At 61.4% G+C, this 57,671-nt stretch carries 46 protein-coding genes and 1 pseudogene; 33 read left to right on the forward strand and 14 right to left on the reverse strand.

What is annotated here, in order from left to right:
* The first annotated feature begins 433 nt into the window (after window positions 1-433).
* The 3 genes from DWW51_RS06020 to bilS all read left to right on the forward strand — a co-directional run bounded on the left by DWW51_RS06020 (window position 434) and on the right by bilS (window position 4,826).
* Entirely contained in the window at window positions 434-2,287 is a 1,854-nt protein-coding gene (locus DWW51_RS06020; protein WP_117773856.1) for an ABC transporter ATP-binding protein, read from the forward strand.
* Entirely contained in the window at window positions 2,288-4,147 is a 1,860-nt protein-coding gene (locus tag DWW51_RS06025) for an ABC transporter ATP-binding protein (RefSeq protein WP_117773857.1), read from the forward strand.
* Between the two features lie 127 nt (window positions 4,148-4,274).
* A complete protein-coding gene (bilS, locus tag DWW51_RS06030) occupies window positions 4,275-4,826 on the forward strand; it encodes a flavodoxin family protein BilS (protein WP_117773858.1) in 552 nt (183 codons plus the stop codon).
* Between the two features lie 623 nt (window positions 4,827-5,449).
* On the opposite strand, the gene DWW51_RS06035 is transcribed toward bilS, so the two are convergent.
* Window positions 5,450-7,750: an LTA synthase family protein gene (locus DWW51_RS06035; RefSeq protein WP_117773859.1), complete on the reverse strand. Its 2,301-nt coding sequence runs from the start codon at window positions 7,748-7,750 to the stop codon at window positions 5,450-5,452.
* 212 nt (window positions 7,751-7,962) lie between these two features.
* Between DWW51_RS06035 and DWW51_RS06040 the strand changes: the two genes are divergently transcribed.
* The 4 genes from DWW51_RS06040 (at window position 7,963) to DWW51_RS06055 (ending at window position 13,478) form a co-directional block, all read left to right on the forward strand.
* Window positions 7,963-8,811: a nitroreductase family protein gene (locus tag DWW51_RS06040; protein WP_117773860.1), complete on the forward strand. Its 849-nt coding sequence runs from the start codon at window positions 7,963-7,965 to the stop codon at window positions 8,809-8,811.
* Between the two features lie 159 nt (window positions 8,812-8,970).
* Entirely contained in the window at window positions 8,971-10,998 is a 2,028-nt protein-coding gene (locus DWW51_RS06045) for a KUP/HAK/KT family potassium transporter (RefSeq protein WP_117773861.1), read from the forward strand.
* A gap of 136 nt (window positions 10,999-11,134) precedes the next feature.
* Complete coding sequence (locus DWW51_RS06050) at window positions 11,135-12,760, forward strand: ATP-binding protein (protein WP_117773862.1); 1,626 nt, start codon at window positions 11,135-11,137, stop codon at window positions 12,758-12,760.
* Between the two features lie 4 nt (window positions 12,761-12,764).
* Window positions 12,765-13,478 carry a response regulator gene (locus DWW51_RS06055; protein ID WP_197032188.1) on the forward strand — a complete coding sequence of 238 codons (714 nt, stop codon included), beginning with the start codon at window positions 12,765-12,767 and terminating at the stop codon, window positions 13,476-13,478.
* Window positions 13,479-13,573: 95 nt separating this feature from the next.
* Here the strand turns inward: DWW51_RS06055 and rlmKL are convergent, their stop codons facing one another.
* Entirely contained in the window at window positions 13,574-16,141 is a 2,568-nt protein-coding gene (gene rlmKL / locus DWW51_RS06060) for a bifunctional 23S rRNA (guanine(2069)-N(7))-methyltransferase RlmK/23S rRNA (guanine(2445)-N(2))-methyltransferase RlmL (protein ID WP_117773863.1), read from the reverse strand.
* A gap of 75 nt (window positions 16,142-16,216) precedes the next feature.
* On the opposite strand from rlmKL, the gene DWW51_RS06065 reads away from it, so the two are divergent.
* Window positions 16,217-17,044 carry an HAD-IIB family hydrolase gene (locus tag DWW51_RS06065; RefSeq protein ID WP_197032189.1) on the forward strand — a complete coding sequence of 276 codons (828 nt, stop codon included), beginning with the start codon at window positions 16,217-16,219 and terminating at the stop codon, window positions 17,042-17,044.
* 193 nt (window positions 17,045-17,237) lie between these two features.
* Window positions 17,238-17,942: a transaldolase gene (locus DWW51_RS06070; RefSeq protein WP_197032190.1), complete on the forward strand. Its 705-nt coding sequence runs from the start codon at window positions 17,238-17,240 to the stop codon at window positions 17,940-17,942.
* A gap of 381 nt (window positions 17,943-18,323) precedes the next feature.
* Here the strand turns inward: DWW51_RS06070 and DWW51_RS06075 are convergent, their stop codons facing one another.
* The 4 genes from DWW51_RS06075 to DWW51_RS06090 form a co-directional block, all read right to left on the reverse strand.
* Entirely contained in the window at window positions 18,324-20,471 is a 2,148-nt protein-coding gene (locus DWW51_RS06075) for a Tex family protein (protein WP_117773866.1), read from the reverse strand.
* Window positions 20,472-20,882: 411 nt separating this feature from the next.
* The gene (locus DWW51_RS06080; protein ID WP_117773867.1) at window positions 20,883-21,923 is read right to left on the reverse strand and encodes a Gfo/Idh/MocA family protein; all 1,041 of its coding nucleotides are present in this window, start codon (window positions 21,921-21,923) and stop codon (window positions 20,883-20,885) included.
* Between the two features lie 68 nt (window positions 21,924-21,991).
* On the reverse strand, window positions 21,992-23,248 hold the full coding sequence (locus DWW51_RS06085) for an MFS transporter (RefSeq protein ID WP_117655362.1): 1,257 nt from the start codon (window positions 23,246-23,248) through the stop codon (window positions 21,992-21,994).
* Between the two features lie 65 nt (window positions 23,249-23,313).
* Entirely contained in the window at window positions 23,314-24,195 is an 882-nt protein-coding gene (locus DWW51_RS06090) for an SDR family NAD(P)-dependent oxidoreductase (RefSeq protein WP_117773868.1), read from the reverse strand.
* 233 nt (window positions 24,196-24,428) lie between these two features.
* Between DWW51_RS06090 and DWW51_RS06095 the strand changes: the two genes are divergently transcribed.
* The 3 genes from DWW51_RS06095 (at window position 24,429) to tnpA (ending at window position 27,446) form a co-directional block, all read left to right on the forward strand.
* Window positions 24,429-25,307: a LysR family transcriptional regulator gene (locus DWW51_RS06095; protein ID WP_231501592.1), complete on the forward strand. Its 879-nt coding sequence runs from the start codon at window positions 24,429-24,431 to the stop codon at window positions 25,305-25,307.
* 445 nt (window positions 25,308-25,752) lie between these two features.
* Window positions 25,753-26,706 carry a hypothetical protein gene (locus tag DWW51_RS06100; RefSeq protein ID WP_117773870.1) on the forward strand — a complete coding sequence of 318 codons (954 nt, stop codon included), beginning with the start codon at window positions 25,753-25,755 and terminating at the stop codon, window positions 26,704-26,706.
* A gap of 269 nt (window positions 26,707-26,975) precedes the next feature.
* Window positions 26,976-27,446, forward strand: a complete 471-nt coding sequence (tnpA, locus tag DWW51_RS06105; protein ID WP_117773871.1) for an IS200/IS605 family transposase — start codon at window positions 26,976-26,978, stop codon at window positions 27,444-27,446.
* 229 nt (window positions 27,447-27,675) lie between these two features.
* On the opposite strand, the gene DWW51_RS06110 is transcribed toward tnpA, so the two are convergent.
* The 5 genes from DWW51_RS06110 to DWW51_RS06130 form a co-directional block, all read right to left on the reverse strand.
* Entirely contained in the window at window positions 27,676-27,990 is a 315-nt protein-coding gene (locus tag DWW51_RS06110) for a type II toxin-antitoxin system RelE/ParE family toxin (protein ID WP_197032191.1), read from the reverse strand.
* The gene (locus DWW51_RS06115) at window positions 27,983-28,246 is read right to left on the reverse strand and encodes a prevent-host-death protein (RefSeq protein WP_117773873.1); all 264 of its coding nucleotides are present in this window, start codon (window positions 28,244-28,246) and stop codon (window positions 27,983-27,985) included. The genes DWW51_RS06110 and DWW51_RS06115 overlap by 8 nt, the downstream gene beginning before the upstream one ends.
* Window positions 28,247-28,525: 279 nt before the next feature.
* A complete protein-coding gene (locus DWW51_RS06120; protein ID WP_117773874.1) occupies window positions 28,526-30,445 on the reverse strand; it encodes an ABC transporter ATP-binding protein in 1,920 nt (639 codons plus the stop codon).
* Window positions 30,438-32,252 carry an ABC transporter ATP-binding protein gene (locus tag DWW51_RS06125; protein WP_117773875.1) on the reverse strand — a complete coding sequence of 605 codons (1,815 nt, stop codon included), beginning with the start codon at window positions 32,250-32,252 and terminating at the stop codon, window positions 30,438-30,440. The genes DWW51_RS06120 and DWW51_RS06125 overlap by 8 nt, the downstream gene beginning before the upstream one ends.
* The gene (locus tag DWW51_RS06130) at window positions 32,245-32,748 is read right to left on the reverse strand and encodes a MarR family winged helix-turn-helix transcriptional regulator (protein ID WP_117773876.1); all 504 of its coding nucleotides are present in this window, start codon (window positions 32,746-32,748) and stop codon (window positions 32,245-32,247) included. The genes DWW51_RS06125 and DWW51_RS06130 overlap by 8 nt, the downstream gene beginning before the upstream one ends.
* A gap of 326 nt (window positions 32,749-33,074) precedes the next feature.
* Here DWW51_RS06130 and DWW51_RS06135 point away from each other — a divergent pair, with 326 nt between their 5' ends.
* The 3 genes from DWW51_RS06135 (at window position 33,075) to DWW51_RS06145 (ending at window position 35,857) form a co-directional block, all read left to right on the forward strand.
* Window positions 33,075-33,899, forward strand: a complete 825-nt coding sequence (locus DWW51_RS06135) for a PfkB family carbohydrate kinase (RefSeq protein ID WP_117773877.1) — start codon at window positions 33,075-33,077, stop codon at window positions 33,897-33,899.
* Window positions 33,892-34,221 carry a TIGR04076 family protein gene (locus DWW51_RS06140; RefSeq protein WP_197032192.1) on the forward strand — a complete coding sequence of 110 codons (330 nt, stop codon included), beginning with the start codon at window positions 33,892-33,894 and terminating at the stop codon, window positions 34,219-34,221. Before DWW51_RS06135 ends, DWW51_RS06140 begins: the two co-directional genes overlap by 8 nt.
* Before the next feature lie 274 nt (window positions 34,222-34,495).
* Window positions 34,496-35,857, forward strand: coding sequence for an ATP-binding protein (locus DWW51_RS06145; protein ID WP_117773878.1), 1,362 nt, complete (start codon window positions 34,496-34,498; stop codon window positions 35,855-35,857).
* A gap of 212 nt (window positions 35,858-36,069) precedes the next feature.
* Here DWW51_RS06145 and DWW51_RS06150 read toward each other — a convergent pair.
* A pseudogene (locus DWW51_RS06150) lies at window positions 36,070-36,516 on the reverse strand (low molecular weight protein-tyrosine-phosphatase).
* Window positions 36,517-36,567: 51 nt separating this feature from the next.
* The gene (locus DWW51_RS06155; protein WP_231501593.1) at window positions 36,568-37,803 is read right to left on the reverse strand and encodes an MFS transporter; all 1,236 of its coding nucleotides are present in this window, start codon (window positions 37,801-37,803) and stop codon (window positions 36,568-36,570) included.
* A 167-nt stretch (window positions 37,804-37,970) separates the two neighbouring features.
* Between DWW51_RS06155 and idi the strand changes: the two genes are divergently transcribed.
* From idi to prfA, 12 genes are all read left to right on the forward strand, one after another.
* Window positions 37,971-38,912 (forward strand): isopentenyl-diphosphate Delta-isomerase, encoded by a 942-nt coding sequence (idi, locus tag DWW51_RS06160; protein ID WP_197032193.1) that lies wholly within the window; start codon window positions 37,971-37,973, stop codon window positions 38,910-38,912.
* A 243-nt stretch (window positions 38,913-39,155) separates the two neighbouring features.
* The gene (locus DWW51_RS06165) at window positions 39,156-40,613 is read left to right on the forward strand and encodes an SLC13 family permease (protein WP_197032194.1); all 1,458 of its coding nucleotides are present in this window, start codon (window positions 39,156-39,158) and stop codon (window positions 40,611-40,613) included.
* 143 nt (window positions 40,614-40,756) lie between these two features.
* Window positions 40,757-42,244: a UbiD family decarboxylase gene (locus DWW51_RS06170; protein WP_117773880.1), complete on the forward strand. Its 1,488-nt coding sequence runs from the start codon at window positions 40,757-40,759 to the stop codon at window positions 42,242-42,244.
* 33 nt (window positions 42,245-42,277) lie between these two features.
* Complete coding sequence (locus DWW51_RS06175) at window positions 42,278-42,856, forward strand: UbiX family flavin prenyltransferase (protein WP_117773881.1); 579 nt, start codon at window positions 42,278-42,280, stop codon at window positions 42,854-42,856.
* Window positions 42,857-42,936: 80 nt separating this feature from the next.
* On the forward strand, window positions 42,937-43,800 hold the full coding sequence (locus DWW51_RS06180; protein ID WP_117773882.1) for a MerR family transcriptional regulator: 864 nt from the start codon (window positions 42,937-42,939) through the stop codon (window positions 43,798-43,800).
* Between the two features lie 174 nt (window positions 43,801-43,974).
* Window positions 43,975-44,844, forward strand: a complete 870-nt coding sequence (locus DWW51_RS06185; protein WP_117773883.1) for a hypothetical protein — start codon at window positions 43,975-43,977, stop codon at window positions 44,842-44,844.
* A gap of 79 nt (window positions 44,845-44,923) precedes the next feature.
* The gene (locus DWW51_RS06190) at window positions 44,924-45,817 is read left to right on the forward strand and encodes an aldose 1-epimerase family protein (RefSeq protein ID WP_117773884.1); all 894 of its coding nucleotides are present in this window, start codon (window positions 44,924-44,926) and stop codon (window positions 45,815-45,817) included.
* Window positions 45,818-46,141: 324 nt separating this feature from the next.
* Window positions 46,142-47,068: a transporter substrate-binding domain-containing protein gene (locus tag DWW51_RS06195; RefSeq protein WP_117773885.1), complete on the forward strand. Its 927-nt coding sequence runs from the start codon at window positions 46,142-46,144 to the stop codon at window positions 47,066-47,068.
* A gap of 9 nt (window positions 47,069-47,077) precedes the next feature.
* Window positions 47,078-48,226, forward strand: a complete 1,149-nt coding sequence (locus tag DWW51_RS06200; protein ID WP_117640969.1) for an amino acid ABC transporter permease — start codon at window positions 47,078-47,080, stop codon at window positions 48,224-48,226.
* A gap of 22 nt (window positions 48,227-48,248) precedes the next feature.
* The gene (locus tag DWW51_RS06205) at window positions 48,249-49,034 is read left to right on the forward strand and encodes an amino acid ABC transporter ATP-binding protein (RefSeq protein ID WP_117766727.1); all 786 of its coding nucleotides are present in this window, start codon (window positions 48,249-48,251) and stop codon (window positions 49,032-49,034) included.
* A gap of 72 nt (window positions 49,035-49,106) precedes the next feature.
* Window positions 49,107-50,522: a M20/M25/M40 family metallo-hydrolase gene (locus DWW51_RS06210; RefSeq protein ID WP_117773886.1), complete on the forward strand. Its 1,416-nt coding sequence runs from the start codon at window positions 49,107-49,109 to the stop codon at window positions 50,520-50,522.
* Between the two features lie 229 nt (window positions 50,523-50,751).
* A complete protein-coding gene (gene prfA / locus DWW51_RS06215; RefSeq protein ID WP_117773887.1) occupies window positions 50,752-51,819 on the forward strand; it encodes a peptide chain release factor 1 in 1,068 nt (355 codons plus the stop codon).
* Window positions 51,820-52,049: 230 nt separating this feature from the next.
* Here the strand turns inward: prfA and DWW51_RS10180 are convergent, their stop codons facing one another.
* Entirely contained in the window at window positions 52,050-52,376 is a 327-nt protein-coding gene (locus tag DWW51_RS10180; protein ID WP_147343554.1) for a hypothetical protein, read from the reverse strand.
* Window positions 52,377-52,412: 36 nt separating this feature from the next.
* Here DWW51_RS10180 and DWW51_RS06220 point away from each other — a divergent pair, with 36 nt between their 5' ends.
* The 6 genes from DWW51_RS06220 (at window position 52,413) to upp (ending at window position 57,603) form a co-directional block, all read left to right on the forward strand.
* Window positions 52,413-53,687 (forward strand): HemK/PrmC family methyltransferase, encoded by a 1,275-nt coding sequence (locus DWW51_RS06220; protein ID WP_117773888.1) that lies wholly within the window; start codon window positions 52,413-52,415, stop codon window positions 53,685-53,687.
* Window positions 53,688-53,755: 68 nt separating this feature from the next.
* Entirely contained in the window at window positions 53,756-53,941 is a 186-nt protein-coding gene (locus DWW51_RS10490; RefSeq protein WP_089573106.1) for a type II toxin-antitoxin system HicA family toxin, read from the forward strand.
* Window positions 53,908-54,399, forward strand: a complete 492-nt coding sequence (locus DWW51_RS06230) for a type II toxin-antitoxin system HicB family antitoxin (protein ID WP_147344039.1) — start codon at window positions 53,908-53,910, stop codon at window positions 54,397-54,399. The genes DWW51_RS10490 and DWW51_RS06230 overlap by 34 nt, the downstream gene beginning before the upstream one ends.
* Window positions 54,400-54,533: 134 nt before the next feature.
* Window positions 54,534-55,277 (forward strand): L-threonylcarbamoyladenylate synthase, encoded by a 744-nt coding sequence (locus DWW51_RS06235; protein WP_117773890.1) that lies wholly within the window; start codon window positions 54,534-54,536, stop codon window positions 55,275-55,277.
* A 13-nt stretch (window positions 55,278-55,290) separates the two neighbouring features.
* Complete coding sequence (gene glpK, locus DWW51_RS06240; RefSeq protein WP_117773891.1) at window positions 55,291-56,832, forward strand: glycerol kinase GlpK; 1,542 nt, start codon at window positions 55,291-55,293, stop codon at window positions 56,830-56,832.
* A 123-nt stretch (window positions 56,833-56,955) separates the two neighbouring features.
* Window positions 56,956-57,603: a uracil phosphoribosyltransferase gene (upp, locus tag DWW51_RS06245; RefSeq protein WP_117773892.1), complete on the forward strand. Its 648-nt coding sequence runs from the start codon at window positions 56,956-56,958 to the stop codon at window positions 57,601-57,603.
* Window positions 57,604-57,671 lie beyond the last annotated feature (68 nt).

The following is a 57,671-nucleotide window of genomic DNA, read 5'->3' on the forward strand; positions in this document are numbered from 1 at the left end:
CCGCCTCGCGGTGACATCGTTTTTATGTCAACCTTGGTCTAACAGAGCCTTTTCTTTTGCGGCGGCCACATCTTCCGTCTGCAAGGCAGCTGCACCGGTGGGGGAACTGGTTTCTGCCGCGATCGCCGTTACGGGGGGGGGCGATTCCCGCGACAAGTGCCGCGGAAAGGGCGATGCCCACAGTTGCTCGTCTTGCTCTTCTTGCGAGAATGTCGTTCATCTCGGCACCTCATTTCAAGGGTCGGCGGCTCGGCTGGTAGCACTACTGTAAGTATACCAAGCGATTGGCGCGCCGCTGACCGGGCATGCGCACCCCTCCGCTTCTCTGGAAACCGAATCCCATTAGAAATGACGAGTTGTTTACGCTTCTTTTGGGCTCACCGTACTATCATGATTCGAATTGAGTGTGAATGATGATAGGGAGCGCCTTTTTATGATTGAGCTGCTCAGGCGTTTTGGTGGTAGGTTTCGCCGGTATATGGTGATCGGCCCTGCGTGCAAGTTAATCGAAGTGATCTTTGACCTGCTTACGCCGCTGGTGATTGCCCAGATGATCGATAAGGGCATCGGCGCACACGATGTCAACGCCGTCGTCCACTACGGCATGGTGCTTGCCGCCATGGCCGTGATCGGCATCTCGTTTACGCTCGTCTGCCAAAAGATGGCGGCGCTTACCTCGCAGGGCATGGGTACCGACATTCGCGGCGCACTCTACAAGCACATCAACAAGCTGAGCTATGCTGAGCTCGATCGCTTTGGCACGCCGTCGCTCATCACGCGCATTACCAACGACGTCAACCAGGTTCAGCTCGCCGTGGCGCTGGGCGTGCGCATGCTCATCCGCTGGCCTTTCCTGGCGGTGGGCTCCATGTGCGCGGCCCTTGCCATCGACCTTAAGCTCGGCATCATCTTTTTGATCTGCACGCCCGCTATCGGCCTGGTGTTTTGGTTTGTCATGGCGCGCTGCATCCCGTACTACAAGCAGCTGCAGGCAAAGCTCGACCGCATCGCGCTTATCTGCCGCGAAGACCTTTCAGGCGCTCGCGTGGTTCGCGCCTTCGTGCGCGAGGACCACGAGCGCGAGCGCTTTGCCCAAGCTGCCGATGACCAGGCCAATACTGCCATCGCGGTGGGTAAGCTCTCGTCGATCCTTAATCCCGTCACGTTTTTGGTGATGAACCTGGGCGTGTGCGCCATCCTGTGGGTGGGTGGCATCCAGGTCAACGTGGGTGAGCTCACGCAGGGTCAGGTCATGGCGTTTGTGAACTACATGACGCAGACCCTGACCTCCATCGTGTACGTCGCCAACCTGGTTGTGGTCTTTACCAAGGCGAGCGCCAGTGCGTCGCGTATCAACGAGGTGCTCAATTGCGTGCCGAGCATCACCGACGAGGGCAACCAGCCGGTCGCGCTGCCCAAGCCGGGCAATGCCGCCCCAGTTCCCGCGCTGAGCTTTGACCATGCGAGCTTCTCCTTTGGCGCGGGCGCGGCAAATGCCGTCAACGATGTGACCCTGGAACTCCCACTGGGCAAGACGCTCGGCATTATCGGCGGCACGGGCAGCGGCAAGTCCACACTCGCCTCGCTTATCTCGCGCCTGTACGATGCGAGCACCGGCAGCGTGAGCGTGATGGGCTCCGACGTGCGTGCCTGGCCGCTCGATCAGCTGCGCCATGTGGTCGCGGCCGTCCCGCAACGCGCGTCGCTGGTGAGCGGCACGATCCGCAGCAACCTGACCTGGCGTGACGAGTCGGCGACCGACGAGGAGCTCTGGGCGGCACTCGACATGGCGCAGGCGAGCGAGTTCGTGCGCAACAAGCCGCAGGGGCTCGACGCCGCGGTCGAGGCGGGCGGCAAGAACTTTAGCGGTGGCCAGCGCCAGCGCCTGACTATTGCGCGTGCCCTGGTGGGCTCGCCACAGATCCTGATTATGGACGACTCCGCCTCGGCGCTCGATTTTAAGACCGATGCGGCGCTTCGTCACGCCATTCGCGAGCGCAGCATGCGCGGCGCTGCCGAGGGCGGTCTGCCGCTGACTACGGTCATTGTGAGCCAGCGCGTTTCGACCGTGCGCGACGCCGACATGATCTGCGTGCTCGACCACGGCTCGGTCGCGGGCCTGGGCACGCACGATGAGCTCTACGCGACCTGCCAGCTCTATCGCGAGATTTGCCAGTCGCAGCTGCGCCGCGAGGAGCTCGAGGGCCAGCAGGGGAGCGCGACGTCCACGTCCACCCCAGGCGCCGCGTGCGCCCTGGCATCCACTTGCGCAAAGGAGGGCTGCTAAATGAATCCGTACACTTCCTCCGGTTCGGTCGCCACGATGACGGCCAACGTGTCCGGCAACGATAACCTCAACGACCTGGGTGACGGTCCGCGCCAGCCCGGCGACCCCGAGCGCTATCCCGCCGGTGCGGTGACTCGCCGCCTGCTGGGCTATGTTCGTCCGCACCGCGTCTCGTTTGCGGCGTCGTTTGTGAGTGCCGCCGTCTCGGTGATCCTGCAGCTCTACACGCCCATCCTCATTGGCGAGGGCATCGACCTGATCGTTGCCGCGGGCCAGGTGGACTTCGATGCGCTGCTGCCGCTCGTTACCAAACTCGCGCTCGTCGTGGTGGGAGCAGCGTCCTTCCAGTGGCTGCAGGGCTATTGCGTCAACCGCCTGTCCTACGAGACGGTGCGTGACATGCGCGTGGAGGCGAGCGACAAGCTCAGCCGTATGCCGCTCAGCTTTATCGACAGCCATGCCCACGGCGACCTTATGAGCCGCGTGGTCAATGACGTCGACCAGGTGGGCGACGGTCTGCTGCAGGGCTTCACGCAGCTCTTCACCGGCGTTATCACCATCGTGGGCACGCTCGCGTTTATGCTCTCCATTAACCTGGCCATGACGCTCGTGGTGGTGCTCGTCACGCCGCTTTCCATTTTTGCAGCCGGCGCCATCGCCAAGCTTTCCAACAAGAGCTTTACGGCACAGCAGCGCATCCAGGGCCAACTTGGTGGTCATATCGAGGAGTACGTAGGCGAGCAAAAGCTTGTCGACGCCTTTGCCTACGGCACGCACGCTCAGCAGCGCTTCGACGCCCTCAATGCCGAACTCTATACGGCAGGGGAGCGCGCGCAGTTTATGGGCTCGCTTTCCAACCCCGGTACGCGCTTTATCAATAACATCATCTACGCCGTGGTTGCCGTCATCGGCTGCGTGGGCGTGATCACGGGCGTGCCCGCGGCGCTCACGGTGGGCGGCGTGCAGATCTTCCTGTCCTATGCCAACCAGTACACCAAGCCGTTCAATGAGGTCACCAACGTCATCACGCAGATCCAGACCGCGTACGCCTCGGCGCGCCGCATGTTTGCGCTGCTCGATGCGCGCGAGCAGGAGCCCGACGCGTCGGACGCCGTAGAGCTCGCCGCCCCGAAGGGCGAGGTCGCCTTTGAGCATGTGGACTTTAGCTACGTGCCCGACCGCAAACTGCTGCAGGATATCTGCATCGATGCCAAGCCCGGCATGCGCTTTGCCCTGGTCGGTCCTACGGGCTGTGGCAAGACGACGCTCATCAACCTGCTGCTGCGTTTTTACGATATCGATGCTGGGCGCATTGTGGTGGACGGGCGCTCGTCGCGTGACTACACGCGCTCGAGCCTGCGCCGTGCCTTTGGCATGGTGCTGCAGGACACCTGGCTGTTCGAGGGCACGGTGGCGGAGAATATCGCTTACGGTTGCCCCGATGCCACGCGTGAGCAGATTATCGAGGCCGCCAAGCGCGCGCACGCGCACAAGTTTATCGTGCAGCTGCCAGGCGGCTACGATACGCTCATCGGCGAGGACGGCGGCACGTTTAGCCAAGGTCAAAAACAGCTGCTGTGCATCGCGCGCGTCATGCTCACCGATCCGGCGATTCTGCTGCTGGACGAGGCGACGTCGAGCATCGATACGCGTACCGAGCTGCAGGTACAGGCGGCATTCGACGAGCTCATGGCCGGTCGCACAAGCTTTGTCGTGGCGCACCGCCTGTCGACGATCCGCAACGCCGACTGCATTCTGGTCATGCGCGACGGCCAGATTATCGAGCGCGGCACGCACGACGAGCTGCTGGCGGCAGACGGCTTCTATGCCGAGCTCTACCGCAGCCAGTTTGCCCAGTAAGCACGGTCGTGGGGCAAATTAATCAATCGACAGAAGGTGGTTTACATCTGTCACGTTAGTACTAAGATATTCATCTAATAAATTGCATTAGTGGCTTTAGTTTTGGGGGAAACGAGGCAACGTGACTATGACGTGCTCTTTGGTGGTTAACAGCAAGAGCGGTAATACCAGGATGGTTTCGGGTGCGATCAAGCGCGCTCTGCAGGCTGCGGGCGTTGAGTTTGTCCATGCCGCGGCGTTGAGTGACGATGCGGATGCAGATCAGGTTGCGCTCGAGGCGCAGGGGGCCTGCGCGGCCGACATGGTGCTCGTCGGTTTTTGGTGCGACAAGGGCGCGTGCACGCCTTCGGTCGCGGCGTTGCTCTCCGCCTTGCACGGCAAGCGCGTGTTCCTGTTTGGCACCTGCGGCTTTGGCGCCGACCAGAGCTATTACCAGCAGATTATCGACCGCGTAGCTTCCAATTTGGCTGGGGATGCCGAGCTTGCGGGCTGGGCGATGTGCCAGGGTAAGATGGGCCCTGCGGTCAAGCAGCGCTACGAGGCCATGCTCGAGCAAGATCCCGACAACGCCCGCTTTAAGATGCTGCTCGACAACTGGGTTGCCGCGAAGGATCATCCCACCAAGGAAGATATGGATAACATGGCGGCGGCGGCCAAGAAGGCCGTGCTGGGCGAGTAACTTCGTCGTTCGCGGTCCTTCGTGCAAAACAATACAAATGTGAAAGCCTCGAAATTCTCGAGGCTTTTTTCTTGACACTCGTGGGCGCAACTGTGGCAAGCGTTTGGGGGTGACACTTTCCATCACCCCGATGACGAGACCGTCCTGGACGACACGCTCTCATGCGTTCGCTGGATGTATTCAGAGTGGGACGGGCTTTCCGGATGGATGGGGATTCGGAAAGTGCGTCCCAGAATTTGCCTTTGGAGTGGGATGCAGTTTCCGGTTGAGGGCTCTGGCGGAAAATGCGACCCGGAATTTGCGATCAGAGTGGGATGCGCTTTCCCAACAGGCTCTCAAGCGGAAACTGCGTCCCATTCCGAAGGCAGATTCCGGGACACACTTTCCGAATACAAAGAAGGCCACTTAATGTGGCCTTCAACTTATATATGTTCAGCGGATGCCCCCATGACAAGCCGTGCTCCAACAACAAGGCGTCTGTCCGGGCGGAGGCATATAAGGTTCATCGCGAGTTCCGCACGCAAAGGGGGCCACTTAATGTGGCCCCCGTCTTGCGCAGGACTGTTTGAGCAGCAGACCTTTCCCGCGCCTCCGCCTGCCGCCGATTCGGGCCCCCGACCCTGTTACTTGATCTTCGTCGTGCCCGGCGCCAGGTTGGGGTCGGTCTCGTTGGCCTCGGTCTGGAAGTGCTCCGTATAGACGTTCTTGCCGTCGCGGAACATCTCGTAGTACTGCATCTTGGCGTAATCCTCGCGCGCCTTGGTGGCGGCTGCGGCAGCGGCGTCGTCACCGGTGACGTTGGAGGAGAGCGCCCAGCGCAGGCTGGCGTCCTCGTAGCCCACGGAGTTGATGGCGGGCAGCGACTCGCGCAGCGTCATATGCGCCTTCTGGTAGTCGGTCAGCGGTGCGCCGATCAGCTGCATGAGCTGGGTGGACAGGTAGTTGGTGGACAGGTCGTCGGTCTCACTCGTCTGGTCGCAACCGGCAACGTCGTAGTTAGCCCAGATGATGTAGTCGGTCTGCCACAAGCGCTCCTGATGCGTGGCGTCGTCCTCGCCGGTAAACCACTTGTCATTGAACTTGGACGGGAAGAACGGCTGATGGTCACCCCAGAACACCACGACCACCTTGCGGTCGAGTTTGCTCAGGGCGTTGAGGAAGTAACGCAGCGCCTGGTCGGACTGCTCGATGCACGAGACATACTCGTCGACATCGGAGAGCGTGCCGTCCTCGACGGTCTTGGCGTCCAGGTCGGTCGTGTCGATGTTGAGATGCATCTGCTTGTCGACCGGCAGCAGACCCGTGTCGTAGCCCGAGTGGTTCTGCATGGTCACGTCGAAGATGAACTGCGGGTCGGCGTTCTGGTCGAGCAGCTCAAGAATCTTGTCGTAGGTAGCCTGGTCGGTCACCATGCCGCGCAGGGTGTCGGCTCCCTGGAAGTCGTTGATGGACAGGAACTGGTCAAAGCCAAAGTCCTTGTAGACGTTCTCGCGGTTCCAGTTGGTTGCGTGGTTGGGGTGCATGGCCGTGGTGGAATATCCGAGCGACTTGAACTGCTCTGCCAGATTCCCAGTCGTTTCCATGTTGTAGATGGTGTAGGGGTACACGCCCGAGCCCAGGTTGGCCATGGAGTTGCCGGTCATAAACTCAAACTCGGTATTGGCGGTACCGCCGCCGTAGGCGCTCACGTAGAGCTTGCCGCGGCTGAGGCAGTTGGACAGGCTCTTAAAGTACTGCGGGCCCTCGTAGCCGGCGCGCATGTTCTGGTAGATGGATAAGTCCGAGAAGGTCTCGTTCATGATGGCGATGACCGTGGGCTTCTCGCTGTCGAATTGCTCCTTTGCGGCGCTGCGCTCGTCACTCTTGGCCGCATCGGACTTGTCGTAGGCCTTGGCGTACTTTTTGAGCGTGGCCTTGGCATCGTCAACGGAGTAGTCGGCGGGTTTGGGCGGCTTGATGGACTGTGCTGCACTAATAAAGGCAGGCAGATAGCCCTCGCGCCAGTAGCTCTCGAGCGGGCGCCAGGTGTAGACGGTGATGCCGAGGGTGTTGTAGTAGTCGATGAGCGTGACGTGTGCGGTCACGCCGCCCAGGCACAGCACGGCGACAAGCAGGTTGGTGAGCAACATGCGCTTGGCGTTGGCGGCACCCTTCTGACGGTGCGGCGCTACCAAGCCGGCGTACTCGCATAGCAGCATGGCGATGGCGGTAAAGCCCATGGACAGCACGCAGAACAGCGAGATCGAGAAGGTGTAGCCGTTGCCGGCGACCGCGGCGGCGGTGGAGATGGCCGAAAGGTCGCCCGGCTGGATGGGCATGGATTTAAACGTGATGACGAAGAACTCGGCAATGCCCAGGACAAAGAGGGCAAAGGCCAGGACCGCGGGAGCTGCGCCGTGGCGCTGGAATAGGAAAAACAAGCCGGTCATGAGCACGGTGATGATGGCCCACTCGAGCAGGATGCACAGGGGGTAGACCCAGGTAAAGTCGTGGTTGGACGAGACCTCCATGCCAAGCAGCGCAAAGACGCCGGCGAGCAGCAGGCATAAGACGGCGGCGACGAGCGGGCGGCCCACAAAGGCGCCGCGCAAACGAGCGAGCTTGCCGGTGGGGGCGGGGGCATCGGTAGCAGCGAACGCAAAGACGCGCGGTGCGATGCGGTCGCGTGCGATGCTGGCCCAAGCGCAGCCGGTGAGGATGGCGTTGGTCAGGATGAGCATCACAAAGGCGAGCGGCTCGTTTTGGGCGACGAGGCCAATGGCGCCCCAAATGGTCAAAAAGAGCTGGAACAGGCCGAAGGCGACGCTCCACCCAAGAGCGCTTTTGGCAACGGTGCCCGACTTTGCGCAAATGGCCTTGGCCTCGCGCGAAACAAGGTAGACGGTCGCCGCAAGACCGACGAGCGAGATGGCGGCAGCGAACATGCTGAGACTCCTCACAAACTAAAACCTACGAAAGCGGGGATTTACCCGATTGTTACCAAGATATGCGCAGCATTTGACGGCCGCGTACAACAACCAGCCATAATAACGCGCGCGTATGGCAGTGTGGCGCAATGTAGTGGCGACCTGCGCGATAATGGACGGGAATTACACGGAAACGTAAAGGCTTCTTAAAGAAATGGCAGGGATGGGTTATGGACGAGCGGGTGTGTACGACGGCTGCGGATGCGTGCGGCTATCCGGTCGAGACCACGGGCAATGCTGTATTGGACATCTTGGAGCACCGTTCCTCTACGCGTGCCTTTGCGCGCGATGACGACGGTCGCCCCGTGGCGGTGACCGACGAACAGCGGGCGGCGATCTTGCATGCGGCGAGTCGCGCGCCGTCGGCGGGCGCCATGATGATGTATTCCATCGTAAGCATTCGTGAGCAGGCTACGCTCGATCGTCTTGCCGACCTGTGCGACCACCAGCCCATGATCGCCAAGGCGCCCTGGGCACTTATATTTGTGGTCGACTATGCCAAGTGGATCGATCTGTTTGAGCACGTGGGCTGCTTTGAGCCCGAGTTTGTCGAGCGCACGGGCAAGGCGCCCCGCCGCGCGCCGGGTTTGGGCGACTTTGCCATCGCGGCGCAGGATGCCGTGATCGCCGCGCAAAACGCCGTGGTTGCCGCCGAGGCCCTGGGGCTGGGGAGCTGCTACATCGGTGATATCGTCGAGAATGCCGAGGAAGTCGCCGAGTTGCTGGACTTGCCTCCCTATACCATGCCGCTGTCGATGCTCATCATCGGCACGCCCTGCAAGGAGCGCCCGGCAATCGCGCATCCCGTGGTGAACCTGGTGCACGAGGAGCACTACTGCCGCGCCGATACCGCGACCATGGATGCGCAGGTGGCCGAGATGGATGCGATGTTCCGTCCGCATGCCCGCGAGGTGGGCGAGCGTGTGGTGGATATCTACACCCGCAAGCACACGAGTCCCTTTATGGCCGAGATGAGCCGCTCCATGGAATGGTGGTTCAAAAACTGGCTCGGCAAATGACGGATGTGACAAAGGAACGGCCCCTTTGTCGCATTCCATATCACCGCGGTGGCCTAAAGGCCGCATAAATGTTTATCTAGCTGGGAAAACGGTGCCATTAAAATATGGGCTGATTACCTATAATCCCGTCGAACGTTAAAATTGGGAGGAAACCGGCTTATGGAACAAAAGGCCAAGGAAGCAGCTTCGCACGCTGCGATTCCTGTGAGCATCTCGGCGATGCTCGTCACGCTGGGCGTGGTGTACGGCGATATCGGCACCAGCCCCATGTATGTAACCAAGGCGCTCGTTGCCGGCAACGGCGGCATAGGAAGCGTCACGCAGGAGTTCGTGCTCGGCGCGCTCTCCCTTGTCGTGTGGACGGTCACGCTGCTGACGACCGTCAAGTACGTGCTGATCTCGCTGCGCGCCGACAACCACGGCGAGGGCGGCATCTTTGCCCTGTACAGCCTGGTCAAGCGCTGCGGCAAGTGGCTCATCATCCCCGCCATGCTGGGCGGCGCGGCGCTCCTCGCCGACGGCATCCTGACGCCTGCCGTTACCGTCACCACGGCCATCGAGGGCCTGCGCACCATCCCGGCGGTCCATGCCGTGCTCGGTGACGACCAGGGTCGTGTCGTCGCCATCACGCTTGCCATCATCATCGCGCTCTTCTTGGTGCAGCGCATCGGCACGGCCAAGATCGGTCACGCCTTCGGCCCCATCATGACGCTGTGGTTTTTGTTCCTGGGCGGCACGGGCCTGTTCTTTGTCTGCCAGTATCCCGCGGTGCTGCTGTGCCTCAACCCGTTGCGTGGCATCGCTTTTCTGCTGAGCCCCAATAACCATGCGGGCATCATGATTTTGGGCAGCTGCTTCCTCGCTACCACCGGTGCCGAGGCGCTCTATTCCGACATGGGCCATGTGGGCCGCGGCAACATCTATGCCACCTGGCCGTTCGTTAAGTGCTGCCTGCTGCTGTCCTACATGGGCCAGGGCGCGTGGCTTATCAACAACGCCGGCAACCCGGAGCTCATGGGTATCGCCGACCTCAACCCCTTCTACCAGATGCTCGCCCCGGGTCTGCGCCCCTTTGCCGTCGGCCTTTCCACCGTCGCGGCCATCATCGCCTCGCAGGCGCTCATCACCGGCGCATTCTCGCTGGTGTCCGAGGCCAGCCGCCTGGACCTCATGCCGCATATGCAGGTCTTCTATCCTGCCGAGACCAAGGGCCAGCTCTACATCCCCATGGTCAACAACGTCATGCTCGTGGGCTGCGTCGTCGTGGTGCTGCTGTTCCAGAACTCGGCGCACATGGAGGCCGCGTACGGCCTGGCTATTACCCTGACCATGATGTGCACGACAATGCTGCTCTTCTTCTATCTGCACGTGGAGCGCAATCTCAAGGTCGCGCCGTGGATCTTTGCCGCCTTCTTCCTTATGCTCGAGGGCTTCTTCTTTGTGAGCTCGCTCACCAAGTTCTTCCACGGCGGCTATTTCACCATCCTTATGGCCGCACTCATTATGGGCATCATGGTGTGCTGGTACAACGGCACGGCGGTCGAGCGGCGTCAGTTTACGCTGCTGCCGCTGCGCAGCTATCTACCGCAGCTCAAGCGCCTGCGCGACGACGATCGCTACGAGCCTATGAGCGACAACATCGTGTACCTGACCAAGGACACCAACACCGACTATATCGACCGCGATATCGTCTACTCGATTCTGGACAAGCATCCCAAGCGCGCCCGCGCCTGGTGGTTCGTGAACGTCGAGACCATGGACGAGCCGCATACCTTTGCCTATTCGGTCGAGACGTTTGGCACCGACTATGTTTTCCGTGTGCATCTGTACCTGGGCTACAAGGTTAACCAGCGCGTGAACGCCTACCTGCGCCAGGTTGTTCAGGATCTGGCCGCCACGGGCGAGCTGCCGCCGCAGATGCACGACTACTCGGTTTACAAGGATCCGGGCAACATCGGCACGTTCAAGTTCGTCATGATCCGCAAGCTCCTGGCGCCCGAGAGTGACGTGGAGCCGAGCGAGCGCACGGCCATCACGCTCAAGTACATCATCCGCCGCTTTGCCGGTACGCCGGCGCGCTGGTATGGCCTGGAGAACTCCAACGTGAGCTTTGAGTATGTGCCGCTGTTCACCAAGTTCAAGGCTGTGAACAAGATGCAGCGCCTGGCCCCCAACGAGCGCCCGTAGTCGACGTCTGCTGTTTGTCTAGCGACCGCAGGCTGCAAAGGCTATACACTTGGAACCACCACAAGGAGGCCACCACCGCAAAGGTGCCAGTCCCCTTTGTGGTGGTTTTTGTTTTTGAGAGAGGGGCGGGGCGCTGATGGACGTCCGTGCGGACGGCGATATTGCCGAGAACTTTTGGTGGCGGCGTACAACGCTGACGCGTCGCAGCCCTCTGTATGACGCCTGCGTATCGGCGGGGCTGCTAGCCGCGGCGACGATTGTGGGCGCGCTGCTCGACCATCCGGGGCTCGCGCCGAGCATCATGATCGTCTATGTGTTTGCCGTGCAGCTGTGCGCTTTCTTTACCTGGAGCCGCCTGTACTGCCTGCTGAGCTCGGCTGCCGCCGTGGCGCTCTACAACTTCTTGTTTGTCGACCCGCGCTACGCGCTGTCGTTTATCGACCGCGTCTATCCCGGCATGTTCTTTATCATGTTTGCGGTCTCGCTCGTATCGAGCTCGATCGCGCTGGCCCTGCGCCGCGCCTTGGCGCAGGCTGCCGCCAGCGACCGTCGCACGCAGATGGTGCTCGAGACCAACCGCATGCTGCAGCGGTGTGGCGATCAGCAACAGATTGTGCACGCTATGGCAACGCAGCTGGCGCGTCTTTCGGACTGTCCGGTCGTGTGGTATAGCGCCGATGCCGATAACGATGACCTGCTGCCGCGCACGATGTACACGGCCGTGGGCGATGCCGCGCCGGTACACCAGCTGGTGCCGCAGATGCCGCCGCGGCTCTCGGCGTCCGCCTATGTGGGAACGCCGCTCGATGCCACCTATGGCGCCTCGGCGTTCTACGGCATATACCTGACCGTGCGCTCGGGCGACACCATGGTGCGCGCGGGCGATCCCGCCTCGGTGGTGGGGGTGTTCGCCATTGTCGCCGAGCCCGATGCGCTGACGCCCGAGGAGCGGACGCTTGCCGATGCCATCGTGAGCGAAGGCGAGCTGGCGCTCGATCGCGCCCGCGCCATGGAGGCTCGCGAGGAAGCGGCGGTGCTCGCCAAAAACGAACAGCTGCGTGCCAACTTGCTGCGCTCCATCTCGCACGACCTGCGTACGCCGCTCACCAGTATTTCGGGTAATGCCGACGTGTTGCTCGACCAGGGCTCGACCGGCACGGCCGTGCTTGACGACCAGACACGCCGCGGCATGCTCCTATCCATTCGCTCGGACGCGCAATGGCTCAACGCCACTGTCGAGAATCTGCTCGCCATCACCAAGCTCGAGGGTGGCGGTATGCGCCTGTCGACCACGCTCGAGCTCATGGACGATATCGTCGAGGAGGCGCTGCGCCACGTGAACCCGGCCGTGCGCGAGCACGATCTTAAGGTGGTGGCGTGCGATGAGCCGGCGCTCGTCAACGTCGACGCGCGCCTGATGGTGCAGCTGGTGGTCAATCTGGTGAACAACGCCATCGCCTATACGCCCGCGGGCTCGCATATCGTAATCTCGATTGGCGTCCATGATGGATGCGTGGCGTGCTCGGTTGCTGATGATGGCCCGGGCATTGCGCCCGAGGACCGCGAGCGGATCTTTGAGTCGTTCTACACCGCCAACCATGGCCTGGCCGACAGCTGCCGCAGTGTGGGCTTGGGGCTTTCGCTCTGCCGCTCCATTGCGCTGGCACATGGCGGTAGCATAGAGGTTACCGCGGCGGACCCGCACGGTTCGGTCTTTACGATTGAGCTTCCCGCCGCCGACGTTTCGTTTGATAAGGAGTAGCGCTGTGCCGAACTCTGCCGTGAAACCGCTCATCTTGGTCGTTGAGGACGATCCCGCCGTCCGCAACCTTATCGTCGCCGCGCTCGAGGCGCACGGTTTGCGCCATATGGCTGTGGAGACCGCCCACGCCGCCATCGCCGCCGCTTCGTCGCAGGCGCCGAGCATTGTGCTGCTCGATCTGGGCCTGCCCGATATGGACGGCGTCAAGGTGGTGGAGTCGGTGCGCGCGTGGTCGGGCATGCCGATCATCGTGGTTTCGGCGCGCAGCGAGGACGCGGACAAGATCCGAGCGCTCGATGCCGGCGCCGATGACTACCTGACTAAGCCGTTTTCGGTCGAGGAGCTGCTCGCGCGCATTCGCACCACGCTCAGGCGCCTTTCGTATGCGCAGGCGGGCGGTGTTGTCTCCGAGGGCTCGTTCGATACCGGCGAGTTGCATATCGATTTTGATGCCGGCATCGCCACGATGGATGGCGAGGAGCTGCATCTGACGCCGATCGAGTATAAGTTGCTCTGCTTGCTGGCGCACAACGCCGACAAGGTGCTGACGCACCAATTTATCCTGCACGAGATCTGGGGCACGGCGACCAAGAGCGACCTGGCGAGCCTGCGCGTCTTTATGGGTACGCTGCGCAAAAAGATCGAGTCCGATCCCGCGCATCCGCGCTATATCCAAACGCACGTGGGCATCGGTTACCGACTGGTCACCCAAGGCTAGATCGCCAACCACCATTCCAATATGAGTTGCGGTGAAATAGTTCCTGTTTGGGCCTTTACCAGGCATTTTTAGGGACTATTCCACCGCAACTTTGTTTATTTGCCCTTGGGCTTACTGGCGTAGAACTTCTTCTTTTTGGGCTTGCCTGAGCAGGCGGGCTTGTCGTCGCCGTGCGGTCCTCGGACGCCGGCCTGCGCGTGCGCGGGCGCCGTTGCGCGAGGCTTGCGGGCTCCGGGGTTGCGCAGTTCCTCGACGCGCTCAGCAATTTTCTCGGCGCTAAAGCCGACCTCGGCCATGGCGTCCTCGATGGGCAGGCGGCGCACGATATAGCAGTGGTGCACCTTCTGGTTGCGCGCGAAGTCCTCGGGGATGGTCTGCGCTGTAATGTCCTCCAGCACCACGCCCGCGCGGGCGAGCTTGCGCGTTTCGGGGCGGAAGCCGCGCAGGTTGCAGCTAAAGATGGCATGGCCGCCCTGCGCGAGCAGGCGCGATACGCCGGCCAAAAGCTCAATATGGTCGCGCTGGACATCCCAGGTGCGGCGGCCCATCTTGGACGAGTTCGAGAACGTGGGCGGGTCGACAAAGATCAGGTCCCAGCGGTTGCGCGTCTGGCGCTGGTCACGAATCCAGGCGAGCACGTCATCGCGCACAAAGTGATGCTGCGGCCCCACAAAGCCGTTCTGACGCATATTGCGCTCGGCCCAGTCCAAGTAGGTGTTGGAAAGGTCGACCGTCACGGTCTCCTCGACACCGCCATCGGCCGCGTAGCAGGTGGCGGTGCCGGTGTAGGCAAACAGGTTGAGGAAGCGGCGCGCCTGCTTGGCGTGCTCACGCACTAGGTTGCGGGTGACGCGGTGATCCAAGAAGATGCCCACATCCAGATAGTCGTCAAAGTTGACGGCAAAGGTGAGCCCGCCCTCCTCGATGAGCGGCAGGCGACGGCGCGCGATATTGGCACGCTCGCCCGAGCCGCCCTTACCGGCGCCTTGCTTGCCGTACTGCGAGCCGCCGCGCGAACGCATGCGGGCCTTGGCGTGCACATGCTCGGCTGGGACATCCAGGATGCGCGGCGCGATGGCCAGAATGTCGAGCATGCGGGCCTGGGCCAGTGCGGGGTCGATGGTCTTGGGCGCGGCGTATTCGGCGATGACGAGCCAGCGGCCCGGAGTCTGCGGGCAACCCTCGTACAGGTCGATAGCGGCGGAGTAGTCGGGCAGGTCGGCATCGTAGACGCGGTAGCAGCTCACGCCCTCGCGCTTGGCCCACTTGCGACGCAGGCGGGCGTTCTTGCGCAGGCGGTTGGCGAACTGCCCGGACTCGGGGATGAGCACGGGCAGCGGCTTGCCGTCGCCCAGGTCGAGCGTGGCGGCGGGCTCGGGCATGGCGGAAGCGGTGGCTTCGTCGTTGACTTCGTTGGCATCCGCAACTTCGGTCTCGGCATCCGCGCTGGTCGCAGCCTCAAATGTCGCGGCGACATGATCGAGCGAGGGCCAAACCTCAATAGTCGCCTCTTCGTTGTTGGGCATGACGGCAATGGAGCGCGCGGGCTCGGCATGGAGCGCGCGGGCCATAAGGCCATCGCGGGTGAGCGCGGCGACCGGCGCCGAGGCAAGCTCGGGCGCGCGGCGCAGCTCGCCGACCAGCGTCATGGCGTCGTGCATGAGCGAAAGCGGCGTCTCGGTGGTGTCCGCGACCACGGCGGCGCCGGCGACAGCGCCCGCATGGTCCAGCACGGTGGCGGGCTTGGCGGCGCAAAAAACGACAAAGCGCTTGTAGCCGGCACACTTGACCATGCGCTCGGCGGTCTTGCGGGCGGCGGGGTCGATATCTACGGCAACGATGCGCGCCTGGCGCTCGCGCGCTGCCGCCTCGCGCTCGCGTGCCTCGGCGAGCAGCTGCTCCCACAGAGTGGCGTCGTGCAGCTGCCAGCCCTCAAAGCCCCAGTGCTCGCGGGCGGCGCCCGGAGCGCGGTCGGTTAGGATATTCACGGCCTCTAGCAGCAGGCCGCCGCCGGCGCACGAGGCGTCGACCAGCGTGGGCAGGGCTTCGTTCTCGTAATCGTCGGCCGTTAGCTCGCGCTCGCACAGTGCAGTCCAGCCGACCTGCGCCAGCACCAGGGCGGCGTAGTCGGGGCGCAGCACGTGTGTGCCCTCGCCGGCGCGGGTCGCGGCGGACGGCAGGCGCTTGAACAGCGGGTCGCCCGAAAGGTCCAGGCTGATGCTCGCGCGGCGCTGACGCAGCGAAAGCAGTAGGTGAACATCGGGGTCGGCGGCATCGACATCGGCGCGACGTCCCGTGGTCTCGGCCAGGCGGTCGCACAATGCGTCCTTGGCGCGCAGGGCCGAGAAGCGTGTGTTGCGCAGCTGCTCGGTCACGCCGCGGGCGGTAATGGCGATGGTGGCGCCGGGGCGGATGATGGTCTCCCAGGCGATGTCGTAAACGCTGTCGTACAACTCATCGGCATCCTGTGCCCCAAAGCGCCCGAGCACCACAAACACGCGGCTGGCCAGGCGCGACCACAGGCAGGCGCGGTAGCCTTCTTCGAGCTCGCCCTCAAATGTAGCGCGGCCCTTCAGGCGGCGGACATGCGAAAGCCCGAGGCGTTTAAGCTCATCGGCGAGTGCGGACTCAAAGCCCTCGGGGCAGCTTGCGTAAAATTCCATGGGTGACCTCTCTGGTTGCGTCGCTCCATTATATGATGGATGCTTCGTTTGCCCTTATCCTCGAAAGGAACCCATATGATTGATGCGTGTCCCGAACCCGCTGTGCTCTTTTTTGACGTGGACGGCACGCTGACGTCGTTCGATCCCGACGATATGACCGATAAGGACTTCAATGCAATCCATCCGTCGAAGGCCGTTGTCGATGCATTTGGTCGCCTGCGCAATGCGGGTCACCAGGCATTTATCTGCACGGGTCGCCCCTTGTGGCTGATTGCCGATGGCCTGCGCGCGCTGAACCCGGCGGGTATCGTTGCCATGGCGGGGGCCACGCTCGAGGTCGAGGGCCGCGTGGCACACGAGGACTGCGTTGACGAGGACATTGTTGAGGAGCTCGCGCGTCGCATTACTGTGGCGGGCGGCGAGGCATTGTTCGAGACGAACGGTGCCACCTATTCACTTGAGCCAGTTGGTGTCGAACAGTCATTTCTGCTAGGCGCCGGCGTGGTGCATGGCACCGATCAGATGCGCATCGATGGCCGCTTGCGCGTAGGCAAGGTGTGCATTAACGCGTACGACCTGGCTCGCGTAGCCAACGATGACGGCTTTATCGAGCGCGAGTTTGAGCTGTGCAACACCGGTGGTCAGAATCGCGAGCTGAGCCCCAAGGGCATCGACAAGGGCGTGGGCGTGGCGCGAGCGCTGGAATACCTGGGTCGCACCGGCAACGCGCGCACCTTTGGCTTTGGCGATTCCGGCAACGATCTGGGTATGCTCGCCGCCGTCGAGACGGCTGTAGCCATGGGCAACGCCATGCCCGAGGTCAAGGCAGTCGCCGACTACGTGACCGACGATGTCGCACACGATGGCACCGTCACAGCGATGCAACATTTCGGCCTCATCTAATGAATCTCGCCTTCTGACGTTTGCTCAAACTGCGACTCTTTGCTTTTGCATGCTCAATCGATTTATCAATCCAAATACTGAGGTGTTTATACCGTTCGCCGAGAAGATAAAAAACCGCAGTTCACGCCTTGATAAACGTAGGTAAAGTGTTTAGCAGTTTACCGGCCGTGTGCAAGCGAAAGGAATCAGGCAGATGGCAATCAAGGTGTTCGCTGACGGTGCAAACCTCGAGGGCATGCTCGACATGTACGAGAACGGCAACGTTCAGGGTTTCACGACCAACCCGTCCCTTATGAAGAAGGGCGGCGTGACGGATTACCGCGCGTTTGCCAAGGAGGTCCTGACCCACATCACCGATGTGTCCGTCTCGTTTGAGGTCTTTGCCGACGACGTCGAGACCATGGAGGTCGAGGCCCGCGAGATCGCTACCTGGGCCGAGAACGTCTACGTCAAGATTCCGTGCGTGACCACCAAGGGCGAGTCCACGGCCGAGCTGGTGCGCAAGCTTTCCACCGACGGCATCAAGGTCAACGTCACCACCATCTTTACGCCCGCGCAGGTCGACGAGATGGTCGAGGCCGTTGACGCCGAAACGCCGTCCATCATCTCGCTTTTTGCCGGCCGTATCGCCGATACCGGTGTCGACCCCATTCCGTTTATGACGGAGTCGGTCAAGAAGGCCGCCGCCAAGCCCAGCTGCGAGGTCCTGTGGGCATCCACGCGCGAGCTCATCAACATTTACCAGGCGCAGGCCTGCGGTTGCCAGATCATCACGGTGCCCAACGGCATCCTGGCCAAGCGCAAGAACATCGGTCGCGATCCGTACGAGGTCTCGCTCGATACCGTGCGTGGCTTTGCCAAGGATATCGCCGCTTTGGGCTTCCATATCTTGCCGTAACGCGAACACTGGCTGCGCCGCGGGTTGTTCGCCCCGGCCTTTCCTTTCCCTATCGCTCACGCGCTTCGCGAGGGCCGCGCTAGGCAAAGGAAAGGCCGGGGCTGCCGACACGAGCTTGCCGGTAGGTTGGTGATAGGCTTCCATGTCCTGCCGTGGACAAAGGTACCCCCGCCTGCGCCGTGCAAAATTGAGAGTATTCAGCAAGGTAAAGGCTTTTACCAGCTGGGTGAAGCATGGAACAGCCCCCGTTTTGGCTCTGATGACGCTAAAACGGGGGCTGTTTCTTGCTTTTTCGTCTCTGAGGGGCATCCGGAACGGTGGAATTTGCAGAATACTCGCGATTTTGCACGTCGCGAGAGGGGGGACCCTTGCTTTGGCGGTTTACTTCCCCTGCACCATGGTGAGGGAGATTTTCTTGCGGTTGCGATCGACCTTTTCGACCCACACCTTGACCGTGTCGCCGACGCGCACCACGTCGCTCGGGTGCTTGACGAAGCGGTTGGCGAGCTTGGAGATGTGCACGAGGCCGTCCTGGTGCACGCCCACGTCGACGAAGGCGCCAAAGTCGACGACGTTGCGCACCGTGCCCTTGAGCTCCATGCCGGGCTCCAGGTCGTCGATGGAAAGTGCCGAGCGGCTAAAGACCACCTCGGGTGCGTCGTCGCGCGGGTCGCGGCCGGGCTTTTTGAGCTCGTTGACGATGTCGATAAGCGTCAGGGTGCCGCAGTCCAGGTCGCTTGCTAGCGTCGAGATGCTGCCCAGACGGCGCTCGATGTCGGGCACGCCACCGCGGCTGAGCTCGCTTGCTTTAACGCCTGCGCGCTCTAGGACGGCCGTGGCCACCTCGTAGCTCTCGGGGTGGACGCTCGTCGCGTCGAGCGGGTTCTTGCCGCCGCTAATGCGCAGGAAGCCCGCGGCGTTGAGATATGCCTTGGGGCCCAGCTTGGGGACCTTCTTGAGCTGGCGGCGATCGGTGAAGGCGCCGTTTTCCTCGCGGAAAGCCACGATGTTCTTGGCCACGCTCGGCGTGATGCCCGAAACGTATCCCAGCAGGCTTGCGCTCGCGGTGTTTACGTCGACGCCCACGCGGTTGACGACGTCCTCCACCACGTGGCCCAGGGTGCGCGAAAGTTCGGCCTGGTCAAGATCGTGCTGGTACTGGCCCACGCCGATGGACTGGGGCGGAATCTTGACGAGCTCTGCCAACGGGTCCTGCAGGCGGCGGCCCAGGCTCATGGCGCCACGAACGGTGACGTCCAGATCGGGATGCTCCTGGCTGGCGAGCTCGGAGGCGGAGTACACCGATGCGCCGGCCTCGTTGACGATGGTGTAGCGAAGGCTGGGCGCCTGCTCGGCAATAAACTCCGAGACGACTTCCTCAGTCTCGCGGCTGGCGGTGCCGTTGCCGATGACGATGGTGTTGACGCTGTCCTTCTTGACGAGGCGGGCGAGCTCGCGCTTGGTGCCGGCGACGTCGTGGCGCGGCTTGGTGGGGTAGACCACGCCGTGGTCGAGTAGCTTGCCGGTCTCGTCCATGACGGCGACCTTGCAGCCGGTGCGGTAGCCCGGATCGAGTGCGAGCACGCGGGCACCACGCACGGGGCGCGCCGAGAGCAAGCCCTCGAGATTCTTGGCAAAGACGTTGATGGCCTCGGTCTGGGCGCGAACGGTGAGTTTGGCGCGGGCCTCGCGCTCCAGCGAGGGAGCCATGAGGCGTTTGTAGCCGTCGGCGATGGCGGCATCGAAGATGGGAGCAAACACGCCCTGGCGTCGGGGCCAACGGCTGCCGAGGCGCACCGTGGCGGCAGCGCCGTCGACGTTCACGCGCACGCGGAGCTTGCCCTCGCGCTCACCGCGGTCGATAGCCAGCACGCGGTGGTTGGGTATACGGCGCAGCGGCTCATCATAGCTGTAGTACGGCTCGTAGGGGGTCTTCTCGGCGGGGTCGGTGGCCTCGACGACGATGTCGGCGGTGTTTTGCGTAAAGGTGCGCAGGTCGGCGACGTTCTCCGGGTCCTCGGCTACCGTCTCGGCCACGATGTCGGCGGCGCCGGCGAGCGCCTTCTCGGGCGTGTCGAAGCCGGCCTCCTCGTTGACGTAGTCCGCGGCGGCGTCGAGCGCGCTGCCCTTGGCCGAAGCCTGCATGATGATCATATTGGCGAGCGGCTCGAGTCCCGCCTCGCGGGCCTTCTGTGCTCGGGTCATGCGCTTTTTGCGGTAGGGTTTGTAGAGGTCCTCGACGCGCTGGAGCTGCGTGGCCTCGCGAATCTGCTGCTCAAGCTCGGGCGTGAGCTTGCCCTGCGCGTCGATGAGCAGGATGACGTCCTCTTTGCGCTGCTCAAGATTGCGCAGGTAGGACAGGCGCTCGTCGAGCGCGCGCAGGGCGACGTCATCCATGCCGCCGGTGGCCTCTTTACGGTAGCGCGAGATAAAGGGGATGGTGTTGCCCTCGTCGATGAGCTTGACGGCTGCCTCGACGTTGGCGGCCTTAAGGTTGAGCTCGCGCGCGAGCTGGGCGATAAGATCCATGGGACTCCTTGCGTTTAAGGTGCGTTTGCAGCACAGAGCTACCAAGGATACCACCCGTCCCAAAAGACTGTTTTGGGGCCGCGCCATGAAAGCGGCCTATCTACTACGTTTGAACCGTGTGGGTCGACCATCCCCCGGTTTTCCGAAAAGTGGCAAGCCGTTTACCTGCGGTTTTTATTCCGCGAAATTTGGCATGGTTGAGGGCGATCGGTTAAACGTAGTAGATAGGCCGCTTTCGTGGCGAACGAATCAAGCTGAGGTGCAAAAAGGCCCCCATCTCAGAAAAATCGTCAGCGAAGTAGCAAAAAGCCCCGCGGGCAGGAGGCTGCTCGCGGGGCAAAGAAGAGGGGCTTATTTGTGGCGGACCGAGGGGCTCGGCATGGGGTTTCTGTCGCGGCCGCTCTTAAGGCGTTACAGCTCGACGAGCTGGCCGGTCTCGGCGGCCTCCTTGACGGCGTTGAGAAGCGTGAGCGTCTTGACGTTGTCGGCCGGCGTCACGACGGGCTCGACCTCGCGGCGGACGACCTTCACAAAGTGCTTGAGCTGCATCTTGTGGGGAAGCGCCGGGTCGACGGCCGGAATCTCCATCTGCAGCGGCTTGTGCCAGTTAGAGGCGCCGTCGTAGGAGAACTGGTGCAGGCGGGGCAGCGACAGGGCGCCCAAGGTTCCGCCGATAAAGTAGGCGTCAGCGTCGAAGGGGCGGTACTGCGGATCCTCGCGAGCGGTTGCCTCCCAGTTCCAGGGGCTGGCGGTGGCGTCGGAGATGGTCATGCTCGCGAGCGCGCCATCGGCAAAGCGGACGTTGACCACGGCGGAGTCCTCGGTCTCAAAACCGCGGGCGGCGCTGGACTGCATGCCCTGGACGGCAACGGGCTCGCCCAACAGGTAGCGGAGCAGGTCGACGTCGTGCACCAGGTTGACCAGGATCGGGCCAGCACCCTTCTTGCGGCGCCACTCGACATCGAAGTACTCGTCGTTCTTATAGATCATGTAGTGGAAGCTCGACACGGTGAGCTTGCCCAGCTCGCCGGACTCGATGATCTCCTTGGCCTTGTTGACGAAGGGGTTGTGGCGACGGTGCTGACCCACGAGCACGGGCACACCGGCGGTCTCGGCCTCGGCGGCGAAGGCCTGGGCATCCTCAAGATCGTTGGAGATCGGCTTTTCGACCAGCGGCACGATGTTGCGCTTGATGGCCTCGCGAGCAACGCCCAGGTGCAGGTCGTTGGGGGTGGCGATGATGACGGCCTCGGGCTTGACCTCGTCCATCATCTGGGCGGGATCGGTAAAGAACGGCACGCCGGCGGCCTCGGCCGTGGCGCGGGCGCCCTCAAAGGCGTCGGCGATGGCGACGAGCTCGGCCTCGGGCTCCTCGGTGACAAAGCGGATGTGGTTGCGGCCCATGGCGCCGGCGCCGATGACGGCAATGCGGACGGGGTTGAGCTCAGACATTTCGACTCCTTAATGCTGGTGGCTGGCGAATGTGGCAAAGGGACTGTCCCTTTGCCACATTGGTATAACTAGGCGGACTTCTTCTTGCTGTCGGAGACCATCATGTAGACGGTGAGCACGACGGCGATGGCGGCGATCACGATGGCGCCGTAGAAGGACTGCTGGTAGGCAGCGCTGCCGGCCTCGGCGTGATACAGCACGGCGGTGATGGGCTGGCTGATCCAGGTAGAAGCGGCATAGCCCAAGAACATGATGCCGTAGTTGACACCGATGTTGCTGGTGCCAAAGGCGCCACCGGTAAGCGGCGGGTAGATGACGAGCAGGGCGCCAAAGCTAAAGCCGAGCAGGGCGAGCGCCACAAAGAACATGCTCTGCGTAAAGCTCATCGACATGATGACGAGTGCGACGATGGTGACGACAAGGCTGATGAGCAGCGACTTGTAGGCGCCGAGCTTGTCGATGATCTGACCAAAGGACAGACGGCCGACCAGGTTGGCGCAGGTGTTGACGGAGACCACCACGCCACCGAGGGCGACGGCCGCGGCGCTCGTGGGGTCGGCGAAGAGCTGGACGGCGGCGATGGAGGCAACCTTGCCCACGAGCAGGGTGCCCGCGGTGGCGGCAAAGGCGAAGGTGACGATGAGGACCCAGAAGCGCGGGGTCTTGACCATCTCGCCTGGGGTGAGGTCGCCGAAGGTGCCGGCGTGCGCACCGCCCTTGGGGGCCTCGAAGCCCTCGGGCAGCCAGCCGGCCTCGGGGGCCTTCAGGAACAGGGCGGAGGCGGCGATCGTCACAAAGAAGATGACGCCGAGTGCCTTGAGGGCGCCAAAGATGCCCAGACTCGGGATGAGCAGCGAGGCGAGCACCGGGGACAGCACAGCGGGGCCGGCGGTCGAAGCGGCCAGGGTGATGCCGGAGGCGAGGCCCTTTTTGTCGATGAACCACTTTTGGCCGGTGGTGAGCGCGGGGTTGTAGCCCAGGCCGTTGCCGATGGCGGCGACGAGCGAGAACCACAGGTAGAACTGCCACGGCTCGGTGACGGTGCCGGACATGAACCAGCCCACGCCGTAGCACACGGCGGCAGCGATCACGACGTTGCGCGGGCCGATCTTATCGGAGATGCGGCCGGCGAAGATGCCCGTCACGGCCATGATGGTCTGGAAGACCGGGAAAGCCCAGGTAAGTGCGCTGGACCACTCGGGGTAGACGGCAAGCAGGTTCTTGCTCACGACGGAATACAGCGCGATGGAGCTGATGAAGAACATGGTGACGCACGCGGCGGAAAGCACGACGGCGCGACCCTTGTTGGAGTTGGTGGAAGCCATTGGACTCTTTCTAATCGATGCTGGGGAGGGGCGGGCGTCACCGCGAGCCTCCCTGTCGGGCTGGTTTACTGGTCAGTCGGCTTTGCGACGCCGGACTCGTCGGACCAAAGCTCGACACCCTTGTTCTTAAGGTAGTTGTCGGCGTATGCGCGACGGCCGCCGGGCTTAGCGGTGAGGTCGCCCATCATATTGGAGAAACCGCCATCGACCTTGATGGCGTCGCCGGTGGTAAAGTCCGAGCGCTTGGACGCCAGGAACATGACGGCGTTGGCGATATCGCTGACCTCGCCGATGCGGCGCGTGGCGATCAGGCGGCTGCGGCTCTTCTCGACCTCGGGGTCGGCGTAAAAGCTCGCCGACATCGGGGTCTTAACGAAGCAGGGCTCGACGCAGTTGGAGCGGACGCCGTAGGGACCCCACTCGGCAGCCAGCATCTTGGACATCATGTTGACGCCCGCCTTGGTGGAGCTGTACACGCCCGAGAACGTCTCGGGGGAGTGGCTGGCAACGGTCGAGATGTGCACCAGGCGACCCTGGCCGGCCTTGATCATCTCGCGACCAAAGCGCTGCGAGGTGATGAAGTAGCCGGTGAGGTTGACGTTGAGGACCTCGTTCCAGTCACTCAGCGGCAGGTCTTCCATGGCTGCGAAGCGCAGGATGCCGGCAGTGTTGACGAGGACGTCGACGCGGCCGAAGTCGGCGATGGTGGCATCGACAGCGGCCTGAACCTCGGCCTCGTCGGTGGCGTTCATCTTGTAGCCCTCGGCGTGGATGCCAAACTCGGCAGCAAGGTCGGCGGCAGCGGCCTTGACCTTCTCCTCGTTCAGATCGAGCAGGACGACGTTGGCGCCGTTGCGGGCGAACTCGCGGCAGATCTCGACGCCCATGCCGCCGAGCGCGCCGGTCACGGCGCAGACATCGCCCTCGAGCTTAAGCCAGTTGCTCATAGGAACTTCCCTTCTTGTGCCTCCCTATGGGCCGCTCCCATTAATCGGCCCACGTGGTTTTCGCTGGTTATCGTATGCTTTGAATTTGCGCAGGTGAATTGCATATTTGTTAGAATGACGTTAACCGTAGGTTTACACTGTACATTGAGGTTTGTTCTCAATTGAGCGCGTGACCTGCGAAAACGACCCCCTGCGGTGCTGTGGGCCCGCGCGTGCGAAAACGGGAGATTGACGTGTACGATCGACGACTTGACGCTATTTCGGCCGCCGCGGAGCTGGGAAGTTTCTCGCGTGCCGCGGCAAAGCTGCGCGTGTCGACGCCGGCACTCGTCAAGCAGGTTTCGGGCTTCGAGGCCGAGTTCGGCATCACGCTGTTCGAGCGCTCGCATTCGGGCGTCAAGGTGACGCCGGCGGGTGCTCTGCTGGTGGACGACGCGCGCTCGATCATGCGCCAGTCCGAGGACGCACTGCGTCGTGCCCGACGCGCGGCGGGCGATGGCGGCGCCGTGCGCCTGGGTGTGTCGATGATGTGCCCGGGGCGCCATACACTCGCGCTATGGCCGCAGCTGCACGACATGGAACCGCGTTTGCGTTTTGAGATTGTGCCGGTGGGGGACCTTTACGATGAGCACGAGACCGTTATGCGCAGTCTGGGACGCGAGGTCGACGTGGTGCAGTCGAGTTTTTCGACCCCGCGCTGGGGAGACGCCTGCCAAAAGCTTCGCATCGTTACCGTGCCGTTTTATATCGACGTGCCGCGCACAAGCCGACTCGCGCGCAAGACGCGCATCACGGTTGCCGACCTGGAGGGTATGCGCCTGCGCGTGCTTCGTCACGGCAACGACGCCATGGACAGCCTACGTATCGATCTTTTGGCCGACGGCGGCGTGGACGTGATCGACGTGGACAGCTTTGACTTTGCGCTTTTTAACGAGGCGGAGGAAAAGGGCGACGCGGTGCTCACCTGCGGAGCGTGGTCGGGCGTGCACCCGGCCTTTGTGGGCGTACCGTTCCTGTGCGGCCGCGAGGTGCCGGTCTTTTTGCACTACCCGCTCGAGCCCACCCTCCAAGTACAAAAATTCGTCAACGCCATGGCTCAACTCCTCAACTAGCTCATTTCGCGCGGGGCTTTTTTAACTACTCTCGCTGTCCTAGAAAAATCTCAGCAAACAAATGAGGTCCCGGCCATAAGGCCGAGACCTTACATGCTTCACCTTCAGTTTTACGTTTCGAGCGGAGCAGCGCAGGAGGCTGGGGCCACGGGGTATAACCTCCGCGCGCAGTTGCGCAGCGAAGCGAGAATGTTTGAGCACGGAGGTTATACCCCGTGGCCCCAGCCTCCGGTGGGAGCTACTCCAGCTCTACACCGGAGCGTTTGAGCTGGAGTAGCTCCCACCGGAGGACCCCCCGTCAAAACACGACAGCTTTTTCTAATGACATGAAAGATGCCGCTCGGGACATATAAGATGCCGCTCGGTAAACTCACCGCAGAGCACGGTTGTCTTTTCGGGGGGGGGGATACCATTTCTTCTACACGTACGTAGAAAAGGAGTGTCTATGCAGTGCTATTCAAGACGGCAGATCGTTAAACATATGGGATTGGCTGCAGGATGTTTGCTGCTATCCCCCTTGAGTGGCTGCTCAACAAACGACAGGCCAATCGATTCCGCAGATAACACTGCATCAGATAAGGAGCAGTTCGATTGGCTTGAAGCGACGGGGACGTATACGCCTTCCGACGCTTTCAAACAAAAGGGGCTTTGGTTCACTTTTGGTAATGACTATGCAGACGGACGTGAGAGCGTTGCTAAAGACACATCGATAACGGCAATCTTTGAATTTTACGGAGACGGAACGGTTACATGTTGGAATGTATACGACGAAACGGGCTCTTCGGTGATTCGATTTAGGGACCTTGAAGGTCTTTCGGATAAAGAAGTTCTCTCGATGGCTAAAGAGCATTGGCCCATATCGCAGGACGAATTTGAAAGCAAAAAGCAAAATGTGATCGATGAGCTCTCTTCTAGTTACGAGGACCTAAAGGCCGAGGCAGCGGATAATCCTGACTTGAATGTTGAAAATGCCTACTTCTCGCGTTTTTTTGAAGACCTTAAATCTATGTTGTTGCCAAAGGAGCCAGAGGGTAAATCCTATTCGCTTAAGGTTCAAACAGACGACACAGGCAACAACACGGAATATGAGAAAGTATGCTTGCCGACATGTGGATATCCTGGGGTGCTTAGCCTTAGCGGGGGAGGTGCCGCAGCATGGGGCAGAAAGGAGCTCTGGTATTCACTCCTTAGAGCCGATGACGATACTAAGTACGAATCCATATCTAACTCGTACCTCAGCTGCTACGTCAATCGAGAGGTTAATCTCATCGAAAGCGACACCAGCGATGATGTATACAGCTCAACTTATCAAGGATTTGGCGGAATAGTTACCAGAACAGGTGGCTCAGCATCTTTTGTTCTTGATGAGCCAACTTCCGATGAAGTCGAAGCTGACTGATTATAGGCATTTCCTCTTTGCTCAAGCAGCTCCAGGGTTTCACGTTAGAACTAATATTTAATCTACGTCAATTAGTGCTCATTGCCACACAGGCAATGAGCACTTTGATTTTTTAAAGGCTTTAGCCTGTGCGGGGCGCGCAGCGCGCCGCATCAGAAACCACCCGCTATGCGGGTGGGGGCAACCGGCTTTACAAAGCCGCCCCCTCGCCGGACACTTGCGATTGTTCAGGCCGCAAGGAATCCGAGTCGAGAGGGCGGTGGTGGCGTATGGCCCAGAAGGCCTACAGCCTGTCGCACACGAAGTGGATGTGCAAGTACCACGTCGTGTTCACGCCGAAGTATAGGCGCAAAGTCATCTACAACCAAATAAGGTCCGACCTTGGGGAGATCTTCAGGAAGCTCTGCCAGTACAAGGGGATAGAGGTCATCGAGGGGCACCTGATGCCCGGCCACGTCCACATGCTGCTGGCGATACCGCCGAAGTACAGCGTGTCCAGCGTGATGGGCTACCTGAAGGGGAAGAGCTCGCTGATGGTATTCGACAGGCACGCGAACATGAAGTACAAGTTCGGCAACAGGAAGTTCTGGGCCGAGGGCTACTACGTTTCCACCGTCGGCCTGAACGAGGCGACGATCGCGAAGTACATCCGGGAGCAGGAGAAGGCCGACATCGCGCTCGACCGGCTGAGCGTCAAGGAGCACGAGGACCCCTTCGATAGGGGACCGGGGCGCAAATAGCGCCGGTTTGACCGGCCCGTCACGGGTCAACCTGCAGTGCGGCCCGAACCCCGTGAGGGCCGGCGCCTTTAGACGCGTGCCGGAAATCCAAGGGTTATACCCTAAGAGCAAACCACCCCTTTTAGGGGTGGTTTTGATTTCCAAAGACTTTGCATGACAAAGGGGCGTTCCTTTGCTGCGTCCACTGTTGACGGCTACACTCAGAGAGCGTCCCAAATTAGCTATCATTTTATTTGGCAAGCAATATCTGCAGGTAATCGCGCTTTCTGTGGAGGACGCGGTCGATATAGACCTTCTGGTAATAGCGGTAAAACGCGAGATAATTGTCACAGATCACGAACCGGTAATCGGAGCGTAGGGGATGGATCGATGAAAGTGGCGTGCCCGACTCCGGGAAGCTGGAGAGCAGGTCTATCCGAGCGAGGATGCCCTCTACGATTCTCTCCGCTGCTGCGGGATTGTCCTTTTCGACGGCAATAAAGTCCCAGATGTCGTCGAGATCTTGCAGAGCCAGCGGAGAGTAGACGACCTCGAAGCTATGCATGGCTTGCGGCCTTGCGGCGGAAGTGCTCGGCGACGTTGTCCGACGAGACCCATCCGCTCTCATCACCCGAGCTGCGTCCGCGCTCAAGCTCGGACATCAGTGTGCTAATGGCGCAAAATCGGTCGTAATCTTTCATGTCGAGCACAGCGTAGCAACCGTGCCCATTTTTGGTCAGAAACACCGGGGAACCCTCGTGGACATCGGAGAGCACCTCGTTGTAATTGCGCAAATCGGAAACAGGTTTAATGGCAGGCATATAAGGCTCCAATCGATGTACGGGAACTTACGATAAATTATACGAATAATATGCAGCACCCGCCAGCCAAAACACCCCCACACAAAACGAGCCCCTGGCCAACTGGCCAGGGGCTCACCAACTTTGATTTCGTTTTAAATGACGGGCGATTGCGTGCAGGGGGTCTCCCAGGCGGGCCGGGGTGTAACCTCCGCGCGCAGTTTCGCAGCGAAGCGAGAATGTTTGAGCACGGAGGTTACACCCCGGCCCGCCTGGGAGACCCCCGTGGAACAAACCTGCCTACTCCAGCTCAAACGCACCGGTATACAGCTGGTAGTAATACCCGCGCTTAGCGATCAGCTCGTCGTGGTTGCCGCGCTCGATAATGCGGCCGTGGTCCAGGCAGATGATCGCGTCGGAATTGCGCACGGTGGACAAGCGGTGCGCGATGACAAACGTCGTGCGGCCCTCCATGAGCTTGTCCATGCCCGCCTGCACGATAGCCTCGGTGCGGGTGTCGATGGAGCTCGTGGCCTCGTCCAGAATCATTGCCGGCGGATCGGCGACGGCGGCGCGCGCGATCGAAATCAGCTGACGCTGGCCTTGCGACAGCTGGGCACCGTTGCCGGTAAGCATGGTGTCGTAGCCGTCGGGCAGGCGGGTGATAAAGTCGTCCGCGCCCGCGAGCTTGGCCGCCGCGATGCACTCCTCGTCGGTCGCATCCAGGTTGCCGTAGCGGATGTTATCCATCACGGTGCCGGTGAACAGGTTCACGTCCTGCAGCACGACGCCCAGCGAGCGGCGCAGATCGGCCTTGCGGATCTTATTGACGTTGATGCCGTCGTAGCGAATCTTGCCGTCGGCAATGTCATAGAAGCGGTTGATGAGGTTGGTGATGGTCGTCTTGCCGGCACCGGTGGCGCCGACAAACGCGACCTTCTGGCCCGGCTTGGCAAACACGGACACGCCGTGCAGCACCTCGTGGTCGGGCGTGTAGCCAAAGTCGACGTTGTCCATGACCAGGTCGCCGCGCAGCGGCACGTACTCGATCTCGCCGGTTGCGCGGTGCGGATGTTTCCATGCCCACATGCCGGTGTGGTGGTCGGCCTCCTCGAGCTCCCAGGTTTCGGGGTTCACCTGTGCGTTGACGAGCGTCACGTAGCCTTCGTCGGCCTCGGGCTTCTCGTCGATGAGCTCAAAGATGCGGTCGGCGCCGGCGAGGCCCATGACCACGGCGTTGATCTGCTGCGAGATCTGGCCGATCTGTCCGCAGAACTGCTTGGTCATGTTGAGGAACGGCACCACGACGGCGATGGACAGCGCCATGCCCGAGATGCTCAGGTTGGGCGCGCCCAGCGCCAGGAAAATGCCGCCCGCCAGTGCGACCAGCACGTAGAGCAGGTTGCCCAGGTTCATAAGGATGGGCATGAGGATGTTGGCGTACATGTTGGCCTTCTGGGAGACCTCGAAGAGCTTTTCGTTGCGCTCGTCAAAATCGGCCTCGGCGGCAGACTCGTGGCAGAACGCCTTGACGACCTTCTGGCCGTTCATGACCTCCTCGATATGGCCCTCGACCACGCCGAGCTCGGTCTGCTGCGCAATGAAGAAGCGCGCGGAGTTGGAGCCGAGCAGCTTGGTCATAAAGGTCATAAAGGCGACGCCGGCGATGATGACCAGGCACATCCACACGCTGTAGTACAGCATGATAAAGAACACCGTGACGATGATGATGATCGTCATGAGCAGGTTGGGCAGCGACTGGCTGATCATCTGACGCAGCGTGTCGATGTCGTTGGTGTAGTGGCTCATGACATCGCCGCGCTGGTGCGTGTCGAAGTAGCGGATCGGCAGGTCCTGCATGCGGTTGAACATCATCTCGCGCAGCTTCTCCAGCGAGCCCTGCGTGACGATAGCCATGGCGCGGTTCCAGAAGAGCGAGGACAGGACGCCGACGCCGTAGATGCAGGCGAGGGTGGTCACGAGCTGTGCGATCTTGGGCTGCGCGGCTTCCCAATCGCCCGACTGCCACGATTCGCCAATAATTTGCAGGGCGCTCTGCAGGAAGGTCGCGCCGATGGAGTTGATGATGGCGCAGAGCACCACGCCGGCGACGACGAGGGGCAAAAGCACGGGATAGAAGCCAAAGAGCGTCTTGATGAGGCGCGACATGGTGCCGCCCTTGCGGTTGAGCGCGCGCTCGGCGGTCGTTGCCTTACTCATGGGCCTCGCCTCCTTCCTGAGTCTGAGCTTGCGTTGCGGATGCCTCGGTGTCGGCCTCGACGGCCCCTTCGCCCTCGGCGCTCATCTTGTTTTGCGAGGTGAAGGTCTCGCGGTAGATCTCGCTTGTCTTAAGCAGCTCGTCATGGTTGCCGATCTGCGCGATACGGCCGCCCTCCATGACGATGATACGGTCTGCGTCCTGCACGGAGCTGATGCGCTGGGCGATGATGAGCTTGGTCGTGTTGGGCAGATAGCTTGCCAGTCCTGCGCGGATCTTTGCGTCGGTCTTGGTGTCGACGGCGCTGGTGGAGTCGTCCAGGATCAAGATCTTGGGGCGACGCAGCAGGGCGCGTGCAATGCACAGGCGCTGCTTCTGACCGCCCGAAACATTAGAGCCGCCCTGTTCGATCCAGGTGTCGTAGCCCTTGGGGAAACCGTCGACAAACTCGTCGGCGCAGGCCAGATGCGCTGCCTCGCGGACTTCCTCGTCGGTGGCGTTCGGGTCGCCCCAACGCAGGTTCTCGGCGATGGTGCCGCTAAACAGCACGTTTTTCTGCAGCACCATGGCGACCTGGTGACGCAGCGCGTCCAGGTCGTAGTCGCGCACGTCCACGCCGCCCACGCGCACAGCGCCTTCGGTGGTGTCGTACAGGCGGGCGATGAGGTTAACGAGCGTGGACTTGGCCGAGCCGGTGCCGCCGATGATGCCGATGGTCTCGCCGCTCGTAATGTGCAGGTCGATATCGTCGAGCGCCTGGCGCTTCGCATGCTTGGAATACTTAAAACTCACGTGGTCAAAGTCGATGGAACCGTCGGCAACCTCGAGCACGGGCTCGGCGGGATCGGCGATCGTGGGCTCGGCGGCCAGCACCTCGGCAATGCGGTGTGCCGATTCGTCGGCCATGGTCACCATGACAAAGATCATCGACAGCTGCATCAGGCTCATGAGAATCTGGAAACCATAGGTAAAGGTCGAGGAGAGCTGGCCCACGTCGAACAGCGTGCCCTGGCTCGTGATGATGAGCTTGGAGCCCAGGTAGATGATGACGACAAACGCGCCGTTGACGCAGATGTTCATCATGGGGTTGTTAAAGGCGAGCAGCTTCTCGGCGCGGGTGAAGTCCGTCTGGACATCGCGCGCGGCGGCCGCGAACTTCTCCTTCTCAAAGTCTTCGCGTACGTAGCTCTTAACCACGCGCATGCCGGTGACGTTTTCCTCGACGGACTCGTTAAGGGCATCGTACTTGTGGAACACGCGCGAGAAGATGGGGCGCACCTTAAAGATGATAAAGAACAGCCCAAAGCCCAGCAGCGGAATGATGACCAGGTAGACCATGGCAACGCTGCCGCCCATGATAAATGCCATGGTAAAGGCGAAGATCAATACCAGCGGCGCGCGCACGGCGATACGGATGATCATCATAAAGGCCTGCTGCACGTTGTTGATGTCGGTGGTCAGGCGCGTGACGAGCGAGGAGCTCGAGAACTCATCGATGTTGGCAAAGCTGAACGTCTGGATTTTGTAGAACAGGTCGTGACGCAGGTTCTTGGCGAAGCCGCAGCTCGCATGGCTGCAGGTGACGCCTGCCGCGGCGCCAAAAGCAAGCGATGTCAGCGCGATGAGCACCAAAAGGCCCGCGGTGGGAAGCATCTCGGCTACGGTGGCGCCGTCTTTGATGGCGTCGATCAGGTTGGCGGTGATAAATGGAATCAGCATCTCGCAGAGCACCTCGCCAAGCACGAGCAACGGCGTGGCAACGGTGACTTTCATATAGTCGCGGATGCTGCCCATGAGGGTTTTAATCATCCAGTTCCTCCCAGGTTACGCGGATTTTATCGAGCATTTCGGCGAGGTCCTCGCGCTCGTCATGGGTGAGCGCGCTAAAGGCCTGCTCTCTAAAGCGAATGCGGGCCGCCTGGTCGATGCGGGCGTTTTCCCGGCCGGTTTCGGTCAGGCGAATGGTGAGCTGCCGTCGATCCTTGGGGTTACGGCTGCGCTCGATGAGGCCGTTGAGCTCGAGCTTGGACAGGATCTCGGAAAGCGACCCCGGCTTGAGGTCAAAGTGCATGCCGAGTTCCTGCTGCGACATCTCGCCGCCGGGTTGCTTGGCCAGCAGGCAGATGATGGGCGCCTTGCCGGACACGCCTCCGCCATGAAAATGCATGTAATGGCCGCAAAAGCCCAGGCCGCTCAGGATGCGCTTGGCGAGTTTGTCTTCGGCGCTGACCGCTTCGGGTATGTCTACCGGTTGCGACGGGTCACCGCTGGGCTCATGCGGAAGGACGAGTGGTTCAACACACATATCTAAGCTTCGCTCCTTTCTTTAGTTAGGTAGTTGAATTGTTTTGTGCCTAACCAATTTAGGAGCACGGTAAATAAATGTCAAGGTACCAAACTTATTATGTTCGAGCGGCACTTAGGGACGTTCCTTATGTGCCGGCATTTGGGGACACTCCTTGTGTCGACTAGTCATTTAAGAACGTCCCCAACGACTAACTTCCTCCTTCCCGTAACCTTTCCGCAACAATTCGTCCTCTGCGGTGCCAGCGCCCGTTCACAACGTCCCCTGCGCTACACTTAGTCGCACTGTGGCGCTGCCGCGCCGCGCCCGAAACAAGGGAGACCCTCATGAAGAATACTCAGCTGCTGCTGATTAACGATATGTGCGGCTACGGCAAGGTCGCGCTTTCCGCCATGCTGCCGGTGCTGTCGCACATGGGCTACCGTATCCATAACCTGCCGACGGCACTTGTGTCCGATACGCTCAACTATCCCAAGTTCTACATCCACGACACCACCGAGTACGTGCGCCAGAGCCTCGCCATCTGGGAGGAGCTCGGCTTTGAGTTCGACGCCATCTCGACCGGCTTTATCGTGACCGAGGAAGAGACGCGTATCATCTCGGACTTTTGCCACCGCCGCGCGCAAAAGGGCACCAAGGTGTTCGTCGATCCCATCATGGGCGACAACGGCAAGCTCTATGCCGGTGTGCCCGAGTCCACGATTGGCCTTATGCGGCACCTGCTGGAGTGCGCAGACTACGCGGTGCCCAACTACACCGAGGCCTGTCTGCTCGCCGATACGCCTATTGCAGAGCAGATCACGCCCGATGAGGCCCGCGCCCTTGTGGACGCCGTGCGCGAGCTGGGTGCCAAGTCGGTGGTCATTACGAGCGCCGTGGTAAATGGCACGAACGCGGTTATCGGTTACGACCATGTGGCGGGGGAGTACTTCACGATTCCCTTTGAGCTCATTCCGGTCTATTTCCCGGGCACGGGCGATACGTTCTCGGCGGTGCTCATGGGCCGCGTTATGGCAGGTTGGAGTCTGCAGCGCGCGACGTCCGATGCCATGCGTGTGGTGGCTGAGCTTATCGAGCGCAATGCCGACCAAGAGGACAAGTCGGCCGGCCTTCCCATCGAGGCCTGCCTGGATGTGATTGACCATGAGTAACGCTGGCGAGGGCGGCGTCAAGCCTGCGGGCGAGAACAGGCCGCTCGGCGCGCCGCGTGGCAAGCGGCCGCGTATCCGCGTGAGCTGCGTGGACCAGCTGGGGACGTGCCGCTGCCACCATGGTCACAAGCCGGGCGACGTCTTTGACTTTGACCGAGACCGCGGCAAGATGTGCGCCATGGCCTGCCATGTGGGCTTTCCCTATATCGATATCCTGCGCTATGGCGGAACCGTACCTGGCAACGAGCCTGGTACGGCAAAGTTCTGCTGCCCCGAGGTCGATACGTTAAACGTCTGGCTCGCCGAGATCGTCGACGAGTAGCCGAGCGAGGATTTTCTCCCATTGAAACATTGAGCGTGGATTTTCTCCCGTTTTGGGCGCGATTGAACGCTCAAAGTGGGAGAAAATCCACGCTCGATTTGTATATGGGAATCATGAGCTCGCTTATGCTTAGGCGCTCTCGTCTATATTCTGTATGCGAGTAAGGTCAAATTTCTGCATTTCATCCAATTTCGGTACTAAAAATTTCTGCATTTCATTGATAATAGTCGATATAAATTTCTGAATTTCATTTATCGTGGCGAAGGGAGAGCTTATGTTGCGCAGGAAAATCGCAGACGAGCTTAATCGTTGGCAGAGATTCATCGAACGAAAGGCGCTGCTCGTCACGGGTTCTCGCCAAATCGGCAAGAGCTACTCGATTCGCGAGTTCGGTAAGTCGAACTACGCAACCTACATCGAGCTCAACCTCATGGAAAATCGCCAGGCAAGGGACGCTCTCCTCGAGGCGCGAGATGCCGATGATTTCATTAGCAGGGTGACGCTTCTCTCGGGAAAGTCGATAGCGCCGGGCGAGACCCTCGTGTTTATCGACGAGGTGCAGGAGGCGCCGGACATCATGACGATGGCCAAGTTCCTTGTCGAGGACGGCCGTTGTCGCTGGGCATTCTCGGGGTCCATGCTTGGGACCCAATTCAAGGGCGTCAGGTCTTATCCCGTGGGGTACGTCCATGAGCTCAGGATGTTCCCGCTGGATTTTGAGGAGTTCAGCTGGGCAATCGGGGTGAGCGAAGAGGCGCGGCGCTCGATTTGCGATGCGTGCCGCAACGAGACGCCGGTTCCTGGTTATATTCACGACGCAATGATGGCAAACTTCAGGACCTATATCGTCGTCGGCGGTATGCCGGAGATCGTGCAGCGCTTCCTCGACACGCAGGGTGATCTGGCATCTGTCCGCCAGCTCCAGTCCGAGCTGAACGGGCAATACCGTCGGGATATCTCGAAATACGCGAACGGGCGCGCGCTCCAGGTGCAGAGTATCTTCGACCAGCTTCCTGTCATGCTGGAGGGCGAGAACAAGCGTTTCGTGCTCAACTCCATAGATCCCAAGGCGCATTACGAGAAATACCAGCGAGATTTTGTCTGGCTTGTCGATGCCGGCGTCGCTCTCAAGACCGACATCGTGACCGAGCCCAAGTCCCCACTGCTTAAGACGGCACGGGCGTCCCAGTTCAAGCTGTACCAGTCCGATATCGGGATGCTGATGGCCCGTTATCCTATCGGGGTCGCCCAGGCGGCGTACCTCGACAGCAAGGAGCCCAACCTCGGCGGCGTGTACGAAAACGTGGTGGCTCAGCAGCTGGCTGCCCAGGGAAGAGGGCTGTATTACTACCAGACCAAGAAACGGGGCGAGGTCGATTTCGTGATTGACGGCCCGGATGGGACGGCTGTGCCCATCGAGGTTAAATTGGGGACGTATTACCATGCGCACGCCGCGTTGAACCATGTGCTAGAAACGGCCGAGTATGGCGTAAAGCGCGGGATTGTTTTCTCGAGAGGCAACGTTGAGCGTGACGGGGGCGTTCTCTATCTGCCTCTGTATGCGACTTGGACCCTTCCGGATGTTTTGGGCGACTCCCGTGTCGAGGGGATAAAGCTGGAGGTCAAACCTGTCTAGGAATGTGACAAATGGACAGTCCCTTTGTCACATTGAGCTCGTCGGTGAGTATCGAGCGAGGATTTTCTGCCGTCGAAATATCGAGCGTGGATTATCTCCCGTTTTTGGAGCTATTTCGCGCTCAAAGTGGGAGAAAATCCACGCTCAATTTGTATGCGGGAGATAATCCACGCTCGTTTTATGCCAATGGCGCACCTCGCGAGCTCGCTTGCCTACAGCTGCTTGAGCATAGCGATGCAACCGTCGAGCACGTCGCGGTAGGTGGCATCGAAGTTGCCGGTGTACCAGGGATCGGCCACGTCGCCGGGGCGCTCGGTCCAATCGAGCAAGCGCGTAATCTTGCCGTCGGGGTCGTCGCCAAAGATGCGACGCAGGCCACGCGCGTTCTCGGCATCCATATAGACAATGCGATCCTAGTCGCCATACTCCGCGCGACGCACCTGACGTGCGCGATGTGCGACGATGGGAATTCCGGCCTCGCGTAGCTTGGCAACGGTACCGTGGTGCGGCGGGGTGCCAATCTCCTCAGTTGAGGTCGCTGCGGAATCGATGACAAACTCGCCCGCGCGCCCGGCACGGCGCACCAGCTCAGTAAACACCGACTCAGCCATCGTCGAGCGACAGATGTTCCCATGGCAGATAAACAGTACACGTTGCATATGCGGTTTCCTTTCGATCGCCATCATCGAGCTCGAGTATCGCATCTGCGCTTACGCCCTCGCCCGCTTGCGCTCCCAGCGAGCCAGCTTAATCGTCACCAGCGTAAGCGCCCAGGCCACAAGCGAGAACGCGGCACCAACCGCGCCAACGTAGGCAATGCCAACGCTGCTCACCACGGCGCCGCCCATTGCGGTGCCAAACGAAATGCCGACGTTAAACGCCATGGGTTCTACCGAGCTCGCGAGTACCATCGATTTGGGATGGCGGCTGCGCGCCACGTCCATAAAGTGCGTGATGCATGACACCGAGAACAGGTACATGAGCAGCGCCAAGCTAAAGACAAAGACCAGCGCGAGCGGCATGGTGCTGCCCACGGCAAACAGCCCGAGTAACGCCGCAGCCTGCAGCACAAACGTCACAAGCAGCGCCTTCATGCCAAAGCGCGCATCGATCCATCCGCCCAGGATGTTCGAGATCAGGCAGAACACGCCGTAGGCCATAAGCGTGGTGCTCGCCTGAACAGTGCCCATACCCAGCACCTGCTCAAGATAAGGCGTAACGTAGCCGTAGAATACATAGACCGAGCCCACGCCAAACAAAAAGATAAGCATGCCGGTGATGATGCTCGGTTCGCGTAGCAGACCCGCCTGCTCGCGGAAGGTAGCGGGTTCGTCGGTCTGTCCGGCGCGCGGCATAAACGCCACGAGCGCTCCGCAGATCAAAACGGCAAAGGTCAGCGTACCGTACATGGCCACGTGCCAATCGAGCGTGTCGGCCACAAACTTGCCGATCGAAGTGACAAAGACCATTGCCACGGAAAACGCACCATATACCACCGAGATGGCAAGCGAAGTTTGCTGCGGGGACAGCAGCTCTGGGATGTACGTCACGCCCACGGCGAGCAGCGCGCCCGAGACAGAGCCCAGGACAATGCGCGAGATAAACAGTACCTGGAAGTTGGGCGCCAACGCCATGACCAGGTTGCCGAGTACAAAGACGATGCTGTAGCACACGAGCAGCTGGTAGCGGCGGAATCGCCCCGTGCTGAGCGCAAGCGCCGGCGTGGCGATGGCGTAGACGAGCGCGAACACGCTGATGAGCTGGCCTGCAGTGGCAAGTGATATGCCGAGTTCCGTTGCCAAGTCGCTTTCGATGCCGATGACCACGAACTCTGAGCAGCCGAGCGAGAATCCCAACAGCACGAGCAGCGCCAGGCAGAGCTTGGTGCGCGCGGGGGAGAGCGCGGCGGCGGTTGACTTACTTTTAGACGTGGTTGCGGCGGTCAAGGTTGTCACTCCAATGTCACATGAATAAGCGGGATTCAATCCCTGCAACTCTAACAGAATGTGTCAGGTGCCTGCCCCCTTTGTCGCAGGCTGTGCTTGCCTGTATAGTCGCAATACAGGCGAAGATGGTCTCAGGTACATTGCGGGCGACAGGAGATCCCATGGGTATGCATACGACAAAGGTTGCAGTGGGCGAGGGCAGGTTTGCGCTCGAGGCCCAGCTGACGGTGACGCCGCGAGGCATGGCGGTGTACGCCTGCTCGCCGGAGTTTGCTCACCTGGGCGCCACGGCTCAGGCCATTCCGCGCCCCGAGCCCGGGCGCACGGCAACGGTGAGCATCCTGGCCGTTCCGTGCCATCGAGACGAGATCCCGGCGCACGATATCGCGGCGGCGTTGGCCACGCGCTTTGGCGTGCCGGTCGTTGCAAGCACGGGTTTTCATGTGGAGAACGCGACCGCGGACGACTTGCGGCGCATGCTCGATACCACCAAGGAGCTCATCGCCGCGCTCGAGGAAGCTGCAGCCCGCATTCTGCGCGCCGGCTGGGATGAGGGCGGCGCAGGCGCCGAGGTCGTGGCGGTCGATGCCGCGACCGGCGAGGCACTCGGCCACGTCGACCGCATCGAGGCCCATACCGGCGAGGGCGTCCTGCATCAGGCATTTCTGACGCTGTTGGTCGAGGGCCAGGGCGAAGACGCGCGCCTGCTGCTCTGTCGCCGCAGTCCGCTCAAGCGTCTGTGGGGCGGGGTGCTGGCCGATAGCTGCGCCGGCCATCCGCTCCCCGGGGAAGACGTCGCGGCCGCCACGGCGCGTCGCATCAACGAAGAGCTTGGCATTACGCGCGATCCCGATCAGCTCAAGTACCTCGGACACGTGGTGTACCGCGAGGACCACGGCGACGGCCGCTGCGAGTGCGAGTGGTGCGAGGTGTTCGCAGCCCATGTTGAGCCGGGCGAGCTGCATGTCAACCAAGAGGAGATCTCGGAAGTGCGCCGCGTGGCTCCGTCCGAGCTCAAAGGCTACCTGCAGGGTCACCCCGAGCAGCTGGTCCCCTGGCTCCGCGAGGCTCTCGGCGACCCATCCATCCGTACGGCCCTCGCCATGTGATAAAGGTACAGTTCCTTTGCCATATCCAAACCGTCACAACATTCGATGAAAATCTCGAAATCGAGGAAAAGCGTCGAATGTTGTGACGGTTTTTGTCCAGGGGATCGCTTCTCATCCAAAAAATCCGCTTGACTGTATTGCCGCAACACAGCGCAACGTAAGGGGTGTCCGATAACGGGCGCCCCTTTTTAAGCGGCAACGTGGCTGCGAATCCGGAGCGCCCCCAACAAGAAAGGTGGGGAGATGGAAGCGGAAAAGAAGGCGTTTAAGATCACCAAGCGCGAAATTGGCTTTGTGCTGGGTATCGTTGTCTTTTTGCTGGTGAAGTTTCTTCCTTTGGCGGAGCTGAGCTCGACGGTCGAGCTCACGGTCGGCGGTCAGACCTGTCTGGCGCTGACGCTCGCCACGGTGGTGTTCTGGGCGTGTGGCGTGGCACAACCGGGCTTTGTAGGCCTGCTCTACTGCTCACTGCTCGTTCTGTTTAAGGTGTGCGTGGACGACACGGGCGCCGCGAGTATCTCGGCGACGGTCGCCTCCACGTTTAGCTCGTGGACCAAAGCCACCATGTGGCTCGTCATCGGCGCCTACCTCATCGCCAGCGCGGTCAAGGAGTCGGGCCTGGGCGAGCGCATCGCCTATGCGTTCATGCTCAAGTTCGTGCGCGACGCCAAGTCGCTCATCATCTCGATCTTCGCGCTCACCTTTGTGCTGTCGCTGCTGATCCCGCATCCGTTCCCCCGCGCCTTCCTCATTCTCGCCGTCGTCTCGGTCATCGCCGAGTCCGCCGGCTACGGTGACGACGACCGCGGCAAGCTCGGCTTTCTCGTGTTTGCCGCTGCCGCCCCGGGCTCCATGTTCTTCCTGACGGGCGACTCCACGCTCAACCCGCTCGTTGCGCAGTACAGCGCCGAGGCCGGCGGCATGAGCCCGTCGTTCGTCGATTGGTTCCTGTACATGAGCGTGCCTATGCTGGTCGCGCTACTGTGCACCCTGTTCCTGGGCCTCTTCCTCTTTAAGCCCAGCAGGGAGCTCGTCTACGATCGCGAGCAGATCGTGGCCAAGCAGGCCGCGCTCGGCAAGCTCTCCGTCAAGGAGATCCGCACCATCGTGTGGCTTGTCATCGCCATCGCGCTGTGGCTCACCGTCTCGGGCGATTACATCGGCTGGGTGACGCTTGCCATCGGCGTCTGCCTCGCCATGCCCATCATCGGCGAGGTTCTCACTCCCGCCAGCTGGAATGCTGTCGACATCAAGTCCCTCATGTTCCTGACGGCCGCCATGGCCGTGGGTTCCGTGGGCGGTGCCACCGGCATGAACGCCTGGATCGCCGATGTCGTGCTTCCCAGCTCCGTGCCCGAGAACATCTTCCTGTTCGCTCTGCTTGTCGCCGCGCTCTCCATGGTCATCCACATGTTCATGGGCTCGGTCATGGCCGTGCTCGGCGTGTGCGTGCCGGCGTTCATCAGCTTCGCGGCCGGCTCCAGCGTGAGCCCGCTTGCCGTGGCACTCATCGTCTTCACGTCTATCAACATCCACTACATCCTGCCGTTCCATAACCTGCCGATCCTTATCGGCGAGGGCAAGGACGCTGGCGGCTACACCTCCAAAGAGGCCATGCGCATGGGCATTCCCCTCACCGCGGTCGTCTTTATCGTCGTGCTGGTCGAGGCGGCCTGGTTCCACCTCTTTGGCCTGATGTAAGCGGTCGAGCGCTTGGGCTGTAAGCAGCCGAACGCTTGAGCTGCGAGTGGCCGAGCGCTCTATCTATGAGCGCCGTGGCCCCACTATGTTCCCCAGCCCGGCGGCACTTCCGCCGCCGGGCACTCTCCCGAAAGGAGCACGCTATGTCCACTACCGATGCTTCCCAGATCCACGACCTGCGCTCCGCACTCGACTTTTTGCGCGAGATGCCGGGCCAGCTGCTCGAGACCGACACCCAGGTCGACCCGGACGCCGAGGTCTCGGGTGTCTATCGTCACGTCGGCGCCGGCGGCACCGTTATGCGTCCGACCAAAGAGGGTCCGGCGATGGTCTTCAACAACGTCAAGGGCTTTGACGATGCTAAGGTCTGCATCGGCATGCTTGCCAGCCGCAAACGCGTTGCCGCCCTGCTCGACCTGGACGAGGAGCACCTGGGCCTCGAGATCGGCAAGCGCTTCGAGAACTTGATCGCGCCCGAGCAGATCGCCGAGGGTGCGCACGTCGACTGTCAGGAGGTCGTGTACAAGGCGACCGACGAGGGCTTTGACCTGCGCAGGATCGTTCCCGCTCCCACCAACACGCCCGTCGACGGCGGCCCCTACATCACCATGGGCCTCGCCTACGGCACGAGCCCCGACGGCTCCCAGTCCGACGTGACCATCCATCGCTTCTCCTGCGTCGACAAGGACAAGCTTGCCATGTGGATCACCCCGGGCAGCCGTCACCTGGGCGCGTTCTTTGACGAGTACTGCCAGCGCGGCGAGGACATGCCCATCTCCATTTCCATCGGCCTGGATCCCGCCGTGTACATGTGCTGCGGCTTCGAGGCTCCCACCACGCCGCTCGGCTTCAACGAGCTGCAGATCGCCGGCGCCCTGCGCGGCCACGCCGTCGAGCTTGCCGACTGCGTCACCGTTCCGCAGAAGTGCATCGCCAATGCCGAGTACGTGCTCGAGGGCTACCTCATGCACGACGAGACCATCAACGAGGATGTCAACGGCCACGGCTACGCCATGCCCGAGTTCCCCGGCTACACCGGCGGCGCCAAGGTCTGCCCGGTGATCAAGATCACCGCCGTCACCACGCGCGTCAATCCCATCATGGAGAGCTGCATCGGCCCTTCGCACGAGCACGTTTCCATGGCCGGTATCCCCACCGAGGCTTCCATCTACAAGATGGTCGAGACCGCTATCCCGGGTCGCCTGCTCAACGTCCACGCTGCTCCCTGCGGCGGCGGCAAGTTCGTTGCCATCATGCAGTTCAAGAAGTCGAGCAAAAATGACGAGGGCCGTCAGCGCAACGCCGCCATGCTCGCCTTCTCGGCATTCTCCGAGCTCAAGCACGTCATCCTTGTTGACGAGGACGTCGACATCTTCGATATGAGCGACGTGATGTGGGCCATGACCACGCGCTTCCAGGCCGACGTGGACCTCATCACCATCCCCGGCTGCCACTGCCACGTGCTCGATCCGTCCAACGACCCCGCGTTCGACCCCACGATCCGCGAGCACGGCATCGCCTGCAAGGCCATCTTCGACTGCACGGTTCCGTTCGACCTTAAGAAGAACTTCATCCGCTCGCAGTTCATGGAGATCGACAAGGACAAGTGGGCCAAGGAGATTGCTTTCTAGTAAGTAGCCCTACCAAGTGGTTAAGGAGTTGTCATGCCTGAGTCTTCTGTCCGTCCCCGCCGCATCGTCGTTGGCGTGTCTGGCGCCAGCGGTGCCGCGCTGGGCCTTGAGTGCCTCAAATGCCTGCGCCGGGCCGGTGCTGAGTCGGCGCTTGTCGTCACGCGCGGGGGAGAGATCACCATCGAGCAGGAGCTTGGCATGACACTCGACGAGTTTGCCGCGCACGCCGATGTGGTCTACGACAACAAGAACATCGGCGCCGCCATCGCAAGCGGTACCTATCCGGTCGACGGCATGATCGTGGCGCCCTGCTCCATGAAGACGCTCGCCGGCATCGCGAGCGGCTACAGCGAAAATCTGTTGCTGCGTGCGGCCGACGTGCAAATGAAAGAGCAGCGCCGCCTGGTGCTTATGGTGCGCGAGACGCCCTTCAGTGCGATCCATGTCGACAACATGGCGCGCCTGGCACGCGTGCCGGGCGTCATGCTTATGCCGCCCATGCTCACGTTTTACAACGGCCCCGCAACGCTCGACGATGCGGTGCATCACATCGCTGCCAAGGCGCTCGAGGCCGTTGGCGTGTCGTGCGAAAACTATAAGCGCTGGTCATAGGCGCTTTTAGGGTAGGATACGAGTAGTGTTTGAGCCCGCTGCCCCTGTGGGCGGCGGGCTTTGGTGTGTCGGGAGGACCCATGCAGACGGGCATGTATGCGATTAGCGAGATGGCGAGCCTGTTTAACGTTTCGCGTCAAACGCTCATCTACTACGACAAGATCGGTCTGTTTAAGCCCGCCGTGGTTAACGAGAAGGGCTACCGTTTCTATTCGCCCACGCAGATCCCGCTTATGCGTCTGATCTGCATGTTGCGCGACCTGGGGCTTGAGCTCGACGAGATCGACCGTCTGACCTCGACGTTCGACATTGGCGAGATGACCGATCACCTGCGCTCGCGGGTGCAGGCGCTCGATGAACAGATCGCTGAGCTCAAAGCCGAGCGCGCGAGCGTACAGGAGCGTCTAAGCTTTTACGACGAGGCGGTTTACTGGCGCGAGCGCGAGGGCAAGCCGGAGCTCAAGCAATTCGAGCGTCGCTACGTGGTCTTTGAGGAGTTTCCGGGCGATATAGAGCGCGGCCGCTCGATGCTTCACCCCACGCTCATGCGGGCAATCCTGCGCATGCGTGCGCTGACGGGCACGCGTCCCATGCGCGGCTGGGGCGCCATGCTGCGTCGCGAGGCGCTGCATTCCGACGACCCCGTCGCCGGCGCCGGCTCCTTTGCCGTGCTGCCGCGCGGTGCCGAGGAAACGCTGCCGAGCGATCCTGCCGAGCTGACAGAGATTGGCGTCGAGGTGCTGCCCGAGGGCACGTATCTATGCATGAGCCGCTGGGGCATGCCGTACGAGCCCGAGGGTATCCGCGCCATCGTCGCCTGCATGGACAAACATGCGCTCCAGCCCATCGGCAACGCTTTCGATTTTTGCTACTTGGACACCACGAGCTACGACGAGTCCCACCAAGAGGACTTCTGCTGCATCCAAATCCCCGTCGCCCTCTAGATGTGACAAGGGGACTGCCGCCCAAACCATCACAACATTCGATGAAAATCTCGAAAACGAGGAAAAGCGTCGAATGTTGTGACGGTTTTCCTGTCTGTGCCGGCGAGCTCCAGCGCCGTCTGGGGGTATAAGGCTAGCAAGTGTTTTATTTGCGAGGCCTAAGGGGCGCCCCGTATGGATATCGATAACTTTGAATGGTGGTATAGCGAGGGCGAGGCTCCGGACGAGGAGTTGGACGAGCCCGCGCCGCGTGACGTGTCGAGCGACGAGGACGAGACCGGCAACGATGCTGCTGTCGAGCCTGACGCCGCCTCCGATGCCGCCGATTCCCTGACCTTTGAACAGGCCTGGGCCCAGGCCGAGGCCGACGAGGCGAAGGCCGATGCCACGGCCACGCTCGGCGAGCCGGCTGATATGTCGATCTCGCCGGCAAAGACCCCACAGCCGCGCCATACCATCGACCCCGGCAGCACGGCATCCTTCAGCATACTCGACGTGCCCGCGCAGGGTGCCCAGGCGCCCGCCCCCACCCATCGCCCCAACCTGGCTCGCGAGGAAGACGCGGGCCGTCGCTCTCCGCTCGGCCCCATTCTCATCGCCTTTATGGCCGGCGTCATCGCTTGCTCGGCGATCGGAAATGTCTGGAGTCACGTGGAGCAACAGCGCAAAGACGCCGCCAAGGTCGAGATGTCTGTCGAGCAATCGCTCAGCCGTACGCGCTCGGTGCATGTGTCGGTCGAGGTTAAGGACGGCGCGACGTGGGATACCGCGCGCGGTGATAGCCAAATGCTTGTCCATATCGTGGGCCGCACACTCAAGGGACAAGCAATCGACGAGTATCAATACGTCAATTCCGAAGGTGACGGCATCGAGCTCAAGCCCGGCGACTACGAGCTCACGGTCGATGAGCCGCCCGTCGCCACCGACGGCACGCGTTACCGTGCCTCAAAGCGCATGGTTCCGGTGAGTTTTAATTCACAGGCGCCCGATACGGTCGATAGCACGCCGCAGGGCGGGTTTGACCTTTACGCTATTGCTCAATAACTGCACCTGTCGCTCAACCCCGCCGCCAAGAGTGGGACAATAGCCCTCGACACTGTTGTTTACTTTTGGAGGAAGTAGCATGTCCACCGTCACTACCATCAAGCGCGGCGGCCTCACCGCGGCCATCGATTCCATGGGTGCCCAGCTCACGAGCCTTGCCCTCAACGGCAACGAGTATCTGTGGCAGGGCGACCCGGCCTTTTGGGGCAAGCACGCGCCCATTCTGTTCCCCATCGTGGGCTCACTGCGCAACAACACGGCGACGTCTGCGGCTGGCACCTGCGAGATGCCGCGCCACGGCCTCGCGCGCATCGTCGAGCATAAGCTGGTCGAGGTTTCGGAGGACGGTTCGTCCGTAACTTACGAGATCACCGACACGCCCGAGTCGCTCAAGGCCTTCCCGTTCCACTTTAAGCTCAACATGACCTATACCCTGACCGGCGACGCCACCCTCATGCAGACCTTTGCCGTCACCAACACCGGCGACGTGGACCTGCCGTTCTCGGTGGGCGGCCATCCCGCATTTAACGTGCCCGCCCCTGGTGCCGAGGACGAGGCGTTCGAGGATTACGAGCTGGCGTTTACCGAGGCTTGGACTAACGAGGCCCCCGTCATCACGCCCGATGGCCTTATGACGTTCGAGGGTAGCTACAAGGCGCCCGATAACTCGGACGTGCTGCCCATCACGCACCGCAGCTTCGATAACGACGCCATCATGTTCACCGATACCCCGGGCTCCTCGCTCACGCTGCGCGGTCGCAAGTCGGGCCACGGCGTCAAGATCGACTTTGAGGGCTTTAAGTACATCGGCGTGTGGTCTGCCGCCAACGACGCTCCGTTTGTGGCGCTCGAGCCCTGGACCGGCCACACCACCATGGACACCGAGGACGACGTCTTTGAGCACAAGGTCAACACCATCGTCTTGGCCCCCGGCGCCACCGACAAGCGCTCCTTTAGCGTTACCCTGCTCTAGAGGTTCCGCCGTTCTAACGAACGACGGACCGGTCGACGCTGCGCGCCACCCAGAGCGACAATTTGCCATTCAAAAGGCACGGCATGACCAGACGGTCTATGCCTTGCCTTTTTCATGCCAACTTGTTCGCTCTGTGTGGCGCTCGCTGGCATTGTCAAAACATCGGCGTCGCCGCTTCCGTCAAGGGTTTGGTGCATGGGGGACAGGTTACTTTGTGCCAATCGTCCTCGTGTGTCTATTAATTTTTCGCGCACATGCCGCGCTGCTGGTTGTTGACGTATATCCTGTCTTATTGTCAGCAAAACGACATAGGGAAGGCATCAGATGCAACCTCGACTACAGCGCGACGCGCAGGCCCAGCCGGTGTGCAGTCGTCGCATCTTCTTGGGTAGCGCCCTCGCTGCGAGCGCTTCCGTCGTCGCCGGCGTGCTTGCCGGCTGCCAGCGCCCGTCCACGCTCAAGGTGGTCCAGCCCACCACGGGCGGCGGTCGCGACGACCTGTCCGATTCCGTGATCGGCAAGGACAAGATCCGTATCGGCATGGAGGCGGCCTACGCCCCGTACAACTGGCAGGTTTCCGAGGCCAGCGAGTTCACGATCCCCATCGACAACGTGCAGGGCGCCTATGCCGATGGCTACGACGTGCAGATCGCCAAGATCGTCTGCAAGGCTCTCGGCGGCGAGCCCGTTGCCGTCAAGCAGAGCTTCTCGGGCCTTATCGACTCGCTCAACAACGGCCAGATTGACCTCATCATCGCCGGCATGAGCGCCACGCCCGAGCGCGAGGAGTCCGTCGGTTTTTCCGACCCGTACTTTATCGGCTACTTTGGCCTGTTCGTAAAAGAGGGCTCGCCCTACCAAAACGCGACCAAGCTCAGCGACTTCAGCGGTGCCACGGTGCTCGGCCAAAAGGACACCATGCTCGATACCGTCATCGACGAGATCCCGGGCGTCGTTCACAAAAATCCGGTCGATTCGGTCCCCACGGTGTTCTCGAATCTGCTGCAGGGCACGTGCGACGCCGTGACCTACAACACGGAGAACGAAAAGGGCTATATGGCCCAAAATCCCGGTATCGTCCCCATCCACTTTGCCGAGGGCGAGGGCTTTAAGCAGGAGGTCACGGCAAATGTCGGTTGCCGCAAGGGCTCGGACAAACTGCTTAAGCTCATCGACAAGACACTCAAGGGCATTAGCCAAGAGGAGCGCGACCAAATGTGGGACGCGTGCCTCGACCGTCAGCCGGCATAGGGAGGCAGCATGAAAGGCATCAATCGTCTGGCCTCCTTTATCAAGGCCGACCACCGTTATGTGTACCTGGGCACGAGCGTTATCGCGGCGCTCGGCTTGGCATTTAGCCAGCGCAACCCCACGCCGCTGAGCTTTTTGGCGCCCACCGGCATCTTCCAGGATTGCCTTTGGGCGATTCTTTGGGCCTGGATCGTCGTGTCGGCGGCAGCGCTCGTCACCAAGGTTATGCACTGGAGCGACTATCGCGAAAAGTCACCGTTTGCATCCGAGCGTTTCCGTCGCGGCGCGCGCCTGGGCAGCTATGTCGTGGTCGTCATCGCGGCGATCTTCTTTGTCGACCGCTGCGTCATGTCGTTTATCGATCTGGTGCAGGTGAGCATTGTCTCGGATTCCAACCCCAGCGACTTTTTGTCGAGCTTGGTCTACATGACCTACAAGAGCGGCGACTTCTTCATCCGTGGCATCGAGATCACCATCGCGCTTGCCACCTTCGGCACCGTCATCGCATTCTTCCTGGCGCTGCTCTTTGTGTTCCTGCGTATTCAGACCTTCGACCGCGTAGACAACGACCTGGTGCGCTTCTTTAAGAGCATCGGCCGCGGCTTTGCGACCGTCTACTCCACCATCGTGCGCGGCACGCCCATGATGGTCCAGGGCCTGCTCATCTATTACGCGGGCTTCACCGTTTTGCGCGGCATGGGCTTCGAGACTGCCCAGGCCAACCAGATTTGGAGTACCTTCACCGCCGGCCTCGTCACCATCTCGCTCAACTCCACCGCCTACATGATGGAGGTCCTGCGCGGCGGCATCGAGTCCATCGATCCCGGCCAGGCCGAGGCAGCGCGCTCGCTGGGGCTTTCGCAGTGGCAGGCTATGCGCAAGGTCGTGTTCCCCCAGGGCATTAAAAACGCGATTCCGGCGCTCACCAACGAGCTCATCATTAACATCAAGGATTCGTCGGTGCTCTCGGTCATCGGCGTGTTCGACCTCATGTATGCCACCACCACCGTCGCCGGCGTGTACTACCGCCAGATGGAGGTCTACTGCGTGGCGCTCGTGGTCTACCTGATCCTGACGCTCGTGGCGAGCCGCCTGCTCGAGGCCTTTGGCAAAAAGCTCGGCGCCGAGGCTCCTGCCACGCTGCCCAGCTCTAACTAGGCTTAAGACGAGGAGAATCATCATGGCAGATACCGCCACTACCGGCACCGCGGCCGCCGCACAAACTAAAGAGTCACTCATCCGCGTCGAGGGCCTGCGCAAGAGCTTCGGCTCGCTCGAGGTGCTCAAGGGTATCGACTTGTCCGTCAATCCCGGCGAGGTCGTCACCATCATCGGTGCTTCGGGTTCGGGCAAATCGACCTTTCTGCGCTGCCTCAACCTGCTCGAGACCCCGGACGCGGGCCACATCTGGTTCCACGGCCAGGACCTTACGGCCGAGCGCTGCAATATCAATAAACTCCGCGAGGACATCGGCATGGTGTTCCAGGGCTTTAACCTGTTCAACAACATGGATGTGCTCGACAACTGCACGCTCGCGCCCGTCACGCTCAAAAAGATGAGCAAGGCCGAGGCCGAGAAGGTCGCGATGGAGCATCTGGCGAGCGTGGGACTCGAAAAGTTCGCGCACGCCGCCGTGGGTCGCCTGTCCGGTGGCCAAAAGCAGCGCGTGGCCATCGCTCGCGCCCTGTGCATGAGTCCGCAGATCATGCTGTTCGACGAGCCGACTTCGGCACTCGACCCCGAGATCGTGGGCGAGGTGCTCGAGGTCATGCGCAAGCTCGCCGCCGACGGCATGACCATGGTCGTCGTCACGCACGAGATGGCCTTTGCCCGCACGGTGTCCGACCGCGTGGTCTTTATGGACAAGGGCGTGGTGCTCGAGGATGCCGCGCCGGCCGAGCTCTTCGGCAACCCCAAACACCAGCGCACTCGTGAGTTCCTCTCTCGCTATCTCGAGGACAAATAACCGACCGCAAACGCTTACGTTGCAGGGCCGCTCCCGTGGGGCGGCCTTTGTCGTCACAATCGAAAGGATGTCATGGCCGAGGTTTGGCGCTTCTTTGCGCATGAGGACGATTTTGCCGATATAGACGAGGTCAGCGCGTGCGAGCGCTTGGGCCGCGTGCTGTCGTTTCCGACCATTTCGAGCATGGATGCCGAGGCGGTGGACTGGCAGCCCTTCGACGACCTGCGCGCCTATATGCAGCAGGCCTGGCCGCGCGTGTTTGCGGCGGGCGAGGTCGAGCTTATCGACCACTCGCTGTTGGTGACGCTTGTCGGCTCCGACCCTGCTCTCAATCCCGTTATGCTCATGGGCCACATGGACGTGGTCCCCGTGGTGCCGGGTACCGAGGCCGACTGGACGCACGCCCCCTTTAGCGGGCACGTGGACGACACCTACATTTGGGGCCGCGGCGCTATCGACATGAAGGATCAGGTCGCAGGCATTCTCGAGGCGGTTGAGTATGCATTGGCGCACGGTTGGGAGCACAAGCGTTCGCTGTTGCTCGCCTTTGGCCAGGACGAGGAAACCACGCAGTACGGCGCTGGAGCTATCGGCCGCGTGCTCGAGGAGCGCGGTGTTGAGCTCGAGTTCCTGATCGACGAGGGCGACTACCGCATCGTTCCGGCTGCCGAGTACGGCGCGGGCGAGGGCTGGCTTATGCATGTCGACCTGGCCGAAAAGGGCTATGCCGATATCGTGCTCAAGACGAAGAGCGCGGGCGGGCATTCGTCTAACCCCTACGGCGGCACGTCGCTCGAGGTGCTCAGCCGTGCCATCGCCGCAATCTGCGATATCGAGTGGCCGACGCGCGTGACCGATCTGCTTGCCGCGCAGCTTGTCGAGCTGGGGCTCTACACGGCGGATGAGATTGCCGCCAACGGGGGCGCCATTGTCCGCGATTGCCTCGCCAGCAAGAAGCTCTATCCGCTGGTGACGACCACCTGCGCGCCCACGCAGATCGAGGGAGGCAGCGCCGGCGCCAACGTGATGCCGCAGGATATGTGGGCCAACATTAACTTCCGCATGCTCGAGGGCACGAGCGTGGCCGACGTTGTGGCGCGCTGCCGTGAGGCGGTTGCCGGGGCGGACCTTGCCGGTCGTGTCGAAGTGGAGCTGGGCCCCGGCAGCTCCGAGCCCTCGCCGTCCCCGCGCATCGGTGGTCCCGGCCTCGAGGCGGTTCGCTCCATCGCCGCCCGCTATTTCTGCGATCCAAAGGGGACGGAGGAAAACGGATCATCCGAGCCGTTGGCGATTGTCCCCTCGACCGTGATCGGCGCGACCGACGCTGCCAACTACCAGCACATTTGCTCCGAATGCATTCGTTTTTCGGCGTTTGTGGTCGACGATGACGAGTGCGACCGCGGCGTCCACGGCACCAACGAGCGCATCACCCGCCGCGCCTACCTCCAGGGTGTTCGCTTCCTCATCGCCCTGCTCCATACGCTCTAGAATCCGACAAAGGGACTCTCCCTTTGTCGGATTCCGTGCGGGTTGTATGCAGGTTTGCCTGCGCACGCTATCATGTATGGGTTAGACCGCAACTAAGTACCCCATACGCGAAGGGATGCGCATGTATCTGAAGATCGACATGTTCTAGCCGGGCTTACCCCCGCAGTGGCGCCGTGCGCCCCATCAGCTCTGCCGATTTTCACCTTCACGCATATAAAGGAGTCCCGCCATGCGCGACAAGCTCGAAAAGATTATCAAGGCCTACGAGGAGCTCGAGAAAAAGCTTTCCGACCCGGCCGTCGCCTCCGATATCAAGGAGTTCACGCGTCTCAACAAGGAGTACGCGCACCAGTCCGACCTCATCGCTGCCTCGCGCGAGTACATCGGCGCGCTCGATGACATCGAGGCTGCCAAGGAAATGCTCCACGATACTACCGATGCCGATGAGAAGGAGATGCTCCAGATGGACATCTCCGAAAACGAGGCCAAGCTTCCCCAGCTCGAGGAAGACATTAAGTACATGCTCATCCCGAGCGACCCCAACGACGACAAGAACACCATCGTCGAGATTCGCTCCGCCGCTGGTGGCGACGAGGCGGCCATCTTTGCCGGCGATCTGTACAAGATGTATCAGCGCTTCTGCGAGTCGCGCGGCTGGAAGACCACCGTGCTCGACTCCAGCCCCAGCGAGGCCGGCGGCTCTAAGTCCATCGAGTTCAAGGTCGAGGGCGACCGCGTCTACTCCGTCATGAAGTTCGAGTCCGGCGTGCACCGCGTCCAGCGCGTTCCCAAGACCGAGTCCCAGGGCCGTATCCAGACCTCCACGGCGACCGTCGCCGTACTTCCCGAAGCCGAGGAGATCGACGTCCAGATCAACCAGTCCGACCTGCGCATCGATACCTACTGTGCCTCCGGCCCTGGCGGTCAGTGCGTTAACACCACCTACTCCGCCGTGCGCATCACCCACCTGCCCACCAACACCGTGGTGCAGTCGCAGGAACAGCGCTCCCAGATCCAGAACCGCGAAGTCTGCATGCAGATGCTGCGCGCCCGTCTGTACGAGATGGAGCTCGAGAAGCAGCAGGCAGAGCTCGGTGCTGAGCGCCAGAGCCAGATCGGCCACGGCAACCGTTCCGAGAAGATCCGTACCTACAACCAGCCCCAGGACCGCGTGACCGATCACCGCATCGGTTTCAACTCCACCTACAATGGCGTCCTCCTGGGCGACCAGCTCGGCACCGTCATCGAGGCGCTCGCCGCCGCCGAGCGTGCCGAGAAGCTGGCACAGGCCGTTTAGTAGGTTACGCGGTTTTGCCAAACCGCGTAACGGCTCGACGCTGCGCGCCGCCCAGAGCGACAAGTTGGCATGAAAAAGGCAAGGCATGACCAGAAGGTCTATGCCTTGCCTTTTTCATGCCAACTTGTTCGCTCTGGACGTCGCTCGCTGGCATTGCCAAAACATCGGCGTTTCCTTGGTTGTCAAATGATCCGTAGGGATTCATTGGGGACATTGCTTTGAGATGTTATTCAATCGGTTTTGATGGCCTTTGAGCTGCTTACCTGCTTAAAGTAATTAACGGCATGCATCTGCAATTGAAAATATTGCTCGAAAAAACGTCCAAGAAATCGCGGGGCGATTTTTGACGCGTCGCGCGTCAAGCGATGTGGCAAGCGTTTGGTTAGATATTGGTCAGTTTTGGGGCAACCTTGCCAAAAGCTTGACGGATGCAGATTTAGACGTCGACGAATGAACACTTCAGGTGGGCTCCAAGCAAAATTCTGGGCTGATTCTCGATAATCGCCTTCAATCGTCCCTTGCCAGGCGCTGGCCTCGCTTACAATCTGCTCCGACATTCGCGCGCCGCCCGGCGCTTAAGAGGGGAGGGCCCCATGGCAAACGAGATCTGGACCATCAAGCGTTGTCTCGAGTGGACCAAGGAGTACCTGGTCGAGCGCGGCGAGGAGCATCCCCGTCTTTCTGCCGAGTGGCTGCTGTGCGCGGCCACGGGCCTGGCGCGCATCGACTTGTATATGCGCATGGACGAGACGCTTAACGCGGCCCAGCTCGAGACCATGCACGCGGCCGTCGTTCGTCGCGCCAAAGGCGAGCCGCTGCAGTACATCACCGGCAGCACGCAGTTTCGCATGATTGACGTCGCGTGCGCTCCCGGTGTGCTCATTCCGCGCCCCGAAACCGAGATGCTCGTCGAGGAAGTCCTCAATTATCTGGATGCCGAGGTACTGAGCCCCGAGGCCGCTGCCCGTCAGCGTGTTGAGCTGCCTTGGAACGATGAGGTCGAGCAGGCACGCAAAGCCGAGGCCGCATTGGCCGACGAGCGAGCGACGGCCGAGCGCCGTGCCGCCAACCTCACAGCTGCCGACGAGGCGGCGCTAGGCGGCGATGTGCTGGGCAGTCGCGCTTATGCCGAGGAACTGGCCGATCGCGAGGCCGAGGAAGCCGCCGCGCAGGCGGCAGAAGCCGAAGCGGCAGAAGCAGAGGCCATGGAAACCCCCGAGCCCGAGCTCGACGAATACGGCATCGCCATTGAGGACAACGACCAACAGGCGACTCCCGCGCAAGATGCCGCCGAGGCCAACGTATCTGCCCCAGCCGAGCCCCGCACTGCCCGCGTTCTCGAGGTCGGCTGCGGCACGGGCTGCATTTCGCTCTCCCTTGCCTGGGAGCGCCGCGGCCACGTTACCTGCACTGCTACCGATATCGAGCCGCGCGCCATCGATCTGGCCACCAAAAACCGTGATGCGCTTGGCCTCACGTCCGACGAGGTCGCCTTCAGCCTCACAAACCTGGTGAGTTCCATTCCCCGCGAAGAGTGGGGCACCTTTGATGTGCTCGTCTCCAACCCACCTTACATCCCGACCGACGTCATGCGCTCGCTGCCGCATGAGGTCAAGGACTTTGAGCCCGATCTGGCGCTCGAGGGCGGTGCCGACGGTCTCGATATCTTCCGCCGCCTGCTCAACGCGGCGCCCTACATGCTGCGTGCCGGCGGCCTGTTTGCCTGCGAGCTCTACGAGGGCGCGCTCGACGCCGCGGCCGAGCTCTGTCGTCAAGCAGGCCTTTCGGACGTGCGTATCGTCCACGACCTCACCGATCGCCCCCGCATTGTCCGAGCCATCGTCACCGAGCCCAAGCAACGCCAGTAATATTTATTAACTGGTTAGCAAAAATTATAAAGTAGTTTATAATTAGGACGGCTGAAAGAGGTCGGCCCATGCAACCTCCTACCTTTCGGGAAATCATTGCCCTACTCAAGCACGATGGATTCGTGAAGGTCGCGCAAGTCGGTAGTCATGCTAAGTATGTTTCTGGTGACCGCGTTGTCACCGTGAACGGCTCTGGTGGTGATCGACCAAAGAAGGGCACGTGGGCAAGTATTCGTCGCCAAGCTGGATGGTAGTTGGAGGCAAAATGAGGCAGCGATTTACCTATGACTGCGTTCTCATAAAAGAAGACGATGGTTACTGCGCTAGCTTCCCGCAGATTCCCGGCGCCTTTGCCGATGGCGATACGCGCGAAGAAGCGATTGCCCATGCCACCGAGGCGCTGATGGCGTTTTTGGCCGACGACCTCAACAACGGTTTGACTCCGGCGGGGTACGAACGCTCGGCCGAGATCGTGGCCCTTTCAGTCGAAATCGACCACGAGGACGCTCGGGAAGCGGCGTGCCGAACATTTAAAGACGCAGCGCTGGACCTCAAAGTCTCCGCTCCGCGGATTACCGCGCTGGTCAAAGCCGGAAAGCTCGATGTTGAACTCGTCGACGGCCGTCGGATGATAACGATAGACAGTATCGAGCGCTACGCCGCCCAAGAACGTCACGCCGGCAGGCCAAAGAAGTTCGTCGCAGTCCAATAACCCCCTCACTTTCACCGACTACTAGAGCCGCTCACCAAACCAACATGCGCTTTGGGCAAATAGGTTGAACGTTTCGTGCGAGAATGCCCCACAGTAAACAAACTTGCACCAGAGCGTAAGGGGCTGGCATACACATGCAGACGGTCTATCGGGTATACGAGGGAACGCGCGAGCCGCATCGGCTTGCCGTCGAGCGCACGGCCGAGGTGCTCGGCCGCGGCGGCCTGGCTTTGATCCCGACCGAGACCGTCTACGGTGTCGCCGTGGCAGTCAACGCCTTCTCGGACGCCGTGCCCCAAGATACAAGCGAATTCCCATCGTGGCCGCGAGATCCGCAGGCCACCGTCAACGGCGCCGCGGTCCCCGCACTCGGTACCGGCTATCGTCGTATCTTTACCCTCAAGCAGCGCGAGCTCACCCAAACGGTTGCCTGGCTGGTCGATGATGCCGAGGCACTCGACCGCTATGGCGTGGATATCCCTAACGAGGCCCGCGTGCTCGCCCGACGATGCTGGCCGGGCGCCCTGACTATCGTGGTCAAGGCGGCCCCCTGCGTGCCGACCTTTATGCGCGCCGCCGACGACACGGTGGCACTTCGCGCTTCGGCCTCGCCCGTGGTGCAGGCGCTCATTCGCGCCTGTGGCAGCCCCCTTGCCTGCACCAGCGCCAACACGCACGGTGCGCCCTCGCCGGCAAGCTTTGCCGCCGTCGAGGGTCACATCCTGGAGGGTGTCGATGTTGCCGTCGACGCCGGTGAGACTCCGTGTCGCGATGCCTCGACCATCGTGTCGTTCCAGCACGGCGGGCTCCAGATCCTGCGCCAAGGCGCACTTCCCGCATCAGAGATCGAACGGGTCCTGTCCGACCCGATGCAATAGAAAGGTGTAAGCGATGTCGTTGAATCTGGGCAGCCTGGGCATGGAAGATGCCTCGTTTGACTTTGGCGGTTCCTACATCATGGCGCTCGACTGCGGCACCACCTCGGTACTTGCGACCATCGTCGACGAGTACGGATGCATCGTCGCGCAGGCACGTCGCAGCGTCAAAACCAGCTTCCCGCGTCCCGGCTGGGTGGAGCAAGACCCCATGGCGGTCCTTGCCAGTCAAATCGCCGTCATGATGGAAGTCCAGTTTAAGAGCGGTATCCACTCCGACCGCATTGCTGCCATCGGCATCTCCAACCAGCGCGAGACCACGGTGGTCTGGGATCGCGTGAGCGGTCAGCCGATCTATAACGCTATCGTATGGCAGTGCCGCCGTACCGCACCTCTGATCGACGAGCTTGTCGAGCAGGGCGCAGAAGGGCTGGTGCGCTCCAGCACGGGACTCACGCTCGACCCGTATTTCTCGGCCTCCAAGGTGCAATGGATTCTCGACAACGTCGACGGCGCACGCGAAAGCGCGGCGGCGGGCGACCTCATGTTTGGCACCATCGATACCTGGCTCATCTACAACCTCACCGGCGGCCAGGTCTTTGCCACCGACTACACCAATGCCAGCCGCACGGCACTCTTTAATATCCATACGCTCGATTGGGACGACGACCTGCTGGCACTCTTTGACGTTCCACGTTCCATGATGCCCGAGGTTCGCTGGAGCTCGGGCGACTACGGCCGCGTCGCGAGCGACATCATGACCAACATGCCGCCCATCATGGGCGTGGCGGGTGACCAACAGGCGTCGCTGTTCGGCCACTGCTGTTTCCGTCCCGGCCAGACCAAAAACACCTATGGCACGGGTTGCTTTATGCTCATGAACACCGGCGACGAGATCGTCGAATCCAAGAATGGCCTGGTCTCCACCATCGGTATCGCTGCGGACGGCAAAGTCAGCTATGCGCTCGAGGGCTCCATCTTCGCTGCCGGCTCCACCATGAACTGGCTTCGCAACAACATGGGCATCATCTCGAGCGTGAGCGAGTCGGCACAACTCGCCGCTTCGATTAGCGACAACGAGGGCTGCTACTTCGTTCCCGCCTTTGCGGGTTTGGGTGCTCCCTGGTGGGACCCGCATGCCCGCGGTATCGTGTGCGGTCTGACCGGCGCCTCGAGCCGTGCGACCATCGTACGTGCCGCCTGCGAATCCATGGCATATCAGAGCTACGACGTGTTGCGCGCCATGGAGCAGGACGTGGGGCTTTCGATTGAGCGCCTGTCTGTCGATGGCGGTGCCTCGCGCAACGAGTTCATCATGCAATTCCAGGCCGACCTGCTGGATATCCCCGTGCTGCAATGCGAGACGGTGGAGACCACGGCAATCGGCGCCGCGTACTTGGCGGGTCTTGCCGTCGGCTATTGGGAAGACCTGGAAGAGCTGGAGCAAAATGCCCAGATCGTTAGGACCTTCCTTCCCCACATGTCCGCCGAGCGCCGCGAACAAAACCTTGCGGGCTGGCGTGATGCAGTCAGGCGCTCGCTCAGTACCGCACGGTAGGGCTGCGATGGGCTGCTCGATACAACAAACCGCTAAACTAATGCATGGCGTGCGGCGGCAACATTGCTGCACGCCTTGTCAGCAAGGCCGTTTTGCGGCCGCAACGAAAGGGGCAATCAATCCATGACCGTCACCTACGATGCGTCCCGTGTGACGCTTGTCGATCACCCGCTCGTCCAGCACAAGCTGTCGATCCTGCGCGACAAAAACACCGGCACCAACCAGTTCCGTCAGCTCGTGCGCGAACTCGCGCTTTTTGACGGCTACGAGGCCATGCGCGACCTGCCTATGGAAGACGTCGAGGTCGAGACCCCCATCACTACCGCCACGTTCAAACAGCTCGCCGGCAAGAAACTCGCCATCGTGCCTATCCTGCGTGCGGGCCTTGGCATGGTCGACGGTATCCTCGACCTGGTGCCCTCTGCTCGCGTGGGCCACATCGGTATGGAGCGCGACGAGGTCACCCACGAGCCGCACGAGTATTACTGCAAGATGCCCAAGGATATCGACCAGCGCATCTGCTTGGTCGTCGACCCCATGCTCGCCACGGGCGGTTCTGCCGAGATGGCTATCAGCTATCTGCGCGAGCGCGGTGTCAAGGACATCCGCATGCTGTGCATCGTCGCGGCCCCCGAGGGCCTCAAGTCGCTGACCGAGAAAGATCTCGATGTGCATATCTATACCTGCGCCATCGACGACCATCTCAACGAGGCTGCCTACATCGTTCCCGGCCTCGGCGACGCCGGCGACCGTATCTACGGCACGCTCTAGTCGCTGGACTAAGACGACCGCGGCTGCAAATACGAAGAAACGGTGCGCGCGGACGAACAGAAGGCGAC

Origin of the sequence: Collinsella sp. AF15-51 (assembly GCF_003462845.1) — a bacterium.
In the GTDB taxonomy this organism is placed as follows: Bacteria; Actinomycetota; Coriobacteriia; order Coriobacteriales; family Coriobacteriaceae; genus Collinsella.

What these genes read in the sequence shown, in the direction of transcription:
- DWW51_RS06020 (WP_117773856.1), top strand. Translation starts at nt 434, where the DNA reads ATGATTGAGCTGCTCAGGCGTTTTGGTGGTAGGTTTCGCCGGTATATG.
- DWW51_RS06025 (WP_117773857.1), top strand. Translation starts at nt 2,288, where the DNA reads ATGAATCCGTACACTTCCTCCGGTTCGGTCGCCACGATGACGGCCAAC.
- bilS (WP_117773858.1), top strand. Translation starts at nt 4,275, where the DNA reads ATGACGTGCTCTTTGGTGGTTAACAGCAAGAGCGGTAATACCAGGATG.
- DWW51_RS06035 (WP_117773859.1), bottom strand. Translation starts at nt 7,750, where the DNA reads ATGTTCGCTGCCGCCATCTCGCTCGTCGGTCTTGCGGCGACCGTCTAC.
- DWW51_RS06040 (WP_117773860.1), top strand. Translation starts at nt 7,963, where the DNA reads ATGGACGAGCGGGTGTGTACGACGGCTGCGGATGCGTGCGGCTATCCG.
- DWW51_RS06045 (WP_117773861.1), top strand. Translation starts at nt 8,971, where the DNA reads ATGGAACAAAAGGCCAAGGAAGCAGCTTCGCACGCTGCGATTCCTGTG.
- DWW51_RS06050 (WP_117773862.1), top strand. Translation starts at nt 11,135, where the DNA reads ATGGACGTCCGTGCGGACGGCGATATTGCCGAGAACTTTTGGTGGCGG.
- rlmKL (WP_117773863.1), bottom strand. Translation starts at nt 16,141, where the DNA reads ATGGAATTTTACGCAAGCTGCCCCGAGGGCTTTGAGTCCGCACTCGCC.
- DWW51_RS06065 (WP_197032189.1), top strand. Translation starts at nt 16,217, where the DNA reads ATGATTGATGCGTGTCCCGAACCCGCTGTGCTCTTTTTTGACGTGGAC.
- DWW51_RS06070 (WP_197032190.1), top strand. Translation starts at nt 17,238, where the DNA reads ATGGCAATCAAGGTGTTCGCTGACGGTGCAAACCTCGAGGGCATGCTC.
- DWW51_RS06075 (WP_117773866.1), bottom strand. Translation starts at nt 20,471, where the DNA reads ATGGATCTTATCGCCCAGCTCGCGCGCGAGCTCAACCTTAAGGCCGCC.
- DWW51_RS06080 (WP_117773867.1), bottom strand. Translation starts at nt 21,923, where the DNA reads ATGTCTGAGCTCAACCCCGTCCGCATTGCCGTCATCGGCGCCGGCGCC.
- DWW51_RS06085 (WP_117655362.1), bottom strand. Translation starts at nt 23,248, where the DNA reads ATGGCTTCCACCAACTCCAACAAGGGTCGCGCCGTCGTGCTTTCCGCC.
- DWW51_RS06090 (WP_117773868.1), bottom strand. Translation starts at nt 24,195, where the DNA reads ATGAGCAACTGGCTTAAGCTCGAGGGCGATGTCTGCGCCGTGACCGGC.
- DWW51_RS06100 (WP_117773870.1), top strand. Translation starts at nt 25,753, where the DNA reads ATGCAGTGCTATTCAAGACGGCAGATCGTTAAACATATGGGATTGGCT.
- tnpA (WP_117773871.1), top strand. Translation starts at nt 26,976, where the DNA reads ATGGCCCAGAAGGCCTACAGCCTGTCGCACACGAAGTGGATGTGCAAG.
- DWW51_RS06110 (WP_197032191.1), bottom strand. Translation starts at nt 27,990, where the DNA reads ATGCATAGCTTCGAGGTCGTCTACTCTCCGCTGGCTCTGCAAGATCTC.
- DWW51_RS06115 (WP_117773873.1), bottom strand. Translation starts at nt 28,246, where the DNA reads ATGCCTGCCATTAAACCTGTTTCCGATTTGCGCAATTACAACGAGGTG.
- DWW51_RS06120 (WP_117773874.1), bottom strand. Translation starts at nt 30,445, where the DNA reads ATGAGTAAGGCAACGACCGCCGAGCGCGCGCTCAACCGCAAGGGCGGC.
- DWW51_RS06125 (WP_117773875.1), bottom strand. Translation starts at nt 32,252, where the DNA reads ATGATTAAAACCCTCATGGGCAGCATCCGCGACTATATGAAAGTCACC.
- DWW51_RS06130 (WP_117773876.1), bottom strand. Translation starts at nt 32,748, where the DNA reads ATGTGTGTTGAACCACTCGTCCTTCCGCATGAGCCCAGCGGTGACCCG.
- DWW51_RS06135 (WP_117773877.1), top strand. Translation starts at nt 33,075, where the DNA reads ATGAAGAATACTCAGCTGCTGCTGATTAACGATATGTGCGGCTACGGC.
- DWW51_RS06140 (WP_197032192.1), top strand. Translation starts at nt 33,892, where the DNA reads ATGAGTAACGCTGGCGAGGGCGGCGTCAAGCCTGCGGGCGAGAACAGG.
- DWW51_RS06145 (WP_117773878.1), top strand. Translation starts at nt 34,496, where the DNA reads ATGTTGCGCAGGAAAATCGCAGACGAGCTTAATCGTTGGCAGAGATTC.
- idi (WP_197032193.1), top strand. Translation starts at nt 37,971, where the DNA reads ATGCATACGACAAAGGTTGCAGTGGGCGAGGGCAGGTTTGCGCTCGAG.
- DWW51_RS06165 (WP_197032194.1), top strand. Translation starts at nt 39,156, where the DNA reads ATGGAAGCGGAAAAGAAGGCGTTTAAGATCACCAAGCGCGAAATTGGC.
- DWW51_RS06170 (WP_117773880.1), top strand. Translation starts at nt 40,757, where the DNA reads ATGTCCACTACCGATGCTTCCCAGATCCACGACCTGCGCTCCGCACTC.
- DWW51_RS06175 (WP_117773881.1), top strand. Translation starts at nt 42,278, where the DNA reads ATGCCTGAGTCTTCTGTCCGTCCCCGCCGCATCGTCGTTGGCGTGTCT.
- DWW51_RS06180 (WP_117773882.1), top strand. Translation starts at nt 42,937, where the DNA reads ATGCAGACGGGCATGTATGCGATTAGCGAGATGGCGAGCCTGTTTAAC.
- DWW51_RS06185 (WP_117773883.1), top strand. Translation starts at nt 43,975, where the DNA reads ATGGATATCGATAACTTTGAATGGTGGTATAGCGAGGGCGAGGCTCCG.
- DWW51_RS06190 (WP_117773884.1), top strand. Translation starts at nt 44,924, where the DNA reads ATGTCCACCGTCACTACCATCAAGCGCGGCGGCCTCACCGCGGCCATC.
- DWW51_RS06195 (WP_117773885.1), top strand. Translation starts at nt 46,142, where the DNA reads ATGCAACCTCGACTACAGCGCGACGCGCAGGCCCAGCCGGTGTGCAGT.
- DWW51_RS06200 (WP_117640969.1), top strand. Translation starts at nt 47,078, where the DNA reads ATGAAAGGCATCAATCGTCTGGCCTCCTTTATCAAGGCCGACCACCGT.
- DWW51_RS06205 (WP_117766727.1), top strand. Translation starts at nt 48,249, where the DNA reads ATGGCAGATACCGCCACTACCGGCACCGCGGCCGCCGCACAAACTAAA.
- DWW51_RS06210 (WP_117773886.1), top strand. Translation starts at nt 49,107, where the DNA reads ATGGCCGAGGTTTGGCGCTTCTTTGCGCATGAGGACGATTTTGCCGAT.
- prfA (WP_117773887.1), top strand. Translation starts at nt 50,752, where the DNA reads ATGCGCGACAAGCTCGAAAAGATTATCAAGGCCTACGAGGAGCTCGAG.
- DWW51_RS10180 (WP_147343554.1), bottom strand. Translation starts at nt 52,376, where the DNA reads ATGTCGGAGCAGATTGTAAGCGAGGCCAGCGCCTGGCAAGGGACGATT.
- DWW51_RS06220 (WP_117773888.1), top strand. Translation starts at nt 52,413, where the DNA reads ATGGCAAACGAGATCTGGACCATCAAGCGTTGTCTCGAGTGGACCAAG.
- DWW51_RS10490 (WP_089573106.1), top strand. Translation starts at nt 53,756, where the DNA reads ATGCAACCTCCTACCTTTCGGGAAATCATTGCCCTACTCAAGCACGAT.
- DWW51_RS06235 (WP_117773890.1), top strand. Translation starts at nt 54,534, where the DNA reads ATGCAGACGGTCTATCGGGTATACGAGGGAACGCGCGAGCCGCATCGG.
- glpK (WP_117773891.1), top strand. Translation starts at nt 55,291, where the DNA reads ATGTCGTTGAATCTGGGCAGCCTGGGCATGGAAGATGCCTCGTTTGAC.
- upp (WP_117773892.1), top strand. Translation starts at nt 56,956, where the DNA reads ATGACCGTCACCTACGATGCGTCCCGTGTGACGCTTGTCGATCACCCG.